This window comes from Absiella sp. AM09-50, from assembly GCF_003433845.1.
In the GTDB taxonomy this organism is placed as follows: domain Bacteria; phylum Bacillota_I; class Bacilli_A; order Erysipelotrichales; family Erysipelotrichaceae; genus Hoskinsella; species Hoskinsella hominis.
This window is the reverse complement of the sequence record NZ_QVFI01000001.1, coordinates 1-57,671: the sequence shown is the minus strand read 5'-3', so window position 1 is coordinate 57,671 and position 57,671 is coordinate 1. Positions and strand designations below refer to the sequence as shown.

At 34.0% G+C, this 57,671-nt stretch carries 61 protein-coding genes (1 of these 61 running past the window's edge); 37 read left to right on the top strand and 24 right to left on the bottom strand.

The annotated features are described in order from the left end of the window. Positions 1 to 663: the 3' portion of an alpha/beta hydrolase gene (locus DW114_RS00305; RefSeq protein WP_117451277.1), read on the top strand. Its footprint begins 429 nt before the window's first position; only the last 663 of its 1,092 coding nucleotides appear in the window; the start codon falls outside the window, past its left edge; its stop codon occupies positions 661 to 663. A 32-nt stretch (positions 664 to 695) separates the two neighbouring features. Here DW114_RS00305 and nadE read toward each other — a convergent pair whose 3' ends face one another. From nadE to DW114_RS00285, 4 genes are read right to left on the bottom strand one after another with little or no spacing between them, the layout of a single operon-like run. After that, positions 696 to 1,487: an NAD(+) synthase gene (nadE, locus tag DW114_RS00300; RefSeq protein ID WP_117451276.1), complete on the bottom strand. Its 792-nt coding sequence runs from the start codon at positions 1,485 to 1,487 to the stop codon at positions 696 to 698. After that, positions 1,487 to 2,947 (bottom strand): nicotinate phosphoribosyltransferase, encoded by a 1,461-nt coding sequence (locus DW114_RS00295; protein WP_117451275.1) that lies wholly within the window; start codon positions 2,945 to 2,947, stop codon positions 1,487 to 1,489. The genes nadE and DW114_RS00295 overlap by 1 nt, the downstream gene beginning before the upstream one ends. Before the next feature lie 33 nt (positions 2,948 to 2,980). Next, positions 2,981 to 3,553, bottom strand: coding sequence for an isochorismatase family cysteine hydrolase (locus tag DW114_RS00290; RefSeq protein ID WP_158552173.1), 573 nt, complete (start codon positions 3,551 to 3,553; stop codon positions 2,981 to 2,983). A 1-nt stretch (position 3,554) separates the two neighbouring features. After that, a complete protein-coding gene (locus tag DW114_RS00285) occupies positions 3,555 to 4,391 on the bottom strand; it encodes an NUDIX hydrolase (RefSeq protein ID WP_117451273.1) in 837 nt (278 codons plus the stop codon). Between the two features lie 163 nt (positions 4,392 to 4,554). Here DW114_RS00285 and DW114_RS00280 point away from each other — a divergent pair, with 163 nt between their 5' ends. The 4 genes from DW114_RS00280 to DW114_RS00265 all read left to right on the top strand — a co-directional run bounded on the left by DW114_RS00280 (position 4,555) and on the right by DW114_RS00265 (position 6,380). After that, positions 4,555 to 5,046: a GNAT family N-acetyltransferase gene (locus DW114_RS00280; protein ID WP_117451272.1), complete on the top strand. Its 492-nt coding sequence runs from the start codon at positions 4,555 to 4,557 to the stop codon at positions 5,044 to 5,046. Between the two features lie 291 nt (positions 5,047 to 5,337). Further along, on the top strand, positions 5,338 to 5,529 hold the full coding sequence (locus DW114_RS00275) for a spore coat associated protein CotJA (protein ID WP_233509511.1): 192 nt from the start codon (positions 5,338 to 5,340) through the stop codon (positions 5,527 to 5,529). 5 nt (positions 5,530 to 5,534) lie between these two features. Beyond that, positions 5,535 to 5,780, top strand: coding sequence for a spore coat protein CotJB (locus tag DW114_RS00270; RefSeq protein ID WP_207732806.1), 246 nt, complete (start codon positions 5,535 to 5,537; stop codon positions 5,778 to 5,780). Positions 5,781 to 5,783: 3 nt separating this feature from the next. Beyond that, positions 5,784 to 6,380, top strand: coding sequence for a manganese catalase family protein (locus DW114_RS00265; protein WP_117451269.1), 597 nt, complete (start codon positions 5,784 to 5,786; stop codon positions 6,378 to 6,380). Between the two features lie 150 nt (positions 6,381 to 6,530). Here the strand turns inward: DW114_RS00265 and DW114_RS00260 are convergent, their stop codons facing one another. Beyond that, on the bottom strand, positions 6,531 to 7,202 hold the full coding sequence (locus DW114_RS00260; RefSeq protein WP_117451268.1) for an ATP-binding protein: 672 nt from the start codon (positions 7,200 to 7,202) through the stop codon (positions 6,531 to 6,533). 106 nt (positions 7,203 to 7,308) lie between these two features. Here DW114_RS00260 and DW114_RS00255 point away from each other — a divergent pair, with 106 nt between their 5' ends. Beyond that, complete coding sequence (locus DW114_RS00255; protein ID WP_158552172.1) at positions 7,309 to 7,962, top strand: Crp/Fnr family transcriptional regulator; 654 nt, start codon at positions 7,309 to 7,311, stop codon at positions 7,960 to 7,962. Positions 7,963 to 8,268: 306 nt separating this feature from the next. On the opposite strand, the gene DW114_RS00250 is transcribed toward DW114_RS00255, so the two are convergent. From DW114_RS00250 to treR, 5 genes are all read right to left on the bottom strand, one after another. Beyond that, positions 8,269 to 9,351, bottom strand: a complete 1,083-nt coding sequence (locus tag DW114_RS00250; protein ID WP_117451265.1) for a PDDEXK nuclease domain-containing protein — start codon at positions 9,349 to 9,351, stop codon at positions 8,269 to 8,271. A gap of 388 nt (positions 9,352 to 9,739) precedes the next feature. Continuing rightward, complete coding sequence (locus DW114_RS00245; RefSeq protein WP_117451263.1) at positions 9,740 to 11,365, bottom strand: glycoside hydrolase family 13 protein; 1,626 nt, start codon at positions 11,363 to 11,365, stop codon at positions 9,740 to 9,742. Further along, positions 11,352 to 12,788, bottom strand: a complete 1,437-nt coding sequence (treB, locus tag DW114_RS00240) for a PTS trehalose transporter subunit IIBC (protein ID WP_117451261.1) — start codon at positions 12,786 to 12,788, stop codon at positions 11,352 to 11,354. Before treB ends, DW114_RS00245 begins: the two co-directional genes overlap by 14 nt. Before the next feature lie 199 nt (positions 12,789 to 12,987). Further along, on the bottom strand, positions 12,988 to 13,320 hold the full coding sequence (locus DW114_RS00235) for a hypothetical protein (protein WP_117451259.1): 333 nt from the start codon (positions 13,318 to 13,320) through the stop codon (positions 12,988 to 12,990). A 2-nt stretch (positions 13,321 to 13,322) separates the two neighbouring features. Beyond that, positions 13,323 to 14,021, bottom strand: coding sequence for a trehalose operon repressor (gene treR / locus DW114_RS00230; RefSeq protein WP_158552171.1), 699 nt, complete (start codon positions 14,019 to 14,021; stop codon positions 13,323 to 13,325). A 272-nt stretch (positions 14,022 to 14,293) separates the two neighbouring features. Here treR and DW114_RS00225 point away from each other — a divergent pair, with 272 nt between their 5' ends. The 8 genes from DW114_RS00225 (at position 14,294) to DW114_RS00190 (ending at position 21,378) form a co-directional block, all read left to right on the top strand. Continuing rightward, positions 14,294 to 15,844, top strand: a complete 1,551-nt coding sequence (locus tag DW114_RS00225) for an alpha-glucoside-specific PTS transporter subunit IIBC (RefSeq protein WP_117451255.1) — start codon at positions 14,294 to 14,296, stop codon at positions 15,842 to 15,844. A gap of 13 nt (positions 15,845 to 15,857) precedes the next feature. Continuing rightward, entirely contained in the window at positions 15,858 to 17,201 is a 1,344-nt protein-coding gene (locus DW114_RS00220; RefSeq protein ID WP_117451983.1) for a 6-phospho-alpha-glucosidase, read from the top strand. Between the two features lies 1 nt (position 17,202). After that, positions 17,203 to 17,661, top strand: a complete 459-nt coding sequence (locus DW114_RS00215; protein WP_117451253.1) for a PTS sugar transporter subunit IIA — start codon at positions 17,203 to 17,205, stop codon at positions 17,659 to 17,661. Positions 17,662 to 17,748: 87 nt separating this feature from the next. Then, positions 17,749 to 18,513 carry a MurR/RpiR family transcriptional regulator gene (locus tag DW114_RS00210; RefSeq protein WP_117451252.1) on the top strand — a complete coding sequence of 255 codons (765 nt, stop codon included), beginning with the start codon at positions 17,749 to 17,751 and terminating at the stop codon, positions 18,511 to 18,513. Between the two features lie 152 nt (positions 18,514 to 18,665). Continuing rightward, positions 18,666 to 19,601: an ABC transporter ATP-binding protein gene (locus DW114_RS00205; RefSeq protein WP_117451250.1), complete on the top strand. Its 936-nt coding sequence runs from the start codon at positions 18,666 to 18,668 to the stop codon at positions 19,599 to 19,601. Further along, complete coding sequence (locus tag DW114_RS00200; protein WP_117451248.1) at positions 19,588 to 20,490, top strand: ABC transporter permease; 903 nt, start codon at positions 19,588 to 19,590, stop codon at positions 20,488 to 20,490. The genes DW114_RS00205 and DW114_RS00200 overlap by 14 nt, the downstream gene beginning before the upstream one ends. A 9-nt stretch (positions 20,491 to 20,499) precedes the next feature. After that, positions 20,500 to 20,940 carry a LytTR family DNA-binding domain-containing protein gene (locus DW114_RS00195; protein ID WP_117451246.1) on the top strand — a complete coding sequence of 147 codons (441 nt, stop codon included), beginning with the start codon at positions 20,500 to 20,502 and terminating at the stop codon, positions 20,938 to 20,940. Positions 20,941 to 20,949: 9 nt separating this feature from the next. Beyond that, complete coding sequence (locus DW114_RS00190; RefSeq protein ID WP_117451244.1) at positions 20,950 to 21,378, top strand: DUF3021 family protein; 429 nt, start codon at positions 20,950 to 20,952, stop codon at positions 21,376 to 21,378. 29 nt (positions 21,379 to 21,407) lie between these two features. Here the strand turns inward: DW114_RS00190 and recQ are convergent, their stop codons facing one another. From recQ to DW114_RS00170, 4 genes are all read right to left on the bottom strand, one after another. Beyond that, on the bottom strand, positions 21,408 to 23,219 hold the full coding sequence (gene recQ / locus DW114_RS00185; protein WP_117451242.1) for a DNA helicase RecQ: 1,812 nt from the start codon (positions 23,217 to 23,219) through the stop codon (positions 21,408 to 21,410). Then, positions 23,216 to 24,019: an HAD-IIB family hydrolase gene (locus DW114_RS00180; protein ID WP_117451240.1), complete on the bottom strand. Its 804-nt coding sequence runs from the start codon at positions 24,017 to 24,019 to the stop codon at positions 23,216 to 23,218. Before DW114_RS00180 ends, recQ begins: the two co-directional genes overlap by 4 nt. 69 nt (positions 24,020 to 24,088) lie before the next feature. Next, complete coding sequence (locus tag DW114_RS00175) at positions 24,089 to 24,430, bottom strand: PTS lactose/cellobiose transporter subunit IIA (RefSeq protein ID WP_117451238.1); 342 nt, start codon at positions 24,428 to 24,430, stop codon at positions 24,089 to 24,091. Positions 24,431 to 24,700: 270 nt separating this feature from the next. Continuing rightward, positions 24,701 to 25,114 (bottom strand): helix-turn-helix domain-containing protein, encoded by a 414-nt coding sequence (locus DW114_RS00170; RefSeq protein ID WP_117451236.1) that lies wholly within the window; start codon positions 25,112 to 25,114, stop codon positions 24,701 to 24,703. 197 nt (positions 25,115 to 25,311) lie between these two features. Here DW114_RS00170 and DW114_RS00165 point away from each other — a divergent pair, with 197 nt between their 5' ends. Genes DW114_RS00165 through DW114_RS00155 form a run of 3 tightly spaced genes read left to right on the top strand, consistent with a single transcriptional unit; the run spans position 25,312 to position 26,882 of the window. Then, a complete protein-coding gene (locus tag DW114_RS00165; RefSeq protein WP_117451234.1) occupies positions 25,312 to 25,557 on the top strand; it encodes a helix-turn-helix transcriptional regulator in 246 nt (81 codons plus the stop codon). Continuing rightward, complete coding sequence (locus DW114_RS00160) at positions 25,554 to 25,967, top strand: hypothetical protein (protein ID WP_117451232.1); 414 nt, start codon at positions 25,554 to 25,556, stop codon at positions 25,965 to 25,967. Before DW114_RS00165 ends, DW114_RS00160 begins: the two co-directional genes overlap by 4 nt. A 45-nt stretch (positions 25,968 to 26,012) precedes the next feature. Next, positions 26,013 to 26,882: a S66 family peptidase gene (locus DW114_RS00155; RefSeq protein WP_117451230.1), complete on the top strand. Its 870-nt coding sequence runs from the start codon at positions 26,013 to 26,015 to the stop codon at positions 26,880 to 26,882. Between the two features lie 279 nt (positions 26,883 to 27,161). On the opposite strand, the gene DW114_RS00150 is transcribed toward DW114_RS00155, so the two are convergent. After that, on the bottom strand, positions 27,162 to 28,049 hold the full coding sequence (locus DW114_RS00150; RefSeq protein ID WP_117451228.1) for a hypothetical protein: 888 nt from the start codon (positions 28,047 to 28,049) through the stop codon (positions 27,162 to 27,164). Between the two features lie 152 nt (positions 28,050 to 28,201). On the opposite strand from DW114_RS00150, the gene DW114_RS00145 reads away from it, so the two are divergent. The 4 genes from DW114_RS00145 to DW114_RS00130 are packed head-to-tail and all read left to right on the top strand — an operon-like array spanning position 28,202 to position 31,593. Beyond that, positions 28,202 to 29,539 carry an FAD-dependent oxidoreductase gene (locus tag DW114_RS00145; protein WP_117451226.1) on the top strand — a complete coding sequence of 446 codons (1,338 nt, stop codon included), beginning with the start codon at positions 28,202 to 28,204 and terminating at the stop codon, positions 29,537 to 29,539. 18 nt (positions 29,540 to 29,557) lie between these two features. After that, positions 29,558 to 29,875 carry a thioredoxin gene (gene trxA, locus DW114_RS00140; protein ID WP_117451224.1) on the top strand — a complete coding sequence of 106 codons (318 nt, stop codon included), beginning with the start codon at positions 29,558 to 29,560 and terminating at the stop codon, positions 29,873 to 29,875. Further along, the gene (locus DW114_RS00135; protein WP_117451222.1) at positions 29,875 to 31,113 is read left to right on the top strand and encodes a cytochrome c biogenesis protein CcdA; all 1,239 of its coding nucleotides are present in this window, start codon (positions 29,875 to 29,877) and stop codon (positions 31,111 to 31,113) included. Before trxA ends, DW114_RS00135 begins: the two co-directional genes overlap by 1 nt. Before the next feature lie 57 nt (positions 31,114 to 31,170). Further along, a complete protein-coding gene (locus DW114_RS00130) occupies positions 31,171 to 31,593 on the top strand; it encodes a winged helix-turn-helix transcriptional regulator (protein ID WP_117451220.1) in 423 nt (140 codons plus the stop codon). Positions 31,594 to 31,606: 13 nt separating this feature from the next. Here DW114_RS00130 and DW114_RS00125 read toward each other — a convergent pair whose 3' ends face one another. The 5 genes from DW114_RS00125 to DW114_RS00105 all read right to left on the bottom strand — a co-directional run bounded on the left by DW114_RS00125 (position 31,607) and on the right by DW114_RS00105 (position 35,109). Then, positions 31,607 to 32,143 (bottom strand): flavodoxin domain-containing protein, encoded by a 537-nt coding sequence (locus tag DW114_RS00125; RefSeq protein WP_117451217.1) that lies wholly within the window; start codon positions 32,141 to 32,143, stop codon positions 31,607 to 31,609. A 1-nt stretch (position 32,144) separates the two neighbouring features. Continuing rightward, positions 32,145 to 32,528: an FMN-binding protein gene (locus tag DW114_RS00120; RefSeq protein WP_117451981.1), complete on the bottom strand. Its 384-nt coding sequence runs from the start codon at positions 32,526 to 32,528 to the stop codon at positions 32,145 to 32,147. Further along, the gene (locus DW114_RS00115; protein WP_117451215.1) at positions 32,518 to 33,009 is read right to left on the bottom strand and encodes a MarR family winged helix-turn-helix transcriptional regulator; all 492 of its coding nucleotides are present in this window, start codon (positions 33,007 to 33,009) and stop codon (positions 32,518 to 32,520) included. The genes DW114_RS00120 and DW114_RS00115 overlap by 11 nt, the downstream gene beginning before the upstream one ends. 237 nt (positions 33,010 to 33,246) lie before the next feature. Next, positions 33,247 to 33,828, bottom strand: a complete 582-nt coding sequence (locus tag DW114_RS00110; RefSeq protein WP_117451213.1) for a hypothetical protein — start codon at positions 33,826 to 33,828, stop codon at positions 33,247 to 33,249. Continuing rightward, positions 33,829 to 35,109 carry an AAA family ATPase gene (locus DW114_RS00105; RefSeq protein ID WP_207732804.1) on the bottom strand — a complete coding sequence of 427 codons (1,281 nt, stop codon included), beginning with the start codon at positions 35,107 to 35,109 and terminating at the stop codon, positions 33,829 to 33,831. 655 nt (positions 35,110 to 35,764) lie between these two features. On the opposite strand from DW114_RS00105, the gene DW114_RS00100 reads away from it, so the two are divergent. Continuing rightward, on the top strand, positions 35,765 to 36,460 hold the full coding sequence (locus DW114_RS00100; protein WP_117451211.1) for a hypothetical protein: 696 nt from the start codon (positions 35,765 to 35,767) through the stop codon (positions 36,458 to 36,460). A gap of 75 nt (positions 36,461 to 36,535) precedes the next feature. On the opposite strand, the gene DW114_RS00095 is transcribed toward DW114_RS00100, so the two are convergent. The 4 genes from DW114_RS00095 to DW114_RS00080 form a co-directional block, all read right to left on the bottom strand. Further along, positions 36,536 to 37,090, bottom strand: a complete 555-nt coding sequence (locus tag DW114_RS00095; RefSeq protein ID WP_117451209.1) for a GNAT family N-acetyltransferase — start codon at positions 37,088 to 37,090, stop codon at positions 36,536 to 36,538. Between the two features lie 158 nt (positions 37,091 to 37,248). Then, a complete protein-coding gene (locus DW114_RS00090) occupies positions 37,249 to 38,475 on the bottom strand; it encodes an HD domain-containing protein (RefSeq protein WP_117451207.1) in 1,227 nt (408 codons plus the stop codon). A 14-nt stretch (positions 38,476 to 38,489) separates the two neighbouring features. Continuing rightward, positions 38,490 to 39,677, bottom strand: coding sequence for a PstS family phosphate ABC transporter substrate-binding protein (locus DW114_RS00085; protein ID WP_178695029.1), 1,188 nt, complete (start codon positions 39,675 to 39,677; stop codon positions 38,490 to 38,492). Continuing rightward, positions 39,674 to 40,063 carry a (deoxy)nucleoside triphosphate pyrophosphohydrolase gene (locus DW114_RS00080; protein WP_117451205.1) on the bottom strand — a complete coding sequence of 130 codons (390 nt, stop codon included), beginning with the start codon at positions 40,061 to 40,063 and terminating at the stop codon, positions 39,674 to 39,676. The genes DW114_RS00085 and DW114_RS00080 overlap by 4 nt, the downstream gene beginning before the upstream one ends. A 200-nt stretch (positions 40,064 to 40,263) precedes the next feature. Between DW114_RS00080 and DW114_RS00075 the strand changes: the two genes are divergently transcribed. From DW114_RS00075 to DW114_RS00005, 15 genes are all read left to right on the top strand, one after another. Then, a complete protein-coding gene (locus tag DW114_RS00075) occupies positions 40,264 to 41,247 on the top strand; it encodes a Gfo/Idh/MocA family protein (protein ID WP_117451203.1) in 984 nt (327 codons plus the stop codon). Positions 41,248 to 41,627: 380 nt separating this feature from the next. Continuing rightward, complete coding sequence (locus DW114_RS00070; RefSeq protein ID WP_117451201.1) at positions 41,628 to 43,286, top strand: peptide ABC transporter substrate-binding protein; 1,659 nt, start codon at positions 41,628 to 41,630, stop codon at positions 43,284 to 43,286. Between the two features lie 90 nt (positions 43,287 to 43,376). Further along, complete coding sequence (locus DW114_RS00065) at positions 43,377 to 44,324, top strand: ABC transporter permease (RefSeq protein ID WP_117451199.1); 948 nt, start codon at positions 43,377 to 43,379, stop codon at positions 44,322 to 44,324. Positions 44,325 to 44,326: 2 nt separating this feature from the next. Then, positions 44,327 to 45,352, top strand: coding sequence for an ABC transporter permease (locus DW114_RS00060; protein WP_233511341.1), 1,026 nt, complete (start codon positions 44,327 to 44,329; stop codon positions 45,350 to 45,352). Between the two features lie 9 nt (positions 45,353 to 45,361). Beyond that, positions 45,362 to 46,453 carry an ABC transporter ATP-binding protein gene (locus DW114_RS00055; RefSeq protein WP_117451197.1) on the top strand — a complete coding sequence of 364 codons (1,092 nt, stop codon included), beginning with the start codon at positions 45,362 to 45,364 and terminating at the stop codon, positions 46,451 to 46,453. Beyond that, a complete protein-coding gene (locus DW114_RS00050; protein WP_117451195.1) occupies positions 46,443 to 47,384 on the top strand; it encodes an ABC transporter ATP-binding protein in 942 nt (313 codons plus the stop codon). Before DW114_RS00055 ends, DW114_RS00050 begins: the two co-directional genes overlap by 11 nt. 54 nt (positions 47,385 to 47,438) lie before the next feature. After that, positions 47,439 to 47,921 carry a GNAT family N-acetyltransferase gene (locus tag DW114_RS00045; protein WP_117451193.1) on the top strand — a complete coding sequence of 161 codons (483 nt, stop codon included), beginning with the start codon at positions 47,439 to 47,441 and terminating at the stop codon, positions 47,919 to 47,921. Between the two features lie 155 nt (positions 47,922 to 48,076). Then, complete coding sequence (locus DW114_RS00040; RefSeq protein ID WP_117451191.1) at positions 48,077 to 49,351, top strand: alkyl/aryl-sulfatase; 1,275 nt, start codon at positions 48,077 to 48,079, stop codon at positions 49,349 to 49,351. A gap of 47 nt (positions 49,352 to 49,398) precedes the next feature. Further along, positions 49,399 to 49,764 (top strand): arsenate reductase family protein, encoded by a 366-nt coding sequence (locus DW114_RS00035; RefSeq protein ID WP_394336411.1) that lies wholly within the window; start codon positions 49,399 to 49,401, stop codon positions 49,762 to 49,764. A 42-nt stretch (positions 49,765 to 49,806) separates the two neighbouring features. Then, complete coding sequence (locus DW114_RS00030; protein ID WP_117451187.1) at positions 49,807 to 50,166, top strand: metal-dependent transcriptional regulator; 360 nt, start codon at positions 49,807 to 49,809, stop codon at positions 50,164 to 50,166. Positions 50,167 to 50,243: 77 nt separating this feature from the next. Further along, positions 50,244 to 51,479 carry a WYL domain-containing protein gene (locus tag DW114_RS00025; protein WP_117451185.1) on the top strand — a complete coding sequence of 412 codons (1,236 nt, stop codon included), beginning with the start codon at positions 50,244 to 50,246 and terminating at the stop codon, positions 51,477 to 51,479. Then, on the top strand, positions 51,479 to 52,387 hold the full coding sequence (locus DW114_RS00020) for a WYL domain-containing protein (protein ID WP_117451183.1): 909 nt from the start codon (positions 51,479 to 51,481) through the stop codon (positions 52,385 to 52,387). The genes DW114_RS00025 and DW114_RS00020 overlap by 1 nt, the downstream gene beginning before the upstream one ends. 785 nt (positions 52,388 to 53,172) lie before the next feature. Next, on the top strand, positions 53,173 to 54,279 hold the full coding sequence (locus DW114_RS00015) for a slipin family protein (protein ID WP_117451181.1): 1,107 nt from the start codon (positions 53,173 to 53,175) through the stop codon (positions 54,277 to 54,279). Then, positions 54,276 to 55,499 (top strand): RtcB family protein, encoded by a 1,224-nt coding sequence (locus tag DW114_RS00010; RefSeq protein WP_117451179.1) that lies wholly within the window; start codon positions 54,276 to 54,278, stop codon positions 55,497 to 55,499. Before DW114_RS00015 ends, DW114_RS00010 begins: the two co-directional genes overlap by 4 nt. A gap of 171 nt (positions 55,500 to 55,670) precedes the next feature. Next, the gene (locus tag DW114_RS00005) at positions 55,671 to 57,590 is read left to right on the top strand and encodes an SPFH domain-containing protein (protein ID WP_117451177.1); all 1,920 of its coding nucleotides are present in this window, start codon (positions 55,671 to 55,673) and stop codon (positions 57,588 to 57,590) included. The last annotated feature ends 81 nt before the right edge of the window (positions 57,591 to 57,671 follow it).

The window sequence follows — 57,671 nt, the reverse complement described above, 5'->3', positions numbered from 1 at the left end:
TATGAACAGGTAACCATCTCTCAAAAATATAAAGGATGGTTAAAGGATAATAAAGATAGTGATACCATCATTGTATACTTTGGCGGTAATGCGCAGAATACTGCCAGTACATTCCTACAATTTGAATCTGTAGGTATCTTTGATGTAATGAAGAACTATTCGTTCTTCAGTATTGATTATCCATCCTATGGTGAAAGTGAAGGTTCTTTATCACAGAATTCTTTATTTCAGATGGCAGATAATGTTATGGATTATGTAGAGAATCATTTCCCTGATAAAAAAATTGATTTGATAGGATATAGTATTGGCACAGGCATTGCCAGTTATGTGTCAGCGCATCATGCTTTACATAAGTTTGTATTGGTTGCTCCATATAATAATGGTAAAGATTTATTTAATACGTATTTCTCTATCTTTTATGGCCCATTAACCAATCTGATTCAATACCCACTTGAAAGTGATCAATATGTAAAACAAGTCACTTGTGAATCTTTAGTTGTTATGTCAAAAGCTGATAGTATCGTGCCTATGAGATTATCAAAAAAACTAATCAAAGCATTTGAAAAAGAGCCAAGCACTGTGGTATATGAAAAGGATACACATGCGGATTTAATTACTGAAATAAAACCATGGCAGGATATCATCAACTTCCTGGATAAGTAAAATAGTGTAAGACAAGTAGTCCTACACTATTTTTAATTGTTTTCTTGAAACATTGGAATCGGTTTACGTTTATGTTCACTTACCATTATTTTATGTTCTATCTTATCTTTGATCGCATCTTCTACAACTCCTGTTAATAGATATCGATCAATTTCTTCAATCTTGATACCCATTTCTTCTTCATCACTTTGACCTTCCCATAAATCTGCGGAAGGGGCTTTTTCAATAATGCGTGCAGGAACACCAATATGTTTGGCGATGATGCGTACTTCAGATTTTGTAAGTTCTCCCAAAGGATTAAAATCACTTAATCCATCACCACGTTTTGTAAAATATCCCATCATTCTCTCAGTTAAATTTCCAGTGCCAATCATGACATAATTCATATATTGACCTAATGTTGATAAAATACTCATTCTGACAATAGGTCCTAAATTCGCATTTGCCATTGTGACATCGCCCTTACATTTGTTTTGCAGCTGGGTATTTTTGATTTGTGTACAAGTGGTTTCTAATACACCACAGCATTCTTGAACAGGTACTTCTATCATTTGGAGATCAAATGTTTCTGCCAATAGTTTTGCGTCATTCATTTGTCCATATTGCATACTGTTTCCTCTGGGCATCGTGACTAATTGTACAGGAATCCCTGAGCGTTTACATAAACCGGCTACAACACTACAATCTAATCCACCACTCATTCCAAGAATCACACCATCTGCGTGGGTCTTTTTGAATTCTACCTTCATCCAAGTGATGATTGTTTGAATATGTTCTTCCACATGATCTTCAAATGTTTTTAAATATGTTTCATATGCATCCATTAGTTTTCTCCCATATGTTCTGCTTTTGCTAATAAGTCCATTTTTAACTGATATTGTTTCTTAGATTGATTAACATAGTGTACATGAGGGTTTTCAAAGCGCAATTCTTCAACCCATAATTCATGCTCCAATTGTTGTTTTACATAAGCACGGATTTCTTCAATCGTTGGTAATTCATATACCAGTTTTCCATTTTCGATGATTGTTTTCTGTAATTCTACTGCAGTAAAATCAGTTGTCAGTTTTTCTGACCATGGTTTTAATGGATCCACAAACCAATATTCTTTTGCTTCATTGATCACTTCATCACGTGTTGTTAGTACATCACAAATGCTGTTTCCTGTTGATTTACTGTATAATCTCCACAGCTTTTTAAATCCTGGGTTTGTGATTTTTTCTATATTTTCACTCTTTTTGATTTTTGGTATCAACATTCCATCTTTTTCAATTGCTACTAACTTATAAACACCACCAAATACCGGTGTTGATTTTGATGTGATCAAACGTTCTCCTACACCAAAAGAATCAATAGGGGCACCCTGATCTAATAGTGATGTAATTAAATATTCATCCATACTATTAGAAATTACAATCTTACAATCACTCATAAATGCATCATCTAAAGCTTTTCTTACTTTTTTAGACAGATAAGCTAAATCACCTGAATCGATACGTACACTTTTTAGGCGGTGACCATTTGGTTCTAAAACTTCTTTTGCGACACGAATTGCATTTTTAATACCGCTTTCTAATACATCATAGGTATCAATTAATAAATGACAATTATCAGGATATACCTGTGCAAAAGCTTCAAATGCTTCATATTCATTATCGAAGGCCTGAATAAATGAATGTGCGATGGTTCCAGTGGCAGGCACCTTGTAATCCTGTTCTGCGGCAACAGTTGCAGTGGCATCTACACCACCGATATAAGCAGCTCTTGCGCCAATAATTGCAGCATCATAACTGTGTGCACGTCTTGCGCCAAATTCCATAATGGTTCTGCCCTTCGCCGCACGTACGATTCTTGAAGCTTTTGTGGCAATCAGTGTTTGGTGATTGACAGTCAGTAACAACATTGTTTCAATAAGCTGTGCTTCAATGATATTTGCTTTTACAGTAACGATGGGTGTATTAGGATATACAATGGTACCTTCTTTTACAGCATAGATGGTTCCACGAAATGCAAAGTCTTTTAGATAATCCAGAAAATCTTCATCAAAATGATATTTATTACGAAAGAATGTGATATCATCTTCTGAAAAGTGCATATTCAAGATATAATCAACCAACTGCTCCAGACCGGCTGCGATACAATATCCGCCTTTATCAGGATTCATGCGGTAGAAACAATCAAATACTGCTTCTTTATCTTTCATTCCTTTTTTAAAGTATGCATATGCCATGGTTAATTCATAAGAGTCCATCAGCATAGATAGATTTCTTTGATTATTGATCATAATTTTGTCCTCGTTTTCTTTTTTATATTTATATTAATTTAATTCATCTACTACGATAATTCCAGCTGCTTTCATTAAGTTATATGATACTTCATTCATTTGCTTGGCGTCATGACCTGGTGCATTATAGGTTTCTATGGCGTTTTTTGGTACAATTACTTTTTTATCTATATTCTGTGCGTTCAGATATGTTTTCAATGTTAATGCAAACTGGAGAACACAGATATCACTACAACATCCTGTGATAATATATGCATCAATTTCGCTATCTTTCAAAGCTGGATGATCTTTCATCGCATGAAAAGCATTGGTAGAATTTTTCTCAATGATAGGTGTTTGGATATATGGTTTTAATTCATCAATGACTTCACTTTCTACTTCGCCTTTTACACAGTGTTGAGGGAAAGCTGTGAATTCTATATCATTAACTCCATGTGTATCTGCGATAAAATAGCGGTTTTCAGGTTTTATTTTTTCACAAAGCTCCTGAATTGGTTTCACGATGTGCATGATGCTTTGATCAGCCATAGCTCCTTCTTTACAAAAACCATTGACCATATCCACAACGAATAATATTTGGTTCATGTTATTTAAATTTGTTTTCATCTTATTTTCCTTTCTTCTTGTTGTTCCAACAAGGATTAAATCGATATAATTGTGATTTCTTATAATCATCCGCATATTGATCAGTTTCTATTACTTTTTTCTTGATTTCACGTCTGAAATTCGCTTTATCAATTTGTTTACCCAGTAAGATTTCATACACGTTTCTAGCTTCTGTAATGGTAAACAACTCTGGCAATAATGAGAAAGCAACATCGGTGTAATCTACTTTATTTTTTAATCGGTCAAGTCCCATTAACAGGATATCCAAATGATCAAATGCAAGTGCACTGCCATCTTTTAAACTATCTTTTTTGGTTGTTTTATCGTAACAAATCACATCTTTACCATCTTCTGATACAAGTTTTAAGTATTGTTCCCCATTTTGTACGATAAACCACTTGGCTTCTTTTGCATCATCTCCAGCTACCGGTTCAATATCTTCTTGCGATGTTAAGGCAAGATATGCCGTTGAGATCACACGCATTCTTGGATCTCTTCCAACATTTCCAAACGTATATAGCTGTTCCAGATAGACATCTTCTACATTCGTTTCTTCTTTTAATTCACGATACGCGGCAGTTTCAAGATTTTCATCCATATTCACAAATCCACCCGGAATTGCCCAGCAATGCATGAAAGGATGATCTTTACGTTTAATCAATAATACACGAAGTTCTTTTTGCGATACTGTTCGTTTGGTTTCAGCCTTTTTATCAATTAATGAAAATATCAGAATATCGACAGTGACAGATGGGCGCTCATAATTGCCAGGTTTGTATGCTTCTAAAAACTCTTGTTCATTTTGACCTTTTGCGTTTCTTAATTCTTTATCTCTCATAGCTCTCCTCCAATCATGATGTCATTTTGACTTCATATTTATTTGTTGTCTATATTATAGTGTCATTTTAACCTTATGTCAACCTTTTATTTTATTTTTTTGTAGAATTTATAAAATGCCTATGCTATGATGTTAACGAAATTTTTATAGGAGGGATGATAGAATGAAATTAGATATTCGTAAGTTTCAAAAAGAAGATATAGAGGAAGCAATCGCTATATGGAATGATATTGTAATAGATGGCGTTGCTTTTCCTCAGATGGAGCCATTAGATATAAAGAGTGGTATTGACTTCTTTGCATCTCAATCATTTACTGGAATTGCATATGATGAAGATACAAAGCAAATCGTCGGTTTGTATATCCTGCATCCAAATAATGTTGGACGATGTGGTCATATTTGCAATGCAAGCTATGCGGTAAAAAAAGATGTTCGGGGATATCATATCGGTGAAGCATTGGTATTACATTGTATGAAAACCGCAAAAGATTTACAGTACCGTATTTTACAATTCAATGCTGTTGTGAAAACAAACACGCCTGCATTACAGCTATATCGTAAACTTGGATTTACACAATTAGGTGTTATTCCAGATGGTTTTTTAATGAAGGATGGCTCTTATGAAGACATTATTCCTCATTATATAACATTATAAAAATTATACTTCCTTTTATTCACATGTTACCTGCGCCACAAAAAAACAACGCTATGTAGATATTTCAGCGTTGTTTTTATATACAGAATGTTGCATAAAGTGGTACTGTCTTTCACAATAGTTTGTCATAAGATATGGGAAAAAATCGCTATAAGATAATAAACTACATAAATACTTTATCACACACTATTTTTCACCTTTTTTCACATCCTTTTCATATCGGCCTAAGCTCAGCACCCTCCCTTCTCATAAGATACCATGAGCATAAAGCTCAAAGAAAAGAGGGATATTGTGAATAATTATGATACGAATACATGTAGAAATGACAATCATACATGTAATCAAAATTCACCAAGATTCACAGTCGGTATGACCTATGTTCCTATGCAAGAGTGGACAAACCCTATGCGTATAGAGGATGGTTTTATGAAAGGTACAATTTTTTATGACCTAGATAAACCATTTTGTCCACAGGGAAGGTGATGTATATGAACAGAGTGGAACAGTTACGAAGATTACAAATGATTGATTTTGCGTTACAGGAGGCTGCTTTATTTTTAAATTCACATCCAGATGATGAGAATGCTTTACAGTATTACAAGAAATTCCAACAGTTTAGAAAACAGGCGGCATGTGATTATCAAGAGTGCTTTGGACCATTAACAAACAGGGATAATAACGCAAATACCTGGCAATATATTGATGGGCCATGGCCTTGGGAAAGTGAGGCTTAAGATATGTGGACGTATGAAAAGAAATTACAGTTTCCTGTGAATATTAAAAACCCAGATCCTAGTTTTGCGAAAATCGTAATATCACAGGTAGGTGGTCCTGATGGTGAATTAAGTGCATCTATGCGTTATTTAAATCAACGTTATGCCATGCCTTATGATCGTGTTCGTGCCATGTTGACGGATATTGGCACGGAAGAACTTGCACACCTTGAGATGGTTGCGGCTATCGTTTATCAATTAACAAGAAATCTATCCATGGAAGAAATCAAAGCCAGTGGCTTTGATGTTTACTACGTTGATCATACGACTGGTGTATGGCCACAAGCGGCAAGCGGTGCACCATTTACGTCATCTTATTTTCAATCAAAAGGCGATCCAATCGCAGATTTAGTAGAAGATATGGCTGCGGAACAGAAAGCCAGAGTCACGTATGATAATCTATTACGTGCAACAAATGATCCTGATATCATTCAGCCTTTAACCTTTCTAAGAGAACGAGAAATTGTCCATTTCCAGCGATTTGGAGAGGCTTTGGATTATGTTCAAAGTCAATTGGATAGTTGTAACTATTATCAATATAATCCTGCTTTTGATAAGTAGAAAAAATGACAGTAAGCATCTTTTGTTTACTGTCATTTTCTTTTTTGAACACTTAATGAAAGTATACTTATCAAAACTCGACTACTTTCTATAAGTATACTTATCATTTTTCCATAACATTTCCATAGTATACTTTATAAAAAGCATCTTTTACAAAATCCTGCCATCATTACTTATCACAACAACTTCCAACGGAATCTGTTTCCCACTGTTTTTGATTGCTGTTTCTACAGCATATTCCATACCTCCACAACATGGCACTTCCATACGTACAACTGTGATGCTGCGAATATCATTGTATGTAAAAATCTCTGTGAATTTATCCGCATATTGTACTTGATCCAATTTCGTACATCCAATCAACGTTACTTTATTTTTCATAAACTTTTGATGAAAATTTCCATAAGCATAAGCTGTACAATCTGCCGCAATTAAAATATCTGCTTGATGAAAGAAAGGTGCATTCACTGGTACCAGCTTAATTTGTACTGGCCATTGGCGCAGTTGTGATTCCACATTTGCCACAACACCAATACCCGGCTGCATGGTTTTCATCTGTGATCCAGGACAACCGCTTCCTGTTTTTGCTTTTTGTGCTGCCATAACTGCCGCATGATCATATGCTGGTGCTTCTCTTACCTCAAAAGATATCGCATTGACAGGACATGATGGTAAACAATCACCTAATCCATCACAATAATGTTCATGCATCAATGTTGCTTTTCCATTAACCAAAGCAATTGCACCTTCATGACATGCACCTACACATAAACCACAACCATTACATTTTTCCTGATCTATTTTAATAATTTTTCTTTCCATTGTATCGTCCTCCAATTTACATGATGATTATATGAAATTCTTTTGGGCATGTATGTTGTAAAAACAACGAATGAAGTCTAAACTAAAACTATATGGAGGAATGATGATGAATGATCAATTACGAAAAAGTTGTCGATTATTTCAAGGGATAGATACATCTATTTTTACACAGCTATTAAATGATGCACAGGCTTTTGAAAAAACGTACAAAGAAGGCAGTTATCTTTATACTTATGGGGATGAATTAAATCATATTGGTATCGTTCTTGATGGTGTTGTGCAAATTATCAAGCGTGATTACCTGGGAAATATCACAATATTGGGACATTTCTCTACATATGATTTATTTGGAGAATCCTTTGCTTTTAGTAGTCAAAAACTTCAAGTTGATATTTATGCAGAACAAGATTGTCATATCTTATGGCTGCCTATTAAACAGCTGTTGGCACTGCCTCAAAAATCTGATGAATATCAAATAATCTTAAAGAATCTCATGATGATTTTATCAAATAAAAACCTTTATCTAACGAGGCGAATTGATGTTATATCACAAAGAAGTACAAAAGAAAAATTATTAACTTATTTATACCAGCAGAAACAACTTCAACAGCAAAACATCATCACGATTCCACTAAATCGCCAACAACTTGCGGATTATTTATGTGTAGACCGCAGTGCATTATCTTATGTGCTCAGCCAAATGAAAAAAGAAGGAATATTAGATTACCAAAAGAATCAATTTCATCTTTTACAATACTAAGTTTCCTTCTCTTCTTATCAATTATCCTAACATATGAAAAATTGATGGAACCATTATACTGCGATAACACCAATGATAATGACACATAGCACTTTATTGAAATCTTTTCTTTGATTTTCGTTCATACAATTCTCCTTTCATGCATTCATCACATTATAACAATCATCATATATTCCTTTGGTAACTTTTACTTTTATCCTAAGGATCAGTCGAAACTAACTTTATTGATCATCATTTCGGCTTTTCGGCTTTTATTTCGGCTTTTTTACTTTATAATATCGCTTATCTTTCATAAAACATCCTTTACTATTCTTTATCTTCTTCATTTTGTTGAAGATAAAACATTGTTTTTTGTGTTTCAATTTCTGCTCTTAATTCCTCTTCTGTTGGTAGATATAATTTATATTTAGAAGCGAATAGTTGTTCATTGCCATTCATAATGGAGTACTTAGCGATATCTGCATCCGTATCAGAACATAGCACAATTCCAATGGTAGGATTATCTCCTTCATTACGCTTTAATTCATCATACATCCTGATATACATATCCATTTGTCCTACATCTTGATGTGTGATTTTACTAGTTTTTAAATCAATTAATACAAAACATTTTAAAATATAATTGTAAAAAACTAAATCAATAAAATAATCTTGTTTCTCCGTGTGAATATGTTGTTGTCGTGCTACGAATGCATATCCCTTACCAAGCTCCATTAGGAATTTTTGGATATTTGATAAAATACATTTCTCTAAATCTGTTTCAGTAAAAGCACTATCAGATGATAATCCTAAAAATTCTGTAATCATAGGATTTTTGATAAATTCTAATTTATTTGGCCTATATGATTTTGTTAGTTCCTTCATTTCATTTTCGACTAATTCTTTTTGTTGAGATTTTAAAATCCGATAATAATATTGTGATGAAATATTTCTTTGTAATGTCCTTACACTCCAAGTTTCTTTTAAAGCTTCATTTTCATACCAGTTTCTTGCATTTGAATCGATCACTTGTGTTAGAATCAAATAATGTGACCATGAAAGTAATCTATTATCGAATTTTCCAGACAGTGTCTGGAAAATGTTTTGATACGCTTTATAAAAATTATAAAAGCTATACAAATTTGATTTTGTAAAACCTTTTCCATATTCTTGTGTCAGTTTTTTTGATAAAGATTTTATAACCTTTGCACCATATTCTGCTCTATCTTCACCTAACAGAAATTCCTCAAAAATACGTTTCCCTAATAACCAATTACGCTTGATCAATGATACATTCACACTAGAATAAGCATAATTTCTTGCGGATTCAATGATTGATTTTGTATCAGAAAAAATATCTTCAGATTTGATATACTCAATTTCATCTATGGAACTTCGTAGGTTATCCATATTATCATCTCCTTATTTTTATATGTATAAAACATGAAACTCCCTTGTTTCATAATACATCTATATTCCCTTAATTATTTCACACTTCCATTGTTATAGTTTTACGATTAATGACTTTTTATAATACCTTCCCATTATATCACGATTTAGCCAATCATAACCGTCATACATTTAATTTTCATAAATATAAATTAATAATCTAAATGAAGATATTCAATAAGAGTTATCTTATTTTCATCACACAATAAAAAAATCCTTTCTTATATAATAGGCTTGCCGACCACATATAAAGAAAGGAGAGCTTTCGCTCAATATTATTTTACCATTTTTTCTATTTTGTACATCTAAAAACGGTATGATTCCATTTTCTAAATCATACCGTTTTATATTACCCTTTAAATAATATCATTGCTTCATAAGCCCTTAACTGCTTACCATCTATCGCCTCATAATTATGTAATAACACCTGCATTCCTTCTATATCGATATCTGGAAATGCACAAGGTTTCTCAAAGAAATTCGCAATCACCACGAGCTTTTGATTATTCCAGTTTCGCTCATATGCAAAGATTTGATCACTAGTATCCAATAAATGATAATCTCCCTGTGAAAATATTTCCATTTCTTTACGCATTTGTATTAATCTTTGATATGTATAAAATATAGAATGCTTATCCTTTAATGCCTGATCTACATTTATTTCATGGAAATTTGGATTCACACACAACCATGGTTCATGTTTAGAAAAACCAGCATATTCACAATCACTCCATTGCATTGGGGTTCTTGCATTATCTCTACCCATTAAATGAATAGAGTGCATGATTTCCTCTTGTGTATATCCTTCTTCTAAACGTTCTTTATACATATTCAATGTTTCAATATCACGATAATCCTTAATATTCGATAACGCAATATTGGTCATACCGATTTCTTCACCCTGATAAATATATGGGGTGCCTTTCATCCCATGCAATACCATTGCCAACATTTTAGCACTTTCTACACGATATTTTCCATCATTACCCCAGCGTGATACAATTCTTGGTAAATCATGATTATTCCAGAATAATGAATTCCATCCTGTTCCCTCTAGTCCATACTGCCACTTGCTAAGTACCTCTTTTAATTCTTGAAAACGTAAACCTGTTACATCCCATTTTGGTGTCTTTGGCTGCTTATCTAATTTCATATGTTCAAACTGAAATACCATACTCAATTCACTGCCATCAGGATTGCTATACTGTTGTGCTTTTTCAATATCTGCACGCCAAGCTTCTCCCACCGTTAACAGATTTGCTTTCCCAAAGGTTGCCGCATTCATTTCTTTGATATAAGTATGTAATTTAGGCCCGTTTTCACGAATCATCTGCATTGGCTCTTTTCCAATTAATTCAATCATATCCATACGGAAACCACTGATTCCTTTATCAATCCAGTAGTTCATCATCGCATAGATTTCCTTTCGCATCTTTGGATTTTCCCAGTTTAAATCCGGCTGTTTCTTACTAAAGAAATGTAGATAATATTGCCCACATGCTGGCACATATTCCCATGCGCTTCCTCCAAAATCACTCTTTAAATCATTAGGCAGTACGCCTTCCTCGCCATCTACCCAGATATAATAATCATGATAGGGATTATCTTTGGACTTCTTTGCTTCTTCGAACCATATATGTTCATCACTGGTATGATTTACGACCAGATCCATAATGATTTTGATATCCATTGCATTTGCCTTTTCTAATAATTCATCCATATCCTGCATGGTACCAAATTCTTTCATAATATCACAATAATCTGATATATCATATCCATTATCATCGTTAGGTGATGCATAGACTGGACACAGCCAGATGACATCAGTGCCTAACTTTTTAATATAAGGTAAGCGTGAAATAATTCCTTGAATATCCCCAATGCCATCATCATTACTATCTTGGAAACTGCGTGGATAGATCTGATAGACAACTGCTTTTTTCCACCAGTCTTTTTCTAATTTATTTGTTTTCATCTTCATACTTTCTGGCAAATGCTGTTTTTGATAATATACATGTTACGATAAACACAACAATCACATCTACAATCATCAGAATACCAAAATATAACATACTGGTTGGCTGCATAGAAAGGATTGCAGGCAAGCCACCAACTCCAACACCGTTTGCCAATACACCTAAACTCATGGCGATTAAACCAGTAATACCTGAACCAATAATGGCACCTACAAATGGATAGAAGTATTTTAAGTTAACCCCAAACATTGCTGGTTCTGTGACTCCCAGATAACCAGAAATATATGCAGGCACTGCGATTTCTTGTACGGCTTTGTTTTTCTTATGGATATATGCGAATGCAAATACGGCAGTTGCCTGCGCAATATTACATAAAGCAACGATTGGGAATGTGAATAATCCCTGACCACTTGCGGCAATCTGAATATCAATAGGAAGCATTGCGTGATGCATACCTGTAATAACTAATAATGGATACAACATTCCATAAATACCGCCAAATAACCATCCAAATGAACTATTGAAACCAGCCATAATGACATCACACATAAAGTTACCAATTGCCCAGCCAACTGGTCCTAATACCACATGCGCTAATAATACAGTTGGAACGACAGAACAGAAAGGTACGATAATCATAGAAATTGCATCTGGTGCATGTTTCTTAAAGAATCGATAGATATACACAAACGCAAATCCTATTAGAATTGCAGGGATAACTTGTGACTGGTATCCAACCATTCGTACAGTAGTAAATCCAAAGTCCCAATAAGGTACATCTTCTGCGGCAGTAGACATCAATGCCCCTGCGCTTAATAATTGTGGTGATACAATCGTGATACCAACAATGATTCCAAGCATTTGATCAACGTGCATTTTCTTACAGATAGACCATACGATACCAACTGGAAGGAAGTTGAAAATGGCATCCCCAATCAGCCATAAGAATGAATCCACACCATTCCAGAATTGTGATATTTCTACTAATGTTTTTGTGCCTTCTTCAAAGAGCTTAATAGAATCAATAATGTTACGGAAACCTAAAATCAAACCTCCACAAATAATGGCAGGAATGATTGGCGCAAAGATTTCCGCTAGGTTTGCTAATGCTCTTTGTAGAAGATTCATGTTATTTTTTGCCTGTGCTTTTACTTCTTCTTTTGTGGCTTCACTTAAATGTGTATAGGCAATGAACTCTTCATAGAAGATGGATACTTTGTTGCCGATAATAACCTGAAACTGTCCACCCTGTGTAAAGCTTCCTTTGACAGAAGCAAGTGCTTCAATCTTTTTGACATCGGCTTTTGACTGATCTTTTAACGCAAATCTCATACGAGTTGCACAATGTGTTACGGAAACAATATTTTCTTTTCCTCCGACGTATTCTGTTAAGGATGCGACATCCTTTGTAAATTCTGACATATCTTTTACCTCTCTCTTTTCTACTTGTACGTACATGTTCATCTTAAGCGATTACATTATATCTTGTACGTACATGTTTGTCAACACCAATTCTAATTTTTATTTTTTATGATTTTTCACATGATATTCGCAATGTTTTCATTTTACGTATGATAAAAGCACGCTGTTCTCTTGCGTGCTTCTTTATGATAAAACCAATCTATATTATGCTATTTAGCTTTTCCAGTATCTCTTTATAATGATCTACCCAATCCATTCGCCCATTACTTTCAAACACAGAAATAAAGTATTGTATCCGATTAATCAATTCATCTTTTGTGATGGACACACGATAATTATCATTTTCAAAGAAATCATTCTCCAACCAATTATAAAGTTTATATGGTACCTGATTTTTATCCAAGCCCCATTCATAAACCTCTAATGGGCCAAATGACTTCGCTGATATTAAAACTGTATCGCCATTTTTTGAAGGAATGAAATCTGCTTTTGTGATATTCCAGCGATCAATAAATATATAATCTTTGTTCATAACTAACGTCTTTTTGCGATATCCATATATTCAAATTCTTCTGGATGATGATGTGATTCATTGTATTGAAATAATCGCCCATCTTGTAGATATCCATAACTTGTTAGAACGATAACCGTATTATAATCATCTAAATCCAGCATTTCATAATCTCGTGCATCTGCCTTTGCAGCACTTAATTTACGGGATGCGAAACCAATGCTCAAATTTAGTTTTTGTTCAATATAATCATAGACGGAACGCTGTGCGTCTTCTTTTGTTAAATCAGGAATTAATGAAATAGGGAAATAATCTTCATCTAAAATCATACGTTTTCCATTGATACTACGCACTCTGATTAAATGATAGATTTCTTCATTCGGATGTATTTGTAGACATTCTGCGATATCATTCCCTGCTTGGATTTTCTCCAATAATTTGATATCCGTTTGACTATCTTTTTCATGTTGTTCTATAAAAGAATCTAGTGTCATCACTGGAAATTCAAAATCTTTATTGCGCAAAACAGTAGTAGCTTTTCCCTGTGCCCTAATGATGAAACCATCTTCACTTAAATGCTGCAGTGCTTTTCTAACCGTATCTCTTGAAACATCATAAATCGCCATTAGTTCTTTTTCAGAAGGCAGTTTATCATCAGGCCATGCTCGATCCTGAATCTTTTTTAATATTTTTTCATATAATATCTGATGCTTTGGCTTCATAATATCTCCTTCCATTTATATTTTTATAATACTTTCATTTATCTGCTTAGCCTTTTTATTATATCATAATTCTACAAAATGTTTTTTATTGATATATATTTTAAAGACTCCTCTGGTAAATTTCCCATGGTTTTGGGAAAAGTCACAACCAATTATATCCAGTACCGAAAACGCTATCAAATCATTGTGCAAATATACTTTTATGGTATATTTATAACCAGATGAAAACTTTCGCGAAGACTCATCTCATCAAAAAGTAGGAGGAAATTATTATGATGGAGAAATTGCAACGATTCGGTGGCGCAATGATGGCACCAGTAATGTTAATGCCTTTTGCCGGTATTATTATTGGTTTTGCTACAATCTTTATGAATGCTGATATCATGGGATCACTAGCTGCTGATACTACGATATGGTATAAATTCTGGTCAATGATGTATGATGGAGGATATGCTATTTTCAACCAGTTACCTTTATTATTTGTAATATCTTTACCACTTGGTCTTGCGAAGAAAGCAAGTGGCAGAGCCGCAATGGAATCATTCGTTATTTATATTATTTTCAATTATTTTATTCAATCTTTACTGACATTCTTTGGCGCATCATTATTCCAAGTCGATTTTGCACAAGAAGTCGGTGGTACAAGTGGACTTACCATGATTGCTGGTATCAAAACATTAGATATGAGTGTGATTGGTGCCATTATGATTGCAGCGATTGCTGTATGGATTCATAATCGCTGGTATGATAAAAAATTACCTGGTGTATTAAGTTCTTTCCAAGGTTCCGCATTAATTGTGATCATTGGATTTGTATTCATGATTCCAATGGCATTTATTGTCTGCTATGTATGGCCTATGGTACAACATGCGATATTAGGCCTGCAAGACTTCTTATCAAGATCTGGCAATCTAGGTGTATTCTTATTTACTTTCCTTGAAAGAATCACAATTCCAACTGGTCTTCACCATTTCTTATGGACACCATTTGATTTAGGACCTGCTGTTATCGCAGATGGAAACTGGACACACTGGATGGCACATGTTAATGAATTTGCGGCATCCACAGCGCCATTAAAAGAATTATTCCCTACAGGTGGGTTTGCTTTATATGGTAACTGTGCCGTTTGGGGAATGCCTGCAATTGCTTTCGCAATGTATAAAACCGCGCGCCCTGAAAACAAGAAAAAGGTAGCTGCTATGTTGATTTCTGCGACAATACCAGCTGTATTATGTGGAATCACAGAACCAATTGAATTTACATTCTTATTCATTTCTCCGGTATTATTTGCGGTAGGTGCTGTACTAGCTGCCTTATTGTCTATGGTTTTATATATGTTTGGAGTCGTTGGTTATCAAGGCGGTGGCTTGATAGACTATATCACATACAACTGGATGCCAATGCTACAAAATCATGCTGGTGAAGTGGTCACACATATTGTGATTGGATTGATTTTCTCTGTTATTTATTTCGTAATATTCTACTGGGCAATCAAACGTTTTAATATTATGACACCAGGTCGTGAAGTGGATATGGGAGATACCGTTGCTTTAGGAAAGCCTTATGCATCAGGTGCAAATAGTATATTCCATGATGAAGCTGTAGGCTTCCTTCAAGCATTAGGTGGAAAAGATAATATTGTCACAGTAACCAATTGTATGACCAGACTTCGTTTAAGTGTAAAAGATGAATCGATTATTGCTGATGATGCCGAATTTAAGAAATACAACGCAAAAGGTGTTGTTAGAAAAGGCAAAGCCATTCAGGTAATCATTGGATTTGATGTTGAAAATGTAAAGAATGAATTTGAAAAATTATTATAGTGAGGTAAATAAAATGAATACTTTAGAAAAAAGCTCTGTTGTTATTGCCGGAGGAGGCAGTACTTATACACCTGGCATCATTTTGATGCTATTAGATCACTTAGATCGTTTCCCTTTAAGAAAAATCAAGTTTTATGACAATGATGAAGAACGTCAAAAAGTCATTGCTGATGCTTGTGAATTGATTATCCATAAAAACCATCCAGAAATCGAATTTCTCGCAACTTGTAATCCAGAAGAAGCATTCACAGATGTTGATTTTGTAATGGCACACATTCGTGTTGGTAAATATAAAATGCGTGAATTAGATGAAAAAATCCCTATGAAATATGGTGTAGTTGGTCAGGAAACTTGTGGTCCTGGAGGTATTGCATATGGTATGCGAAGTATTCAGGGTGTATTAGACTTAGTTGATTACATGGAAAAATACTCTCCTAATGCATGGCTGTTAAATTACTCTAATCCTGCTGCTATTGTTGCGGAAGCGATGAGAAGACTTCGTCCACATTCTAAGATTTTAAATATTTGTGATATGCCAATCAGTATTGAAAATAATATGCTGGAAATCCTTGGTTTTGAAAAACGAAGTGATATTGTCACAAAATATTATGGTTTAAACCATTTTGGCTGGTGGTATGATGTAAGAGATAAAGAAGGCAATGATTTAATGCCTAAGTTAAAAGAATATGTAAAAGAAAACGGTTATTTGGTACAGTCTGACATCGATTCCGCAAAACAACATGGGGATAACAGCTGGAATGAAACATATAAAATGGCAAAAGATATTTATGCTATTGATCCTGATACGCTGCCAAATACATATTTAAAATACTATTTATTACCAGATACAGTCGTAGAACATACAGACCCAAATTATACACGTGCAAATCAGGTAATGGATACACGTGAAAAAGAAGTATTTACTGCTTGTCGCCAGATTGTGGAAAAGAATGAATTCCGTGGTGATGAATTATCATTAGATGAACATGCATCTTATATTGTTGATTTAGCGACTGCTTTAAAATTTAATACCTATGCAAGAATGTTATTGATTGTAGAAAACAATGGTATTATTGAAAACTTTGATAAAACCGCTATGGTAGAGGTTCCTTGTTTAGTAAGTTCTGCTGGTCCTGAACCATTATTTGTAGGCACAATACCAACATTCCAAAAAGGTATGATGGAAGAACAAGTCGCAGTAGAAAAGCTAGTTGTTGATGCTTGGATGGAAGGTTCTTATCAAAAACTATGGCAGGCAATCGCCTTATCTAAAACCGTTCCAAGTGTTACGGTGGCAAAACAGATATTAGATGATTTATATGAAGTAAATAAAGCATACTGGCCGGAGTTAAAATAATATGTTTTTTAAGAAGAAGAAAAATACATTTATGATACCCGTAAGTGGTGAAATGATTCCGTTATCTATGGTCAATGATGAAACATTTCGCAGTGGAATGATGGGATGTGGCTTTGCGATTAAACCATCTTCACAAAACATTGTATCTCCTGTAGATGGCACGATTAAAATGATATTCCCTACTGGGCATGCGATGGGAATCAGTTTTCAAGATGGAAAAGAAATGTTAATTCATGTAGGTATTGATACTGTAGAATTACAGGGGCAAGGCTTTCAGGTAATGGTGAAACAAGATCAAAAGATATCTGCTGGTGATTCACTCTTACAAATAGATCTTCCTTTTATAGAAGAAAAAGGCTATGATTCCGTTATCATCATCGTTTTCCCTAATGAAAGTGAATTACATCTACCACAATTACCTAAACAGGTCACATGTAAAGAAACAATCACAATATTTTAAATGACAGATATTCTCTGTCATTTTCTTATTTTCATGCGGTAATTTCTTAAACAGTATGGTAAGATTATGTAAAAGCGAGGTGGCTTTATGCTGATAGAAGCAATCAATAAAAATTATGATAAATTAAATGCATCCGATATGCAAAGTCTTACCATCATAATGGATGATCTTTATGCCATAAAAGATATGAATATCGAAGAATTAGCAAAAAAATGTAATACTTCCAAAAGTACAATTTTGCGATTGACACAAAAGCTTGGATTTAGTGGTTTCAGTGAGTTTAAAAGCTGTATCAAATGGGATAATGCTGATAAATTTAAGAAAAAAGATACCAGTGATATACAAAATATCAAATTAGATTTTTTAAGTACCTGCCAGCAGATGGAAACCTCCACTGATTTAAAAGATATCGTAAAACTAATTCATTTATCTAAAAATGTTGTTGTCTATGGAACCGGACAAGCACAGCGTTATTGTGCTATGGAAATGCAGCGTATGTTTATGGAAGTAAATAAATACATCTATTATATTGGCGCCAGTGATGAGTTTCGTATGTTGTCAAAAAATCTGAATCCTGATGATTTTGTGATTATCTTATCATTATCAGGCAATATGGAAAAAATCAAAGATACCATGCAGCTTCTTCACCTAAAAGGCGTAAAGACCGCATCTATCACAAACTTTCATAACAATCCGCTTGCTTCTCTTTGTGATTATCGTCTATACGCTGTATCTAGTGCTGTCCCACTTGCTGGAAATGTTGACCATAATTCTTTTGTAAATTTTTTAACAGTATTGGAATATATATTTTTATCCTATTTGCGTGAAGTTGATAAACAAAAAACAATTTAGATAATATATGAAATAATATATCAAAACTCATAAATGCAACTTACCCCCTGTTTTATACCACTTGCATATCGCACAACCCCACTTAGCAGCTGCCATCTTGTAGCTGCTTTTTTCATGTTGTAAAGTAAGGTCACATAAAGGAGGAAGAAATAATGAACGTTATGGAAGTGAATCATCTAAAGAAAGATTATGGGAAAATACATGCAGTACAGGATATAAGTTTTCATGTGGAAGAGGGTGAATTATTTGGTTTTTTAGGTGTCAACGGAGCTGGTAAATCAACCACGATCCAGATGTTATGTACTCTGTTTACACCAAGTGGTGGAAGTGCGAATATCTGTGGATATTCTCTAGGAAAACATAATCAGGAAATCAGAAAAAGGATTGGCATAGTATCACAACAGAATTGTCTGGATGATGCTTTAACAATCAAGGAAAACCTGATGATTCGTGGATCTCTTTATGAACAAGATCCTAATAAACTAAAGGTACGCCTCCAGGAAGTAAGTAATCTTTTGAAGCTCGATGAAATTCTTACTCGCCCTTTTCAAAAGTTGTCAGGTGGACAGAAAAGAAGATGTGAAATCGCAAGAGCACTCATGCATTCCCCAAAGATTTTATTTTTGGATGAACCAACCACTGGTCTTGATCCTGCGACCAGACAATCCGTTTGGTACTGTATTGATACCTTGCGCAAACATACCAACATGACTGTTTTTCTTACCACACATTATATGGAAGAAGCCGCACAGGCAGATCATATCGCCTTGATTGATCATGGCTTGTTGATGGAGTATGGCACTCCTTATGAGTTGAAGGAAGCCTATGCAAAAGACAGACTTGTTTTGCATTCACATCAAATCAAACAACTGGAAACCATCCTTTCCACACTACCATATCCAAGTCAAAAAGATATCCAGCATATCACGATCTCACTTACTCATACAAAGGATGCCATAGAAATTCTGGATAAAGTAAAACCATATATCAACGGCTTTGAGGTACTACAAGGAACCATGGATGATGTGTTTCTGCATGTTACAGGGAAAACATTAAAGGAAGAAGGTGAAACAAATGTTTGCATTTAGACAATTAATAAAACGTAATTTATACTTATATTTTCGTGATCGTTCTGCCGTACTTTTCTCTTTGTTATCCGTCTTTATCGTAATTCTTTTAATGCTTGTATTTTTAGGTGACATGAACAAGAACGAACTGGTACAATTGATCAATCATCTACATGGTACCATAAGTGATGCTGATGCTAATCATATCATCGTGATGTGGACAATCGCAGGTATCCTAAGTGTGAATGCTTTTACCATACCTGTCACTATGATCGGTATGTATGTGAAAGATAAAGAAGATCATAAACTGGAAAGCCTGTATACAGCACCAATATCCCGAAGTATGATTACCAGCTCTTACCTTGTATCTTCCATTATATGTAGTATGTTAATGAGCCTGTTAATCCTGCTGTTATCTAACCTTTATGTATCCTTCAGTGGTTACTACTTTCTTACCATATCTTCTTTGTTCACTGTATTATTCTATTTAATAATTGATATCATGGTATCAAGTGCATTGGTATTGTTGATTGCCCAATGGGTAAAAAGTGATCGTGCCTGGGGAGCTTTCTCAACTCTTGCAGGTACTTTGATTGGCTTTGTGGGTGGGATATATCTGCCAATGGGCTTACTTCCACAATTTGTACAAAATATTTTAAAAGCGATGCCATTTATTCATGAATCTGCGCTATTGCGAGATGTCTTTACCACTTCTTCGCTTCAACAAGCCTTCCATGGTTTACCAGATGCAGCACTTCAAGGCTATCAAGAGGCCATGGGTATCATCATTTACATACAGCACCATCAAGTTTCCCATACCTTAACAATCTTTGGCTTATGCCTTTGTGGTATAATAGCATTAATCATATCCACATATTTACTACAGAAACGTAGTCGCTTTGATTGTTAGGAGGAGCATATGAAAATCATCATTGAGGAGAAAACATCAAAAGATGAAGAAGATACAATTATTATTCGCTGCGATACATTAGATGATTCGATTATGAAGCTGATCCATCAACTAAAATCAAAAGACGAATTATTAATTGGCACAGCAAATGAAAAGATTGCCCGCATACGACCACAGGATGTTTATTATTTTGAATCCGTGGATCATAAAGTATTTCTATATACAGAAAAAGATGTATATGAAATTAAACAAAAACTGTATGAAATAGAAGATACTTATCAGGGAATGGATTACTTTCGTGTATCAAAGTCTGTAATATTGAATCTTAGTAAAATCCAGCATTTATCCCCTGTTTTAGGAAGCCGGCTGGAGGCAACCTTATTAAATGGGGAAAGAATTATGATATCCAGACAATATGTTGCGGCATTAAAAGTGCTGTTGGGAATATAGGAGGTCATCATGGAAAAAATCAAAGAGATATTATTTACCTTTGCCTGTGTCACAACCATGGTTTTAATTGGTTCTGCGACATATATTACAATATTTTGGAAGGATGCCGTTCTTGATTATAATATCTTATGGCAGTTAATCTTTACTGATATTTTATGCAGTGTTGGCAATGTACTTTATCCTAAAGAATGCAAGAGTAAAAAACAATTGTATATATTAATAGGCATTCATTATCTTTATATCAATGTGATTGTATTAGGTGCTGGTTTCTTTTTTGAATGGTTCTCACCGGACAATCTTTATATGATATGCAGCTTGGTATTTATGATTGCGGTAATCTTTCTTACCGTTAGCCTTTTATTGCAGTATTATTATAAGAAAAAAGCAGAGGTCATGAATGAGCGGCTTCAGGAATATATAAAAAAGAAAAACAAATGAAAAAGCAGGTGCCTTTTGAGGTTTTCATATCAAGGTACCTGCTTGGTTTTATATTGTTGAATAACTCCTAAAAAAGCCTTTCCATATCGTTGATATTTCACTTCCCCAACGCCGCTGATCATCAACATTTCTTCCTTGTTTACGGGCTGTTTCACACTCATATCATGAAGTGTTTTATCAGAGAAAATGATATATGGTGGCACATGTGCTTTCTTTGCTAATTCCATTCGACATTCCCGCAAGCTTTCAAATAAAGTCTGATCCACAATTGTTTCTTGTTTCTTAGGAATGCTGTGTTTTTGTTCCTTCATAATTTTCATCAAATATGGTCTATCTTGATGTAGTATAGAATCATCCCCCACACTTATGATTGCATATCCATCCTGGCTTTGTTTCAGAACCCCCTGATATAATAAATCATCCATCATTTGATAAATATAAGCTTTTGAATGCTTTTTCAATAATCCATAGCTTTCATTATGATCCAGATGATAGCTTTTTATTTTCGCATTTGCACTGCCTCTTAATATATCAGTAATCATAGTTCTCCCAAAACGTTCTCCACTGCTTTTGATACACGCCACAACCTGTAGTGCATCCTGTTTGATATCCTGTTCCTCATACTGACTCAAACAATTGGAACAATTCCCACAATAACCTTCGCTTTGTTCACCAAAATACTTCAACATATAGTGGCGTAAACATCCAGAAATCGTACAATAAAACGTCATAGATTTTAATCGTTCTTTTTCCTTTGCCTGAAGTTTCGCACGCATATCTTCATCCATATCTTCTTGCATATGACTTTGTTCAATTAAAAACAAATTGGTATGCACATCCTTTGCGCCATAAAGTAAGATACAATCTGCACGTTCCCCATCACGCCCTGCACGACCTGCCTCCTGATAATAGCTTTCCATGTTTTTCGGCATATGGTAATGCATAACGTAACGAACATTTGATTTATCGATACCCATACCAAAAGCATTGGTCGCCACCATTATGGTTTTACGATCATATTGAAAATCATCCTGATTCTTGGAACGTTCTGATTCACTTAATCCCGCATGATATCGTGTTGCCTGAAAGCCATCCTTGTTTAAACGTTCGCAAACTTCTTCTACACTTTTTCTTGTTAGACAATAAACAATTCCACTTTGATTTTTATTTTCCTTTACATATGACAACAATGCCTGATACTTATCTTTTGGCTTTTCTACCGCAAAGTAAAGATTTTTTCTATCAAATCCTGTTGTAATTTCAAATGGCTGTTTCATATCCAATAACCGAATGATGTCTGCTTTTACCTCTGATGTTGCTGTGGCAGTAAAAGCGGATACAATTGGGCGTTTTGGCAGTTGTTTTAAAAAGCTTTGTATCTGAAGATAATGTGGGCGGAAATCCTGTCCCCACTGACTGACACAATGTGCTTCATCTACACATACCATGGCGATATTCATCTGTTTTGCGAATGCTAAAAATTCATCATTTAGTAATCGCTCTGGTGCCACATAAATGATTTTATAGGTATATTGCTTTGCCAGTTGTAACGCTTTCTGATATTGAGCAAATGTTAACGAGCTATTGAAAAAAGCTGCACGTATGCCGTTTTCATTTAATGTCCCAACCTGATCTTTCATTAAGGAGATCAATGGTGATATAACCAAAGTAATACCTTCCATCATTGCCGCAGGTACCTGATAACAGATAGATTTGCCAGCACCTGTTGGCATAATTCCCAATACATCTTTTCCCTGCAGAATGTTTGTGATCAACTCTTTTTGTCCTTCTCGAAAGGCGTCATATCCAAAATATTTCTTTAACGTTTCTATTTCATTCATTTGACACATTCCTGTTTGATGAACCCTAACGCAATCAGTGCTTTTTCCACACCATCTTCTAATGCCTCACAGCTGGTGTACATCACATGTTTTGATAACTCTGGATTCTCTCCACCAATCAACACACTGTTAGAAATATATTCAAACATTGGCATATCATTATTACTATCACCAAATACGAAACAATCTTCTTTATCTACACCAAGCTTTTCACAAACGAATTGAATACCTGTCGCTTTGGAATAACCTTTTGGCACAAACTCACAGCGATCAATTCCTCGATTGATATATGTAAAATAAGCACCCATTTCATCTACAAATGCCTCTTTTCGAGATATATCTGGCATACAAACGAATAATTTACTAAACGATTTATGCTCTGTAGTATCCGGTAATATAGTTATCCCGTTTTCTTTATATCTTTTTATCATGTTTATTAAATCTTTATGTTGAATATGATCACTTATGTATAGGCAGTCTTTACCTTCATAAAATGCTTCACTATGATATTTGTTCATAATATTTTGTATTGTTTCATGGTCTTTCTCATCCACAGCTTCATCTAACCAGATTTCATCATGATAGGTAATATAGGTTCCACAACCTAAAATCATGCCATCAAAAGGCCAGTCATAGATTTCTGGATCCACAATACCTTTTGTACGTCCGGTATTCACAAATAATATATGTCCTTGTTTTTTTAATTCCTGTAATGCACGCATGGCACTTTCAGGAATTTGTTTTGTTGTATTATGTACCAATGTCCCATCATAATCAAAAAAGAAAATTTTTTTCTGCATATCCTTTTCCTCCCGTTTTCCGCTTTATTATATCTGATATTGAAGCCAAAAGAAAGGACTAAGAAAAACTTAGCCCTGTAGCATATCCAAACGATTATTTACTTCATCGAATTTACGATAAACATCCACAAATTCATCACAAAGTATTTTAAATGCCTCTGCACTCATCAACTGGTCTTGTGCATGTGTAAGTAAAAGGTTTAACTCTACACGTTCTCCACCTGCTTCTGTTTGTACCATTAACTGGTGAATACGATGCCCCTTCGCATACATTTCATTTCCTTTTTTTAACAGCTCGTTGCAGGCTTCATAATTCCCGCTTTTTGCTTCCTGAATTGCTTCAATATAATAATTTCTTGCCTGCCCAACACTTGAAATGATTTCCAAAATATCCAGCTCTGATTGACTCATACAAATGCATCTCCTTCACATGAAATAATTGTAACATATATGAAGCATTAAGGCACCCAGGATTTCAAAAACTTTTTTACTTTTTGTTTTTACTTATAAAATTCAACACTTCATATGTACTATTATTTTCTTGATAGAAGATAATGCATTTTATATTATATGATTGCGTTTTATAATCATGTTTATAATGAAGATTCTGAAAATGTTATCAAATTATAGAAAAAAAGCTAAAATTATCCTAAATCTTAGCTTTTTTTATGATACTATTCATTATTCCTTTATCTCTTGTACCTCTGCATGTGTATTGGAATTATACGAATTAAATGATATCATACCAACCACCATCAAAATTAAATTTACTACAAGAAATCCAATCAATATTCCAATAATGATTTTCAATATCAATTTAGACCTTCTATTTTTTATCGCAAATTGTTCATTGATACGAATTAACTGCTCTGTTATTTCATTTTTATCTTTTTCATCATACATCCTTTGCCCTAATAATTCACCAATGGATACTTCCAAAACTTCTGCTATTTTTACTAGCATATCTGAGTCAGGCACGGATAAACCTTTCTCCCATTTTGACACTGTTTGTCTTACAACATGTAATCGTATTGCTAATTCTTCTTGTGAAAGACCTCTTTGTTTTCTTATTGCTTTTATATTTTCATTTAACATCATTATTATCTCCTCTTTCTCGAATTTATTATATATATCTTTCTTAAATGTCACAAGCAACAAAAATTAACATATGTGAAACAATCCTCGCAACATGAAGTATACTTCATATTTTTGTTGACAAAAATGATTTTCAGAAGTAATATAGAAATAGCTTAACATGAAGCTAGCTTCACATCAAAAGAAAGGGGATAGATATGAAAACAAAAATCAAAGAAATGCGAATCAACGCTAAAATGACACAAAAACAATTAGCCGATCTCGTTAATGTTTCATCTAGAACAATCATTTCTATTGAAAAAGAGCAATACAGCCCTTCACTTATGCTTGCTTATCGATTAGCACAAGTTTTCAATACAAGTGTTGAGGAATTATGTTGTTTAGAAGAAAATAAAAGAATAGAAGATCGAGAGATTATGAATAATCAGGAGGATATCATATGAAAATTAGAAATCAAAAATATTTTGTAACTGCTATTATTATGGAAATAATTGCGATAGTTTGTCTTATCACTTTTTTATGCAACCAAGAAACTCGTTATATCTTAGCATTTCTATTAACTTTTATATATGGAATAATTAGCTTTTACAATTCATCAAATAGAAAAGGAAGCATAGAAGTGGCTTCAAGAAACATGGATGAGCGAGATATTTTACTTGTGATGAAAACTGATAAAACCACTTTGCGAATTTTAAATTATATACTACTTGCCGGAAGCTTAATATCCATTGTACTTTATAGTTTATATCATTCAATTATTTATATTACTTTGATTATTACTTTTACTGCCATTATGTTTATACAGTTAGCAATTTTATTTTTTGTAAATATCTATTATGAGAAACACGCATAACAGTTTTGATTTTCAATTAATATAAAAGATAAAGAGGTGATATCCATGTTAAAAGAAAATGATAAAATTGGTATCGTCGCATGCTCTAATGCATTACCAATACAAGCAAAAAGCAGCATTCATGAATTAGAAAAAATACTGAAACGCCATCAGCTAGAACCAGTATTTTCTCAATATATTTACCAAACAAAAGATTTATACAGTGGCACTGGTCAACAAAAGGCGATGGCACTTATGGACTTCTATATGGATCAGGATATAAAAGCAATTTTCGATATATCAGGCGGGGATATGGCAAATGAAGTATTAAGCTACCTTGATTTTGATATAATCAAAGAAAATCCTAAACCTTTTTTTGGATACAGCGATTTGACTACGATAATCAATGCTATATATACAAAGACGAATCAGTCTGCTTATTTGTATCAATTAAAAAATTTGATAAAAGAAAACAAGGTTAATCAACAGAAAGATTTCTTTTCTTCTATGCTAGAAGGAACTAACAATCTAATGGATATCCCTTGGACATTCACATTCCATCAAGGAAGTGAAATTAATGGTATTGTTGTAGGTGGCAATATACGATGCTTCTTAAAACTTGCCGGTACGCCATATTTTCCTAATCTGCAAGACAAGGTTTTGTTTCTAGAAAGCTTTGGTGGTGAAGCACCTCAGATGATTACTTATTTCCATCAGCTGAAACAGATGGGAGCATTTGATAAAATATCTGGTCTACTACTTGGTACTTTCACAAAGTTTGAGGAAAATAATCATTCTGATATCGTAAAACTGATTCAACCGATTATTCATAATCCCAACTTACCGATTGCGAAAACAAATCTTGTAGGGCATCATAGTGACTCTAAATGTTTGATAATAGGTGAAAATATTCAAATTAAATGTAAAATCAGTTAAAAGATTATAAAAAAGAGTATGTTTTTTACAGTTTACATAAATCGAATAAAAAATAATATGAAAATAAGGTATATAAAATATGCTACACCAGATTTCATAATGTTGGAAGAAAAAGCAAAAGCATGGGAAAAAGAATTAAAGTTGTTGATGGTTTAACAATTCTTTCTTGCTTTAGAGTGGATGAAAAAAAGATTTCTAATTGACTGATAATTATAGTTATTTTGAAATATTTTTTAGTATCCTAGTAAAGGCCAGTTTAGCACTATTGGATATACTTTTTTACATTTTTCTTATTTTAATATCAAATGATGTTATTAACTCCATATCATAAATATCTTTTCCCAAAACATAAACAGGCAGATATACATAATTTAAACGCATGGGATATGATAAATCATTTCCTGCAATAGAGCCATAACAAATCCCTTTGATATCCGTATTCATATTATAAAGTGTCGCAGTGATTAGTTGTGGAATGATGTAATTTGTTTTAAACTTAGCCCCATCATTATCCAATGCCTTGATAGAACAAGCATATTTTAAAGGCATCGTATATAAAAAATCAATGACTTCCTTTCTGGTACGTTTATGATGCAAGATATATTCATAATCAATGGACATATCAAATAATGGAAAATCTTTCTTACATTTGCATTCACATAAACAAACGTTCTTTTTTTGTCCAAGCTCTGCATAAACACAATCCATACTAGAAGCAAGATATAAACAAGGGATACCTGACAAGCTATAACGCTGATTACCGATCAAATAGCGTTGGTTAAACGGGATATGGTAAAAAGATTTCACATCTGTGAGTGGTTTTTCACTGATTCTTCCTCGATATAATATAGCTGGCTGAGATCCAGGATTTTGAAAATAATCCATATAAATATCATCATGGATACGGTATTGTAGAAGATTTTGCATTTGCGATGATGCCGTATTCACCCTTCCATATAAATAATTGATCCATATGTCATTGATCTTATTACGAATACGTTTTAAGGTGTTCATTTCAGATTCTTTTAGCACACCGCTTTCTTCTATAATATGTAAGAAGGTACGTGTTTTTTTCATATAGGCTTTTCTGGTATCCACATCATGTTCCTCACTGCTGCACATGGGCACCTGTGTCTGGAGTTCTTTTAAAAGCTCTGTAAGTTTCATGAAATCCCCTCCTCTTTTTCTTTAAGTTTATCATAAACATATGCTTCAATAAACAAAAGAATAAAAAAAGTAACTTTATTTTTTCAAGATACTTTACAAATTATATTTACAGTGTTATAGTATGGGTGTCATAAGCAAGGAGGCTTAACAATATGAAAAAATATGATGCAATCATGATTGGTTTTGGAAAAGGTAGTAAAACGCTGGCCGCTGAAATGGCAAAGCGTGGAAAACATGTGGCAATGATAGAAAAAAGCAACCAGATGTATGGTGGTACTTGCATCAATGAGGGTTGTATCCCTTCCAAATCATTGATTATACAGGCAGATAAAAACGGATATACGAAAGCAGTAGAAAATAAAGAAATACTGGTCACAAAACTGAGAAAGAAAAACTTCGATAAATTAGACCAGCTGGAAAATGTTGATGTTTATACAGCTACAGCACAATTTGTAAGTGATCATGAAGTACATATTAAAAATGAAGAACTGGATGAAGTTCTATATGGTGATATGCTATTTATCAACACAGGATCAGAACCAAATATTCCTAATATTAAAGGTATTCATGATACAAAACACGTATATACAAGCGCAGAATTGATGAAGCTGACAGAGCTGCCAAAACGCCTTGCGATCATCGGCGGTGGATATATTGGTTTAGAATTCTCCAGTATGTACGCAAGATATGGCAGTAAAGTTACTGTGTTTGAACATGGGGAACGTTTGGTAAAACGTGAGGATAAAGATATCGCTGATGAGATTCAAAAAGTTTTAGAATCTCAGGGTGTTGCTTTTGAATTCTTAAGCAGTGTAGAAGCATTTGAAAATGATGGCGAACAGGTTGTTGTTTCCTATAAAGATGCATCAGGAAATAATCATCGCTTAACTGTAGATGGTGTCTTACTAGCTGCTGGTAGACATGCAAATACAAAAGCTTTGGCTTTAGATCAGGCTGGTGTTAAAGTAGATGCACGTGGCAATGTAATCGTGAATGAACATCTACAGACAAATGTTCCTCATATTTATGCGATGGGCGATGTCAAAGGTGGTCTACAGTTTACCTATATCTCATTAGATGATTATCGTATTGTGAAAGATCATTTATTTGGTGAAGGAAAACGTACAACAGAAAATCGTGGAAACATTGCTTATTCTGTATTTATTTCCCCAACATTCTCCCGTGTAGGATTAAGTGAACAGGAAGCATTAAAGGCTGCTCATAACATCAAAATCGCAAAGATGCCTGCTGCCGCAATTCCTCGTGCCAATGTCATCTCACAACCAAACGGTTTATTAAAAGCTGTAATTGACGCAGATACTGAACAAGTGTTAGGATGTGTATTGTTCTGTGCGGAATCAGAAGAAATGATCAACTTTGTGGCTCTTGCCATGGATCAAAAACTTCCATATCAGGCAATACGTGATCACATCTTCACACATCCAACCATGAGTGAAGCATTAAACGATTTATTTTCAAATGTACAATAAGTAAAGGAGGCATATATTATGTCAAATGTATTACATCCAAATGAAGTTGAATTTAATGAAATTATAAAAAAAAATGAAGTCGTATTTATCGATTTCTATGCATCATGGTGCGGCCCTTGTAAGATGCTGGCACCTGAAATTGAAAAGCTGGCAGAAGCATATGCTGGAAAAGTGGCAGTTTTGAAAGTTGATGTAGATAAAGAACCAAACCTTGCTGCACGTTTTGGGGTACAATCCATCCCAAATCTGTTTCTTATCAAAAAAGGAATTCTTGTAAATTCAGTTTTAGGATACCAGCCATATCCTAAATTAGTGAACTTTATAGAAGGTAAGTAATGGTTAATCCTAATGACATACTAAGCAATATTAGCTTACTTCTTATATTTACAGAAGGATTATTATCCTTCTTTTCGCCTTGTGTACTACCACTGTTACCTGTGTATATGGGTTATCTGGCTGGACATAGCAGTGGAAGTGAACCACATCCCCAAAGAAAAGTATTACTGTTTACCATCTGTTTTATATTCGGTATCTTCATAGCTATTTTCTTGATGAATATTGGAATCAGTGTCTTTAGCAGTTTCTTTTCTTCACATATGCTATTATTCGCAAGAATTGGTGGTATCTTAATTATTCTTTTAGGTATCCATCAATTAGGCATCATTAAATTTAAGACGCTAGAAAAAACGTTTAAAATAGGTATGAAGCCAAAGAAAACGATGAATATCTTTGTGGCATTTGCCATGGGATTTACGTTTAGTTTCGCATGGACACCTTGTATTGGTCCTGCCTTATCCAGCATTTTAATTCTGGCAGGTAGTTCTCAAAACTTCCTGATCAGTAATGGCTTAATGTTGATTTATGCTTTAGGTTTAACAATTCCATTTCTGATTCTTGGTATTTTTACCAATAAGGCATTATCATGGCTTTCCTCTCATAAAAAGATTATGAACTATACAGTAAAAATTGGCGCAGTCATTTTGATATTGATGGGAATCATGATGTTTACAGGTAAAATGAATACCATCACCAGCTATCTATCTCCATCCACAACACAAAAAGAAACTGTGAAAACGGATAAACAGACAGATACAGAAGAGAAAAAAGAACCAGAGAAAAAAGATGAAGAACCTGGTAATACAGAAGTACCACCTCTTGATTATGTATTAAAGGATCAAAATGGCAACCAGATATCATTCAAGGATTATCGTGGCAAAGTGATTTTCCTGAATTTCTGGGCAACCTGGTGTCCACCATGTCAGGCAGAAATGCCACACATTCAGGCTTTATATGAAAAGTATAAAGATAGTAAAGATGTTGTAGTATTGACCATTGTTTATCCACCTGGTGAGAAAAATGGTGAACAAAGTGTATATGATTTCTTAAAAGAAAATGATTATACAATGCCTGTATTATTTGACTCTGATGGTGCTATAAGCAGTGCATTTGGCATTAGTTCCTATCCTACTACCATCATGGTGAAAAGAGATGGTATCCCATATGGTATCGCAAAAGGGCAATTAACAAGTGATATTATGCAACAGATTATAGATAAAACCTTGGCAATTAAATAAATATATGTTTAAATAAAACAAAACATTAGGGAATAATGAACGAAAAGGGATGATAACATGAAAAAACAGTATGATTTACCTTGTAATATTGCGCAGAGTTTAAATCTGATTGGTGATAAGTGGACACTATTAATTTTACATTCCGTGAAATGTGGCCACCACACATATAAAGAACTGCAGGATGCTTTAGAAGGTATCCCCACAAATCTATTAAGTAAACGATTAAAAGATCTATGTGAAGATGATTTATTGAAATGTTCTTTATATTCACAACACCCCCCACGCTATCAGTATGATTTAACTGAAAAAAGTGAAGATTTAGATGATGTATTTAATGCCATCTTGATATGGGGTGACAAGCATTTAGATAAAAGTTATAAATGCTTAAAGTATAAAGAAGCAAATGTAAAAATCGCCTATGTAAATGAAGCTACTGGTGAATTGATTGATCCGAAAGATTTATGTGTAGAAGAAAAGTGAGGATGTTGTGTCCTCACTTTTTGTTTGTTTGAATATAAGCGATTAATGGTTTTAAATAGCACTCATCTGTCCAGTCATGTTGTTTTCCAAATGCAGAGATCAGTGCTTCTTCCCAAGGTTCATAAGCAGCAGGATCCTTTTTCGCTACTACCTTTTTTAACATTTTACACAAGGTACGATCTTTAAAGCTCATCTTATCCTCATCCCATGCACCTCTGCCATAAAATAATGGAAGATCGCTGTATTCCCCTTTTAAATTATGATTCTTTATTTGTAGGATTGCTTTTTCATCATATGGAGAAGCCCCTACACAAAAGATTGCCACAATTTTATCTTTCATATCAGAATAATTTTTCTGAAGCACTTTTAATCCAGATATTCCACTCGCATAGACTGCGCCTGCTAATACAATTACATCATAATGCTGTATCATTGATGTACGAAAATCACTCACTTTCACCATATCAAAATCATATAATTCTGCCAGCATTTTGGCATATTTTTCAGTTGCCCCATACTTTGATTTGTATATTACTAATTGATTGCTCATATTATTCTCCTTTAACAAGCGCCTGTTCGATCGCTTTCATGATACATTTACTACTCACTGTTGCCCCAGATATGGTATCTACATCAAGAGATTGCGTTTTTATAATATCCTTTACAACTTTTTCTGCCTTGCCTCCAAGACCATTTTCATGTTTTACAATCGCAATATCTACCATCTTATGATTTTGAACAGATACCTGAACCACCACTGAAACTGGCACAATACCATATTTCCCTTCATAAATTCCATCATCAATCTTTTCTAAATCAGGTGTTTTCATGCTAAGCCTGTCCGCCTGATCTACAATATGGTTCATGGCAAATACACCACCCATAATCAGCAATAAACAAATACATCCAACTATAATAATTCCTTTATGCTTCATCTTTACTAACTGCACTTTCCAAATGTTCAATACCATCATACAGCTTCATCATCAAATGAAATAACATCTCCATTTCCTCATCTGTGTAGACTTCAAACAGAAACTTTAATTCCTTTTGATATTGATGGAAAGTATTTTCAAAAAAGTCCTGTACCTTAGCAGTAGGACAAATACATTGTGCCCTTGAATCTTCTGAACTTGTTTGAATGTTTACATAACCTTTTTTCTCTAACACACTGGCGATTTTTTTTATATTTTGTCTTGAGCATCCCAATAGCTCCCCCAATTGTGTAAATGTCATTTGTTTATCCGCATGACGTATTGTGGATAACAACATAAATTGTTTTAAAGATATATCTGGTATATGCTGATCAAATATCGTTTGAAGCTTATTCCCAGCGATAAAAATGGTGTTGAATACTGCCTTTTGCTGGTTTTCTTTTGTGTCAGAAAACTTCTCAATCAAATCTTTTAATTCCATATAGGCCTCCTTTAGGTAACTTGTTGCCTAAATTATAGCAACAAGTTGCCTATTTGTCAAATTTAAAATTTTGAATAAAAAAAGTACCTAAGCTTCTTGTAGAACTTAAATACTTATTTACCATCATTCATGCAGCATTGCCACTTCATGTACTGCATTTACTATTTTTTCAACACCAACAATAAAGTCATTTACCTGTTCTTTGGTAATAGGATAATATGCAGCATCTTCATGTCCTCAATTTGACTGATGGGCAATGATATTTCTTCTCTTATATAACGCATTTACAATGTTTTTCATTTTAGTTATTGTTGGCTTAGAAGAACCTTGTTCATAAAAAGCCTTATCTGCAATATCTTGTATTCTTATACCTAATAAGTTCATTTGATCTTTTATCGATTCAAAAGAAACCATCGTTTCTTTTGAATAATATTGATTTATAAACTCAAAAAACCAATTTTCGCTAACTTCATTGTTTAAGATTTTTTCAACCATTTCTAATTTTATGACTATGTTTTTATATTTCTCTGTTGACACCCATGATCCCTCAAAGATTTTATTTACACCAAATTTTGTTATTTCATGTAAGTAAAAATCAAAAGCACTTTCCAACAAAACAACTTGCGATCTCAAGATTAACTTTGCACAAACATCATTTTTCTCATTTTGCTTAAATACTGTAAACAAACTTGATATTGCAGATAAGTCCTCATCAAAATGTGCTTTTATTTCATTTAATTCAAATTTCAAAATTTGGGGAATTTGCCTATCACGAGTATCCTCCAACCTCGGTAGTAAATCTAATGACCTTTCTTCCATCTAAACACCTTCTTTTTTATCGTCGTTAAATAAAGAATAAATATTCTGACTCATGATTGGCATTGCTCTATATTTGCCTAACATATATCCATTTCTAAGGTTTTCTGTCTTTCTTACATTCTTGATTTCTGCTAACGAATATAAATCAGTTGATCTACTATCATCTAATTCAGTAAACCAAATCTGATCTCTTCTAAATAGCTTTGAGTCTAATAAACTAGTATCATGAGTAGTAAAAAGTAATTGAGCAAATTTATTTGTTTGTGCTTTTTTAAACAATGACACTATTTCCCAAACGATGGATTCATGTAGACTGGTTTCAATCTCATCACATATAAGAATTTTACCATTCTTTAATATATCTATGATAGGACAAATTACTTCAAATAATTTCTTAACACCTCTTGATTCTTCACTCACTAAATCTGTTTCAAAATGATCATAAATTAACTTTACACTTAATTGATTTGTTTCACCAAATAGCAAAGATTTTAAAGTATCTGGCATTTCCTTAGATAAATCTGTAACTCTAATATTTCTTTTTTCAAATTTTGTATCGATGTCCCTGATTCCTGTACCAAGAGAATTTAAAATATTAATAAAAATCTCCTTAATTTTTTCATTTTTTTGTATTAGCTTCATGGAGTATTCTGTCCAGTTATTTACTTCTGGATTATAGACCACAATATCTTCCTTAAAGAACAAAAAGGCTTGTTCAATCTCTTTTATTTTTGAAAAATTAGCTGCACATGATAAAAACAATCTATTTTCTTTTAAAACTTCATAACTTAGTTCAAATGCGGATTTGTATTTATCGCCAGGTTTAATGCTAATTCCTTTTCTTTCAAAAATTTTAACTTGTCTATTCTTAGGGAAATAATATAGATATTCTTCGTCAACTGACCTATTTCGTAATGAGAATCCATAGGCATATCGGATATCATTTTTTATAAACTGCATTGAAAAAATAGAAGGTGTTTCATCTCCACTTAATTTATGTGCGTATTGCGAGATATCATCTCCGGGTTGATAATTTATACTATTTAGAATTAGCCCTTGCATAAATTCAATCGCGTTCAAAAAGTTACTTTTCCCAGATCCATTTGGTCCATAAATCACAGCAGATCTTAATACCTTAAAATTAGAAAATGATTTCAGTTCATCTTCATACGTGTCGTCTTTACTTGCTAAAAATGAAAATGTAACTTTATTCATAATTGATTTATAATTTGAACAAGAAAACTCTAACAACATGATATCCATCTCCTTTTTCATTTTCATAATACCTCCATATAACTGTTTTGTCAAAGAATTTTGCATATTTTATGCAAATATTCATTTTTATTATATGATTTTTAACGTTTTTTATTCATTTATTGAAAAATACTGATTAAAATATTACTAATGAATATAAGTCTGCAAACATCAATAATAACAATATGTAGCATAAATTTATAATATTGATAATATCAGTATTTCACTAGAATCACTATTATTGATTGTGAAAAGTTCTAATATTAAGATTATAGGCGCTAAAATAGGGAAACTAAAATTATTATTTTTAAATATTTGATATATAATTATTCAATAAATAAAAGTTAACGTTTTTTTGTGTTCATGAATATTCTCTTTTCCTATATAAAAAATGTTTTTAGATTATTGTATTCCTTTTATTCCTTGTCAAACTTATTATAAATATTTTACGATATATACATCATTGACAAACAACCTTTATATGGTATTATTATATTAGAAAACGTTTACAAAAAATAGTTTAAAATGACTTATAAAAAAGCTATCATTCACTAGCTTCTTCATCAAAAACACAAATTATCATCTTACGACTAATCAATTAAAGACTTACACGATGGGCATAAAGTTCATTAAGTCTATATATGGAGGCTCTATGATAAAACAAAAAAGGAGGGTTTTTATTATGAAGAAACTAAAAAAGACAACTATTTTTGTACTAATTCCTTGTTTTATGGCATTGTTAAGTGGATGTCAGAATGCCAAAACAGAGGAAACACAACCCCCTGTTACATTCCTTGAACTAAACGGTGGAATTGATGGACATGGAGCAATCGTTCTTGAATGGGGTGAAGCTATTCCAGATACCGAAATGTATCATACTTTCAGAAGTGATGTAAAAAAAGAAGATTGCAAGATTAACTACACCTATGATGAAAATAACGTTGGAAGAATTATTGATTTAAATGTTTCTGTTGAGTATAAAGATAAAAAGTATGAACACAAGTATACTCTATTGATCGATGATACAAAAGCTCCTATTATCAATTATAAAGGTGAAGATAAAATCAAAGTGGAAGCTGGTAAGACTTATGATATCACAAAAGATCTTGATATTTATGATATGAAAAGTAAAGAAAAAATTCCACTTGTTCAAAATAAAGAGTTCAATCGTTTTTATCCTGGATATATTGTGACCTTCTCAAATACCGATTTAGAACGTGATTACAAAAAGGCTTATGAAAGAACTGATAATCAAGAAATTAACACAAAGAATCTTGGTAATCATAAAATCATCATTAAAGCCAGTGATGGCCATGGAAATGTAACATACAAAGAAATTGATATGGAAGTTGTAAAAGGACCTATTCTAAACGATTAAATATTGATAAACATAATGAATTCAAAGATTAAGTACAACAAAAATTACTACCCCACGGGTTTGCCATGGGGTAGTTTATTTTCTTACATCACTTGCGAGTATCGCATACATACATGCATCCACGATACCTTGATTGCTGATATCCGCTTGACGATGGATTCCTTCTTTTTTCATTCCACAATGTGCCATGACTCGACCAGAATTCGGGTTATTAGGATCATGTTGTGATTCAATACGATTGACTTGCACATCCTCAAAAAAGAATGTAATCAACCGTTCTAACGCTTCACTTGTATACCCCTGATGCCACCATGTTCTGCCAATACAATAGCCAATATGTACCATACCAACTTCTTCATTTTTACTTACAACACTTATGCTTCCAATGATTTGATGACTTTCTCTTAATTCAATCGCCCATTGATAATAATCAGGTTCATGATAATGAGAAGTCCATTGTGATAATACCTTTTGAGATATTGTCACATCTTGATGTGCAGGCCAGCGAAGATATTTTACAACTTCCTCATCACTTGCCCAATTTTCATACATAGCATATGCATCTTCCATTCGGAAAGGGCGCAACAACAATCGTTTTGTTAATAGTTCCACACTGCCTTTATGATTCATAACATTACAACTCCTTTATCATTTTTAAAAGTTCATCCATTTTCACAACTTTCGCTAAAGCGATCCTTCCAGATATCATTTCTCATAAAATACTGTAATCTGGCAGCTGTTAAATCTTTCTGATCAAAAGTGGATGTGCAATCTTTTCCAACTTGCCTTTATAGAACCAGATGTTCTACTGGATAATAAACCTTTTTTTCTTCTTTTAAATCAGCATTCGTTAATGCTTTAACAATATCACTGGCCTTTGATAATTCCACAACAGAACCATCTTTTTCTAATACCCAGATGTTATGTCCATTTTCATTTCTGGCATATGGTGAGTAAGGTGTTTGTGATACTGCATCATGAAATACATAATATTCAGGATTATATCCCAGTTTTTCTACTTCTGAAATGATATCCTTATCATCTTCTGAGTTTCTTATCGTTTTGTATTCAAACAGTTTTCGATTTAAAATACGATATGATAAATCTTTAGCAATATCATCTTTCCATTTGATCAAGCAGGATAAGCCATACAAAGCAGCTGCTTCATCCAGTTCATATAACGCTTCAATACTGGCAGCTTCTCCTGATAAAAACGGTGCAAACATAGGGACTGCTTCACAAATAGATGTATCTATTCGATACAAATCCTTTAAACGTTTAAACAATACGGTTAATAATGCCTCATAGCTTCTTGCGACAGGATGTAGATACACCTGCCAGTACATATGATAACGAGCCATGATATAATCTTCCACACTATGAATACCACTTTCTTTTACGACGATTCTTCCATCTACCATACGAATGGTACGAAGAATTCTCTCCAGATCAAAATTTCCATAACTGGTACCTGTAAAATAAGCATCACGCAACAAATAATCCATACGATCGGCATCCAACTGTCCACTCACTAACTGATTCATGCATTCTTTAGGGTGCTGATAGGTAATGATACTGGCAACATCCTTCGGCAAATTAGGATCAACTGCTTCAAGTATATGATGAATTTCACTATTTTCCAAAATGATTTTAACTGTATATTCTTCATGTTTCAGTGCAGAGATACCTTCAAAAGCATGAGAGAAAGGCCCATGTCCTATATCATGTAGCAAGCCCGCCAGCATTGCGGTTACTTTTTCATATTCATTCAGACTTTCCTTTAAATGTGGAATTTCACCAACCATTCGTCTAACGATTTCATACACCCCAAGTGAGTGAGAAAACCGGGTATGCTCTGCGGTATGATATACCTGAAAATCTCCGCCTAATTGATGAATTCTTCGTAATCTTTGAAACTCTTTTGCATTGATACAATCCCAAATCACCTGTTCATCTACATGAATATATCCATGAATGGGATCACGCATAACCTTTACTTCATCTGTTTTCTGCATATGCTTCACCTGCCTTATTTATTACTGAATGATTCACTTACATAGCCCGTTTTTTCTACTAATTCTTGTCCCTGATTCGAAACGATCCATTCTAATATTTGTTTTACTTTTTCATTTGTATTGCTTTTTAATGTTATCGCATAAAAACTACTGGATGGATAAGTGCCATTTTGGATATTCTCCTTTGTTGGTGCGACTCCATCAATTTCTAATAACCTTATTTTATCATTTGAAGCCATCTCACTGGCATAAAAACGAAAAGAATATCCTATCGCATTTTCACGGTTTTGATAATCTGCGGTTTGTGATATGATACCACCCATTCCTTCTGGCACATCTTCTGTAATAGGTTCTTTTAATGGCGTATTTCCCATAAAGCGAAGCATGGCACTTTGTGAGCCACTGCCTTCAGGTCGCTGGAATGCCCGTATTTCAGAATCCTTTCCACCAACTTCTTTCCAATTCGTGATTTTCCCACTATAGATATCTTTTATCTGCTGGGATGTTAATGAAGTTACAGGATTATCCTTATTCACAAAGAATACAAAGCCTTCTTTTCCAATTGGTGTATAAACCAATTCTTCCCCCGCATCAGAAAACATCTTTTTCTGTTTCTCACTAGGACCACCAACAAAAATGATATCAGAAGTTTTATTCAATAGATTTTCATAAGCATAAGGGGTAGTTGCGCAAATGACTTTTGAATCATATGGTGAATAAGTATCTTGCGGATATATCGCCTGAGCAAAAGCTGAATAAATCGGATATAAAGCAGTTGCGCCATCTAATACCGGAAGCGGTGCTTTGATTTGTAAAGATGAAGCTTCATCTAGTTTTGCGATTCGATCAGATGCAAATGGTTTATATTCTTCTAAATCTACTTCTGTGGATATTGTTTCAAAGCGATGTTCCCATGCATGATATAACTGAAAAGATACCACAGTCCCACCACATAGTAGAATACATACTATATAGATCAGCTGCTTTTTCCATACAAGCAGCTTTTGAAAATGAATAAAATGTATGATATTACGCCATACCCAGACATAACATATCATGACAGTAGCAAACAACACCCAAGATAGCCATTGTTGTGTAGTAGACCATGTAAACATCAAAAGCTTTATGAACATATATGGGATTGAGATTAATGTTAATACGACCCCGATGATAAAGATAAGAATTGCTTTTTTATTTTTCATGTGATTTCCCTTTTTACGCATTGTAGAATTGCTTCATCTGCGGCCTCAAATGTGTAAGAATCTAACTCATTAGCACTGACCCAGGCCATTTCATGATGTACATGCAAAACAGGCGTTCCTTTCCTTATATTACATAAATATGCACTGACATGAATACAGATATCTTCTCGTTTATCCAATACATCCACAAGAAATCTTTCTACCTCCACATCAATATCCAGTTCTTCCTTTAATTCTCTGATGATTGCCTCTTCTTTTGTTTCTTCAGGCTCTACCTTGCCACCTGGAAACTCCCACATGTTTTCATGTACACCACTGCCTCTTTTGGCAATGAAAACTTGATGATCTTTTTTCATTACCCCACAAACAACTTCCATTATTTTCATATGCGTAACCTCTCTTACCTACATTATACAAAACAAGTGAAGAAACACAATCAAAATTTACCATAAGCAGGAAAATATTAAGATATGTTAGAAAAAGTTAAGAATCAAACAATCGTGAAATGTTTCTCGAAAATCCTTTTTGAGGGAGGATTTCTATGATATATTAAAGGAAAGAAACCTGAAAGAAGGAGGATCATCAAATGAAAGTTGGAACAATTGGTACTGGATTTATTGTGGATTGGTTTTTAAATGCAGTAAAACAAAATGAAGGAGTAGAAGCAGTTGGCATGTATTCCAGAAAAGAAGAGAGTGCACGCCCATTAAGTGAGAAATACGGTATAAAAAATATTTATACAGATTATAAGGAAATGCTTGCGAATAACGATATTGATACAGTGTATATCGCATCCCCTAACAGTTTGCATTATAGCTATGCGAAAGAAGCTTTATTGGCAGGAAAACATGTCATCTGTGAAAAGCCGTTTACATCTACAGTAAAAGAATTTATGGAATTAAAACAGCTGGCTAAGGAAAAACAGTTATTTCTGTTTGAAGCGATCGTAACAATTCATATGCCAAATTATCTGGCAGTGAAAGAAAATTTATCACGCCTTGGGAAAATCCGCATGGTACAGTGCAACTTCTCCCAATACTCTTCCCGTTATGATAAATTCTTAGCTGGAGAAACGCCAAATGTATTTAATCCAGCATTTAGTGGAGGTGCGTTATCCGATATCAATATTTATAATCTGCACTTTGTGATGGGATTATTTGGCAGACCTGCACAGATTCATTATTATCCTAATTTACATGAAAATGGTATTGATACCAGTGGTGTTGCGATTTTAGAATATGATGGCTTTAAAGCTGTGTGTGTTGGCTGTAAAGATACAAAGAGTCATTGTATTGCGCAAATTCAAGGTGAAAAAGGATATATCACGGTTGATTCAGAAACAAGCCGCTGTGCAAATGCAATGTTGAATGTAGGAAATGAAAATCAATCTCTTGCGATTAGTCAGAATGAAGATGCGTTATATTATGAATTGAAAGATTTTGTGAAAATCGTTCATGAAAAAGACTATGATACATGTTGGAAATTGTTAGATTATTCTCAAATGGTCATGGAAGTTTATGAAACAGCAAGAAAAGATGGCGGTATTGTATTTGACGCAGACCGTAACTAGGCAGTAACGTAGATGTTACTGCTTTTTTATATATTCTTGTCATAATGTAAGAATTTTTCATTTTGACAGGAAAAGAATATGATGTGAATCACATAAATATATCACGATTGAAAAACAAATGATTTTGATTGTTGAACAAATTTAGCACTTTTATTATTAGAAAATACATTTTGTTATATTTATGTTAAAATGTAACACATTTCATAAAATTATCACAAATTATTTACATTTTGTCTGTAAAATTGTGAAAAAAGTATTGCAAATTTGTGAAAAGCACTTATAATGATAAATATGAAAATGTTCAATGGAGAACAGCTAACAATTATATACTGTAGACCCTTGAACATTTTTATTATCAATCAAAAAGAGGAGGAATTGGTATGAAAAAATTAGTGTCAGTCTTAGCATGTGCGCTAATGGTTTTCTCACTTGCAGGTTGTGGTTCATCAAAAGATTCAACCTCAGGTAAAACCGTAACGATTGCAAAAGAGAATGACCTTATTTCAATGGATTCTACTTATGCTACAGATGGTATGTCCCTTGAAATGATCGCAGCAACCGTTGAAGGTCTTGAAACAGTAGACAAAGATGGAAATGTCATTCCCGCACTAGCAGAATCTTATGAAATGAGTAAAGATGGTTTAACTTATACTTTCAAATTAAGAGATGCAAAATGGGATAACGATAAGCCAGTCACAGCTGCAGATTTCGTTTATGCGTGGAAACGTGCAGTTAGTAGTTCAGATGCAGAATATGCATATTTATTTACAGAGGATGGAGCTTGTATCAAAGGGGCAGCTGATATCGTAGCAGCTGGAACTGATGAAGAAAAAGCAAAATTAAAAGATCAATTAGGCGTTAAAGCTGTTGATGATAAAACATTAGAAGTAACACTTTCAAAGAAATGTGAATATTTCTTAAGCTTGATGGCATTCCCTGTATTCTTCCCAGTAAATGAAGAATTCGCAGAAGCTCAAGGTGATCAATATGCAATTACACCTGATAACATGCTTGCAAATGGTCCATTCAAAATGACAAAGCATGATTTAAAGAGTAAAGTTGAATTTAAGAAAAATGAAAAATATTGGGATGCTGCAAATGTTAAAGTAGATAACTTTGTTGTTAACATCGTACCACAGGTTTCTACAAGTGCTGCAGACTTCGAAAGTGGCAACTGTGATTATACAAAATTGAATTCAGCTTTAGTTGACAAATATAAAAATGATAAAGACAAATATAAGAACATTCTGGAAGGCTACTTATGGTACTTACAGTATAACATTGGTGATGGAGTAGATACTGGAAATAAATATCTTGCAAACAAAAACATCCGTTTAGCTCTGTCTTATGCATTTGACCGTCAGGAATTAGCAAATACTGTATTAAAAGATGGCTCTATCGCAGCTGAAGGTTTCATTCCAAAAGAATTGTCTACAGGTCCTGATGGAAAAGATTATCGTGAAACAGCACCTGCTTATTACACAGAAAACGCTGCTGATTCAGTAAAGAAAGCTCAAGAATATTGGGAAAAAGGTCTTCAGGAATTAGGTGTTAAAGAAATCACTTTAAAATTATTATTTGAACCAAGTGATCCAGCTAAACCAGCTGCTGAATACTTACAATCTCAGTTACAGAAAAATCTTCCTGGTTTAACAATTGAAATGGTTCAACAGGAAAAGAACAATCGTATTGAAATGCAGAAAAAACGTGAAACAGATATTACATTAACACGTTGGGGACCTGACTATGCAGATCCAACTACTTACTTGAACTTAATGTTAAAAGGCAACTCTTATAACTATGGTGACTATGTAAGTGAAGCTTATAACGCTAAAATGCAGGATGCTGCTAATGCAGCTGATGCAAAAGCTCGTTGGACAGCATTACAGGAAGCAGAAAAAATCCTTCTGGACGATGCAGCAGTATCACCTGTATTCCAGACAGGTGGCGCATCATTGATCAATCCAAAAGTAACTGGTATTGAAAATCACACAGTTGGTGTACCATTTATCTATAAAAACTTAGATAAAGCAGAATAGGTTAAGAATATACATGAGGGGCTGTACTAGAATGACTAACCTTAGACATTCTCTATAACAGCCTCTTTCATTTTCATAAGGAGGAAAAATATGGATAAGTCAACATTGAAGTATATCGGCAAGCGACTACTGATTTCAATCGTGACCTTATTCATCATCGTATTGGTACTGTTTTTAATGATTCGTTTCATGCCTGGTACTCCATTCAATGATGAAAAGCTAACAGAAACGCAAAAAGCCATGATTTATCATAAGTACGGGTTTGATAAGCCGATGTGGCAACAATTCTTTATATATTTACAAAACATGGTAAAAGGTGACTTCGGAGTTTCCTTTGGTATCGCAAGAAACATGAACGTTGTAGACCTTGTAAAACCTGCAATTCCAATTTCCTTTGGGCTAGGTATTGGCGCCGTAATCATTGGTGCTGTAGTTGGTATTGCTTTAGGTATATTGGCAGCTCTAAAGAGAAACACTTTCTGGGACAGTTTTGCGACAGTGCTCTCTGTTATAGGTGTCAGTATTCCATCATTCGTTTTCTTATTTTTCTTATTAATTATATTCGGTGTGGAAATTCCTATTTTCCCTATCGTCTTTAATTCCAGTGATCCTATCAAAACCGGATTCTTGCCGATGGTTGCCCTATCTATGGGCGTTATCGCAAACGTGGCACGTTTTACACGTACGGAAATGATTGAAGTACTGGGTAGTGATTATATGTTGCTTGCACAAGCAAAAGGCTTGGATAAAAGAACGCTTATTTTCAGACATGCACTACGTAACTCATTGATACCTGTGATTACAGTTCTTGGACCATTAATTGTCGGTTTAATGACTGGTAGTATGGTTGTAGAAAGTGTTTGTGCTGTGCCTGGTCTTGGTTCTTTACTTGTTAAAGCAATAGAAGTACGTGATTATAATGTTATCATGGCAGTATCTTTCTTATATAGTGTTATGTATATCGTAATCATGCTTGTGATTGATGTTCTATATGGTATTATCGATCCTCGTATTCGTTTAGGAAAGGGGGATAATTAATCATGGCAATCATGGAAAATAAAGAATTAGAAAATATCGTTTTTGAGCCAAATGATTTTGAATTTATTGGTGATATTGAAAAAATCAGTAGTGAAGCCGTAACACCCGCAACATCTTTTCTAAGAGATGTATGGACACGCTTTAAAGCGAATAAAGGCTCCATTATTGGTGGTATTATCGTTTTGATTATCATTATCTGTGCAATTATTTTCCCAATGTTATCCCAATATACGTATGATGGTGTAGATGCCCCACGTCAGTTCTTAGGGCCTTGTATCCCATTTATCGAAAATATTGGTATCTTCAATGGAAAATCTGGTGTTAACACCTATGAAGGTATTTATGCCAATGCCTACCACTTTTTCGGTACTGATCACTTAGGACGTGATTTATGGGTACGTGTATGGAGTGGCTGTCGTATTTCATTGTTCGTTGCTGCTGCCGCAGTATTAATCAATGTATTCATTGGTATGATTTATGGTATGGTATCCGGCTATTTTGGTGGAAAAGTTGATAATCTGATGCAGCGTTTCCAAGAAATCGTAAACTCTATTCCTACACTTGTTATTTTGACATTATTATTGTTATTGATGAAGCCCAGCCTTTATACAATTATTATCGCCCTTGCATTAACTGAATGGGTTGGTATGGCACGTATTACACGTGCACAAGTTCTGAAAATAAAGGAACAAGAATTTATTCTTGCTTCAAAAACACTGGGTGCCAGCAGCTTTTTCATTATATTCAAAGAAGTACTGCCAAATATCTTCGGACAAATTATTATTATGGCAATGATGTCTATTCCAAATGCAATCTTCTATGAAGCAACACTGGCAATGATTGGTTTAGGTATTCCAGGTCCTCAGGCTTCTTTGGGTACATTAATTAATGATGGATTCAAATCATTCCTTGTTACACCATTCCTATTGGTTATTCCTGTTGTCGTACTGGCAATCTTAATGTTGTCTTTCAACCTGATGGCCGATGGACTTCGTGATGCATTTGATCCAAAGATGAAAGAAATGTAGGTGAATCATATGAATGAAAAAAGAGAAAGAATATTAAGAATCCGTGATTTATCTATATCATTTAAAACCGAAAGTGGCCATGTAAACGCAATTCGTGGTGTAAACATGGACTTATATAAAGGTGAAACACTTGCTATTGTTGGTGAAAGTGGTTCAGGTAAATCTGTCACAACAAAAGCGATTATGGGTATCCTTGCGAATAATGGTACCATCGAAAGTGGTTCTATTGAATATACATGGTATGATGAATTCACAGGTGAAAAACATACAGAGGATATTGTAAAAATGTCCGAAAAAATGAAACAAAAAGAGATTCGTGGACGTAAAATCGCAATGGTATTCCAGGATCCAATGACTTCTTTAAACCCAACCATGACCATTGGTAAACAAATTATGGAGCCAATGATTTATCATTATCACAAATCTAAAGAAGAAGCTTATAAAGAAGCTGTTGAATTATTGAATCTGGTAGGAATTACCGATGCAGAAAAACGTATGAAAAACTATCCACACCAATTATCTGGTGGTATGCGTCAACGTGTTGTTATCGCAATTGCACTATCTTGTGATCCTTATATTTTAATTTGTGATGAACCAACAACGGCATTGGATGTTACCATTCAGGCAAAGATTCTAGAGCTTATACAGGATATTCAGAAAAAGAAAAACCTGTCTGTAATCTATATTACACATGATTTAGGGGTTGTAGCGAAAGTTGCGGACTTTGTGAATGTCATGTATGCTGGAAAAATTGTAGAAGTCGGCAGTGTGAATGAAATATTCTATGATCCTCGTCATCCTTATACATGGGGATTATTAAGCGCTATGCCTGATTTGGATACTGATGATACTGAATTGTATACTATCCCTGGTACGCCGCCTAACCTGACAGTGGAGGTCAAAGGAGATGCCTTTGCGCCACGTAATCAATATGCATTGAATATTGATTTACGCTTAGATCCGCCAATGTTTTATTTAGGAGGTACACATCGATGTGCCAGCTGGCTGTGTCATGAAAAAGCACCAAAAGTGGAAATGCCAGAACAATTGAAAAAACGTATTTTGAAAATGAAAAAGGAGGCTGAAGAAAGTGGAAACTAATGCAGAACCAATCCTGGTTGTTGATAATCTGAAACAACACTTTAAAGTCAGCCGTAAATATACTGTTAAAGCAGTAGATGGCATTTCTTTTAAAATTTATCCTGGGGAAACATATGGTCTTGTAGGTGAATCTGGTAGTGGTAAATCCACCACGGGTAGAAGTATTATACGATTATATACACCTACAGATGGAAAAGTAATTTTTCAGGGAAAAGATATTTCTGGGAAAATGAGCAATGCTGATTTAAAATTACTACGTACAAAAATGCAGATGATTTTCCAGGATCCTATGGCTTGTTTAAATCCTAGAGAAAAAGTTTTAGATATCATTGCACAAGGGCTTGATATTCATCATGAATATAAGACTAAAGAAGAACGTAACCAGAAAGTTTATGATATGTTAGAGCTTGTAGGCCTTTCTAAGGAGCATGCCAACCGTTATCCACATCAATTCTCTGGTGGACAGCGTCAACGTATCGGCATTGCCCGTGCATTGATTATGAATCCTGATTTAATCATCGCAGATGAAGCAATCTCTGCTTTGGATGTTTCTATTCAGGCACAGGTTGTCAATTTAATGAAAAAAATCCAGCAAAAAACTGGTACAAGTATCTTATTTATAGCCCATGACTTAAGTATGGTCAAATATATTTCTGATCGTATCGGTGTTTTACATCTAGGTCATCTTGTGGAAACAGGTACTACAGAAGAAATCTTTACAAATCCTATTCATCCGTATACAAAAAGCTTATTAAGTGCTATTCCATCCCCAAATCCAGTTTTGGAAAAGAAACGTAAATCCTTTACTTACGATTATAAAGAAGCAGGCGTGGATTACCATGCCGGCAGTGAACATCTGGTGGATGGTACACACTATGTTCTAGCAACAGATAAAGAATTTGATGAATGGATGAAATCTACTAAAAATTAATGAATTGCCAGGGCTGACAATGCCCTGGTTTTCTCATTGAAAGGAGCGTGCATTATGACAGAAATCCAATTAGCATATCAGGATGATGGTATCTTAGAACTATTAGAAGATTATACCAATATGCTGATTCAGCAAGACGAAACAGCAGCACAATACCTGCTTCAACAAAATTATGATTATGAACGTGAGCATTTAGAAGAAATATATGGCTTGCCACTTGGTCGCTTCCTTGTGGTCAAAGTGGATAATGAAATCGTTGGCTGTGTTGGCTTAAAACATATGGAAGGTGGCCACTGTGAATTAAAACGTTTATATGTAAAAGAAGCTTATCGTGGACAGCATCTCTCTGATCGCTTAATGGAAGCCATTCTGAAGGAAGCAAAGTCCATCGGCTATCATACAATGTATTTGGATACACTTCCTTACCTGAAAGAAGCAATTCATTTATATCGTAAATATGGTTTCTTTGAATGTGAACCTTATAATGACAGCCCAATGGCCTCTTCGATCTATATGCGCTTAGATTTAATAGATTAACAACAAGAGATTTCAAAATGATGAATACACCGTCATTTATGAAATCTCTTATTTTTCGTTATGCATTGCCTTCATATTTCCATAGTTACCAAAAGGTGCCTTATACTCTTTTTACCATATTCGTATTATAATAGATAAGAAAGAAGGTCGAATATATGTTAAAAAATGATGGAGAAAAACAACTTAAACAATTTCATGATGAAATGTTTCAGAAAGAAACTTATAAAATCAATGATCGTATCACTTATTATTGTGGCTATGGACACAGTAACTGCGTTGTCATCGAAGGGGATAAGTCTACGGTACTGATTGATGCATTAGATAGTAATGCCCGTGGAGAACGCTTAAAAAGCGTTTTATCAGAAAACACAGATAAACCGATAAAAACAATCATATTCACACACAGTCATCCAGATCATCGTGGAGGAAGTGGTGCATTTAAAGACAGTGTAGAAGAAACAATCATGTTTGCTTCCGCAACGCCTGCTTTACAGGGATATAATGAAATAAACGATGTTTTAATGAAACGTACTGCCAGACAATTCGGGCGTGGATTAACCAATGATGAGTGTATCTGTCAGGGTCTTGGTATGCGCGAAGGTGTATATGTAAATGATGGCAGCTATGATTTTATGCCAATCACTACCTTATATACAGAAGATACCACACGCACAATCGATGGTATAAAAATGGAGCTTGTCCGTGTACCTGGTGAAACCGATGATCAAATGCTCATCTGGCTGCCAGATGATGGTGTATTATGTTGTGGAGATAACTTTTATGCCTGCTTCCCTAATCTTTATGCATTAAGAGGAAGCCAGTATCGTGATATTGCGCAATGGATACATTCTTTAGAAGTTCTGATGTCTTATCCTGCAGAAGTCCTGTTGCCTGGACATATGAAACCAATCTTTACACATAAAAACATACAGGAAACACTTTCCCAATATAAAGAAGCACTCTCTTATATCCTGCATGAAACCCTGCATTGTATGAATTTGGGTATGTCTGTTTCTGAAACAGTATCACATGTTACATTACCTGAACATTTATCTTCACTGCCTTATCTTCAAGAATTTTATGGCAGTCTGGAATGGGCTGTAAAAGGTATTTATAGTGGATACGTTGGATGGTTTGATGGAAATCCTGTCAACCTGCACCCATTAAGTGATCAAGAATGGGCTTCTAAATTAATGAATCTGATATCTGAGGATACATTAAGAAATGAAATACCACGTGCTATTTCCCAACAAGAATACCAATATGCGCTACAGTTATGTGCATTATTTGATAATACCAAGACAATAGATGATACCATCATTTCCTGGGAAATCGACTGTCTGTTGGCCTTATCTAAACAAGAAACCAGTGCTTGTGGCAGAAATTATTATATCGCCTGCGCAAATGATTTAAAGAATCAGTCAAAATAATTGCAATTTAACACAAAAAACCATATCATGATACACAGGTGATGAAAATGAAAAAGGTAGAAATCATAGGATATCCAAAATGCAGTACTTGTCGCAATGCGGTAAAATACGTTAAAAATCATGGTATAGAAGTAACTTTTCGTGATATTGTCACAGAAACACCAAGTGTGGAAGAATTAACAATGTTATGGAAAAAAAGTGGACTGCCCTTAAAGAAATTTTTTAACACAAGTGGTAATCTATATAAAGAAATGCAGCTAAAAGATAAACTATCATCAATGAGTGAAGAGGAACAACTTGTTCTCTTAAGTCATCATGGTATGTTAATCAAACGCCCCATTTTAATTGATGGTGATATCGTTCTAGTAGGTTTTCAGGAAAAGAATTATGATAACTTATGGGCAGAAGCCTAAATTTATGCTATAGTAAACGTATACAAATTTGAGGTGATCAATGTGTTATTAGGTGAATCTTTAGAAGATTATTTAGAAACATTGCTGATTTTAGAAGGTACCGGTAAAATTCGATGTGTGGATGTCGCTAATCGTATGAGTGTCAGTAAACCCTCTGTAAATAAAGCAATGAATGTATTAAAAGAAAAAGGGTATGTCTTACAGGAAAGTTATGGGGATATCCATTTGACAGACGCTGGTAGAGAACTCGCTAAAAGTGTTTATCATCGTCATCAGACAATTTCCAATTTCTTACAGGATGTGCTAGGTGTCAGCGCAGAAAATGCAGATGAGGATGCTTGTCATATCGAACATGTCATCAGTGATGAAACTTTTGAGAAAATGGAAAATTATCGTAGATAATCATAAAGGAAAGCATAAGAGTGCTTTCTTTTCTTTTGGTTATTTGCTATGATTAGAAAAGATTGCGAGGGATAGATATGGCATATCAAGAACTAATAAAAAACTTTGAGAAAATCAGAACATATATGATTGATTTTTATGTATATGGTTTTAAAAGTAGACAGGATTTTGATCAGAAAAGTTTGCGCTCTTATGATAACGAACGAAGAAGAATTGAAAGTTATCTAAAAGATTATATGCGATTTACTCAGAGTGAAGAAGGAAAAAATGTATTCTTATCCATAGACAGCCGTCATACTACACAAAATCCTTCGTATCAGGCATTTCTTGCCAAATCATTTACAGATATTGATATCACACTGCATTTTTATTTATTAGATATCCTTTATGATCCAGAGCAATGCTATACATTAAATGAAATCATAGATCAAATCGATCAGGACCACCTCTCCTGCTTTGTGGATCCTTTGATGATTGATAAAGCTACAGTACGAAAAAAGTTAAAGGAGTATACACAGCTTGGATTGATTGTCAGTGAAAAAACAGGTAAACAATTATCCTACCACAGAGCCGATACGCTAGATCTTTCTTCCTGTCATGATGCTATTTGCTTCTTTGCACAGATGGGAATGGTGGGTGTTATTGGTAATTATCTGATGCATCAATTATCTGTTCAAGATTCCATTTTTACTTTTAAACATTACTATATCGCACACGCATTAGACAGTGAAATTTTATATCAACTCTTGTGCGCAATCCAGGAGAAACGTGAAGTGCGTATTCATCATAAGCAGCATCAAAAAAATATCTTGTGGGATTTGATTCCCTTAAAAATCTTTGTGAGTACACAAAATGGTCGACAATACTTATTCGCATATCATAAACATTATCATCGTATTTCTTCTTATCGTATGGATTATATGGATCATGTGACCTTATTAGAACCTTCCTCACAATTTGATAAAAAACGTGAACTTTTATCTTCTCTACAGAAACATATGTGGGGTGTTCGCTGCAGCAGTCATAATATTCATCTCGAGCATGTAGAATTTCAGATTTACTTTTCTGATTATGAAGAATTTATCTATCAGCGCTTAGTTCGTGAAAAGCGGATTGGTGAAGTGGAACGATTAGATAAAAATACCGCAGTTTTCCGTGCTGATGTTTTTGATACAAACGAAATGATTCCCTGGATTCGTACCTTTATCTGTCGTATAAAACAATTGGATTTTTCAAACCGTACTGTTGAAAATCAGTTTCGCGCTGACTTAAAAGCAATGTATGAATTATATGATATTGGAGGTGATGCATAATGTTATTTCATGAGATATATGGATGCTACTATGAAAGTGTTGCTCGCATCATTGATCAAGCCATAAAAGGAACCCTGAATGAGAAAATCATGCATTCCATCATTCAGGAAACAGCCTTCTCTGAAAGCTTTTTAACGATAGAGCCTGCGCTAAAGAATCATCAATGGCCGCTTTTATGTGATGATATGCATACACCTGTAAAACACCCTTCTACTATGCCGCTTACACTCATAGAAAAACGCTGGTTAAAAGCTATTTTGCTTGATCCTCGTATTCAATTATTTGATGTGTCTATTAAAGGCTTGGATGATATTATGCCACTTTATCAAATGGATGACATTGTCTATTTTGATCAGTACCATGATCATGATGATTACTTTGATCCCGCTTATATTAAAAACTTTAAGACAATTCGCAAAGCCTTGCATGATCAATCCTCTGTATCCGTCTATTTTGTGACAGGAAAAGGCAAACGTGCTAACATTCATGGCATGCCACTTCAATTAGAATATTCACAAAAAGATGATAAGTTCCGTTTGATTATCGCATATCATCATAAAAAATATACAATTAATATTTCTCGTATATTAGAGGTAGAAATCAAAGAAGCATTCCATTATCCAAAAGATGTGCGTACAGAAGAAAAGAAATACTTTGTGATGGAATTAGTAGATGAGCGTAATGCGTTAGAGCGTGTGATGTTACACTTTGCGCATTTTGAAAAAGAAGCGAAACGGTTAGATGAAAACCATTATCAAGTCAAAGTGTTTTATGATGGAGAAGATGAATCTGAACTATTGATTCGCGTTTTATCTTTTGGTCCATTTGTGAAAGTCATAGAACCAAATCATTTTATTAATCAGATTAAAAGGCGTTTATTGTCACAAAAAGCATTATCTATAAAATAATGAATCACTATGTATAAGCCTTGGTTAGTTCCAAGGTTTTTTATGTGTAAATAATGTTTTAAAGTATCTGTATATAGAAATCATGTGTGACCCTTTTTGTCAATAGCTTGAGTCTAATCTGTAATTTTCGAGGATAATCTGTATTCTGTTTATATATATTTCAATCAAGTATTTCCTTCTATGTCAATAGAAAAGGGATAACTGGTTAGCTTTTGAGGTTAATTGGTAAACAGGAATATGAATTTATTCATTCACTATTTTATATCTTTGTCAATAGGCTGGTTCTAAACGGGCTTTCTATGGTTGTCAACGGTATTTTTTCATTTGAGTTTTTCATAATCAAAGCTATTTGTCAATGCCTTGAGTCTAATCTGTCGTTTTCGAGTATAATCGGTAAAAAATTTCATATATTTATCGTTCGCAACTTTTTTTTCACGATTTATTTCCTGATATTTCCTATAATAACCTTGCGGTCAAGGAAGTGGTTCTCATCCCACAACGATGCACTAGTAACTTTACTTGTGTGTATTTCGGAAACTATCCGCTTATTAAAAAAATGGTTTAACATGGCGTTACGCAGGTTCGACTCCTGCAATTAGTTTGGGACTAATTATTAAGTAAAAGATGATTGGATGCTTTCACAGATCTCATTTGTTTCAGCCTTGCCAAAGTTAGGATATCGATTATGCATCTATTCTGCCAGTTTTTACTCGCAGGATACATTCATAATCTTAATGATTTTGCCGCTGAAACGAATGCATATCATCAAATAAAAGGAGAAAAATATGAAAATTAAAATTAATGAAAATCAAATAGGTTTATTATATCGGAAAAGTAAATTTGTTAAGTTATTATATGCAGGAACATATCACTGTTTCGCAAATGATAAAGTAGAATTATTATCTATCAACCAGCCAATTTCATCCATGTATTGTTCCTTGGAGAAACTTATTCAGTTTCCTGAAATCAAGAAGAACGCTACCATTATAGATGTTGGTGATGAACAATATGCATTACACTATATCGATGGTAAATTTTCACAATGTCTGCCTACTGGTTTGTATGCTTACTGGAACATAGAAAACAATCATAAAGTACAATATATAGATGTAAAAGAACCAATGGTAGAGGATGATATTCCACGCTATATCTTTGCGAACATTCCACGTTCTTATTATCAACAAGTAAACATTGCGCAATATGAAAAAGGTCGCTTGTTTTATGATCAGAAGTTCATAACTGTTTTAGATGCTGGTATTTATTATTTCTGGAATACAAAAACAATGGTTGATGTGGATATTGTAGATATGCGATTGAAACAGTTAGATGTCATAGGACAGGAAGTATTGACAAAAGATAAAGTCACATTACGTATCAATATGGTTGCTCATTATCGTGTTACTGATTGTGTCGCAATTCTTACTGAAATTGATGATTATTTAACACAATTATATGTCATGGCACAGTTGGTATTACGTGAATATATTGGCAACTATAAGATGGAGGAACTGTTAGAAAACAAGGAAGAAATCGGTACGTATGTTTTTGAACAATTAAAACAGCGGGCTGCTTCTCTTTACATTGATATCACAGATGCTGGTATCAAAGATATCATTTTACCAGGTGATATGCGTGAGATTATGAATACGGTTTTAATCGCAGAAAAACGCGCACAGGCCAATGTCATTACACGAAGGGAAGAAGTTGCGTCAACACGTTCTTTATTGAATACCGCTAAATTATTAGATGAGAACAAAACTTTATATCGCTTAAAAGAATTAGAATATTTAGAAAGAATCTGCGAAAATGTAGGAAATATCACCTTAAATGGGAATAGTGATATCCTTACACAATTAGCAGCATTTATACAGAAACAGGAGGTATTATCATGATAGAAATTAAAGGAACATATACCAATGCCATTGTATACACAGATGTTGTGGAAGATACTGCGTTGGAGCAAATAAAAACCCTTTGTGATCAAAGCTTTGTGGAAGATTGTAAAATCAGAATCATGCCAGATGTACATGCAGGTGCTGGCTGTGTCATTGGTTTTACTGCCGATTTAAATCAACGTGTTATCCCTAATATTGTTGGTGTGGATATTGGTTGTGGTATGTTATGTGTCAATCTGGGAAAATCCCCTATTGACTTTGTGAAGCTGGATGAAGTTATTCGTAAATATGTCCCTAATGGCTTTGATGTACATCCAGGAAGAATTACACGTTTCCCAGCAATTCAAGAACTTCGCTGTTATCGTTCATTAAAAGATACACGACGTTTTGAACGTAGTATTGGGACACTTGGTGGTGGAAATCACTTTATCGAAATTGATATAGATGATGATGAAAATCACTATCTTGTGATTCATACAGGAAGCCGTAATTTAGGTAAACAAATCGCAGATTACTACCAGAATCTTGCTTATGATCTTATGCGTGGGAAAGATAAATTATTTGAACAGCGTGAACAGATTATCAAAGAATATAAAGAAGCTGGTCGTAAATCAGAAATACAAGCTGCCCTTGTTGCACTGGCAAACAGCTTTGAAGCAAAGGAAATCAAAACACCAAAAGAGCTTTGTTACTTGGAAGGAAGTTATCGTGATGATTACTTACATGATATGAATATTGCCCAGGAATTTGCGAAATTAAATCGTCGAATGATTGCGGAAACCATAATCCAGCATATGTTTGATATGAAACTGGATGATTTTGATCACTTTGAAACAATACACAATTATATTGATCATGAAAATAATATGATACGAAAAGGTGCAGTTTCCGCAAAAGAAGGTGAAATCTTATTGATTCCTATCAATATGCGTGATGGCTCTTTGATATGTGTTGGTAAAGGCAATGATGAATGGAATTGTTCTGCGCCTCATGGTGCCGGACGTTTATATAGCCGTGGTAAAGCAAAAGAATTGTTTACGGTAGATGAATTTGCGAATACAATGGATGGAATATTCTCTACATCTATTAATTCTGATACGCTGGATGAATGCCCTATGGCTTATAAATCCATGGAAGATATCACAAAAAATATCGCAGATACCGTAGATATTATAAAAACGATCCATCCTTTGTATAATTTCAAAGCATCATCTTAACAGGTGTATTCCACCTGTTTTTTCTTCCATAAATCACTAGTCAAATCTGTACAATTCGCCTTGTTTTTACAACCCATTTCCATATTTCACAGGAACTTTTAAAATATACGTGTTTTCATTTCTAATTTCTAGTATAATCCTACATATAGAAATCATGATGGGAGGAATTTTATGAAAGTCATCATTAATGAAAATCAGAAAGGTTTTTTATTCAAAAACAATAAATTTACAAGACTGCTGGAAAGTGGCAATCATCATATCTTTGGCAATAACGATATTGAAGTCGTATCTTTAGACCAGCCAATTCACTCAGAAAACTGTTCTTTGGATATCTTATTGAAGGATCCAGAACTGCAAGCACAGGCATCCGTTGTGGAAGTAAAGGATGAACAGTTGGCACTACATTTTATCAATGGTGCATTTAAAGAATGTTTAACAACTGGAAAATACGCATATTGGAACTGCATTGATTTCCATGAATTTACGATTGTGGATACCTCAACACCAATGGTCGCAAATGATATCCCACGCTATATCTTTGATCAAATGGATCAAAAGTTTTTTCACAAAGGTGACATCCACCAGGATGAAAAAGGGTTGTTGTTTTATGACCATGTCTTAACGGATATTTTAGATGCCGGCACCTATTATTTCTGGAAATCGAAAGTCAATATTGATTTAGAAATTCTATCCATGAAACTACCAGTTGAATCCATCAACTGTCCATTAGAACTGCTTGTGAAAAATGAGAAACTTGCGCCTTATATATCAATGGTGGAAGTCAAGGATGAACAACTTGCATTACATTTTGTGGATGGTGTTTTTAGAGAATGTCTGACGACAGGGAAATATGCATTCTGGAATACGCTTGATCATCATGAATTTACACTGGTGGATACCTCAAATCCTATGGCAACAAATGATATTCCACGCTATATCTTTGATTTGCTAGATCCATCACTTTATCAAAAAGAAGAAATATCACAGGATGAAAAAGCCTTCTTATTTTACGATAACGTATTTGAGGCATTATTGGACACAGGTACTTATTATTTCTGGAAATCAAAGACACGTGTAGATTTAGAGGTACAATGGATGAAACGTCCAGTGTTTTCTGCCCATTGCCCAATGGAATTATTGATAAAAAACGAAAAAGTGATGCCATTTATCACAATTGTGGAAGTGAAAGATGAAGAATTGGCCTTGCATTACATTGATGGAATTTTCAAAGACTGTCTGTCTACAGGAAAACATGCATTTTGGAATGTCTTGGAAAAACATACCTTTACCATTATTGATATATCACATCCACTTGTAAGTGATGATGTACCACGCTATATCTTCCATACAATTCCAGATACGCTGTATCAGAAAATAGAAGTATCTCAATTTGAAAAAGCACGCTTATTCTATGATAATAAACTTATCTGTATTTTGGATGCAGGTACCTATTATTTTTGGAATACTAAGACAAAAGTACATGTCGATATTTTTGATATACGTTTAAAACAGCTGCGTATCAATGATGAAGAAGTTTTGACCAAAGACAAAGTTACCATTTCTTTGGATATTGTATGTCGTTATCGTCTAATTGACTATATTCAAGTTTATACAGAAATTGACAATTATGTGCATCAGTTATACTCATTGATTCAATTAAATCTGCGTGAACTCATTGGGAACTATCGTATTGAAGAATTCATAGATGAGAAAGAAAATATTAACCATTTATTTGCGAAACGTTTAAAAGAAAAAGGAGCTTCTTTATTTATTGAGATCAGTGATGCTGGAATCACAAATATTACGTTGCCAAATGAAATACGTGATATCATGAATACTGTTTTGATAGCGGAGAAAAAAGCAGAAGCATCTATCATTTCCCAGAAAGCAGATGTTGCGTCCACAAAAACATTGATGGATACTGCCAAAATGATGGAAGATAGTAAAGCACTATCTCATTTAAAAGAATTAGAGTATTTAGAAAAGATTTCAGAAAATGTCGAAAGTATTACGTTGAATGGAAATGAAGATATCTTAACTCAGTTATCCAAAATCGTAACAAAAGAGCTTCCTGATAAAGACAAAGAATAAGCTTTATCATATCTAAAAAAGTTACAAATATGATACGATTCTCAAAAGTAGACAGTACAAATAATTAAAACGTACTGAATA

Coding starts and splice junctions, on each gene's coding strand:
- treR (WP_158552171.1), bottom strand. CDS start 14,021: ATGAAGCCAAAGCATCAGATATTATATGAAAAAATATTAAAAAAGATT.
- DW114_RS00110 (WP_117451213.1), bottom strand. CDS start 33,828: ATGGAAGAAAGGTCATTAGATTTACTACCGAGGTTGGAGGATACTCGT.
- DW114_RS00015 (WP_117451181.1), top strand. CDS start 53,173: ATGAAAATTAAAATTAATGAAAATCAAATAGGTTTATTATATCGGAAA.
- DW114_RS00080 (WP_117451205.1), bottom strand. CDS start 40,063: ATGAAAATAATGGAAGTTGTTTGTGGGGTAATGAAAAAAGATCATCAA.
- DW114_RS00165 (WP_117451234.1), top strand. CDS start 25,312: ATGAAAACAAAAATCAAAGAAATGCGAATCAACGCTAAAATGACACAA.
- DW114_RS00205 (WP_117451250.1), top strand. CDS start 18,666: ATGAACGTTATGGAAGTGAATCATCTAAAGAAAGATTATGGGAAAATA.
- DW114_RS00155 (WP_117451230.1), top strand. CDS start 26,013: ATGTTAAAAGAAAATGATAAAATTGGTATCGTCGCATGCTCTAATGCA.
- DW114_RS00075 (WP_117451203.1), top strand. CDS start 40,264: ATGAAAGTTGGAACAATTGGTACTGGATTTATTGTGGATTGGTTTTTA.
- DW114_RS00220 (WP_117451983.1), top strand. CDS start 15,858: ATGAATACTTTAGAAAAAAGCTCTGTTGTTATTGCCGGAGGAGGCAGT.
- DW114_RS00115 (WP_117451215.1), bottom strand. CDS start 33,009: ATGGAATTAAAAGATTTGATTGAGAAGTTTTCTGACACAAAAGAAAAC.
- trxA (WP_117451224.1), top strand. CDS start 29,558: ATGTCAAATGTATTACATCCAAATGAAGTTGAATTTAATGAAATTATA.
- treB (WP_117451261.1), bottom strand. CDS start 12,788: ATGTCAGAATTTACAAAGGATGTCGCATCCTTAACAGAATACGTCGGA.
- recQ (WP_117451242.1), bottom strand. CDS start 23,219: ATGAATGAAATAGAAACGTTAAAGAAATATTTTGGATATGACGCCTTT.
- DW114_RS00070 (WP_117451201.1), top strand. CDS start 41,628: ATGAAAAAATTAGTGTCAGTCTTAGCATGTGCGCTAATGGTTTTCTCA.
- DW114_RS00045 (WP_117451193.1), top strand. CDS start 47,439: ATGACAGAAATCCAATTAGCATATCAGGATGATGGTATCTTAGAACTA.
- DW114_RS00190 (WP_117451244.1), top strand. CDS start 20,950: ATGGAAAAAATCAAAGAGATATTATTTACCTTTGCCTGTGTCACAACC.
- DW114_RS00105 (WP_207732804.1), bottom strand. CDS start 35,109: ATGAAAATGAAAAAGGAGATGGATATCATGTTGTTAGAGTTTTCTTGT.
- DW114_RS00060 (WP_233511341.1), top strand. CDS start 44,327: ATGGCAATCATGGAAAATAAAGAATTAGAAAATATCGTTTTTGAGCCA.
- DW114_RS00090 (WP_117451207.1), bottom strand. CDS start 38,475: ATGCAGAAAACAGATGAAGTAAAGGTTATGCGTGATCCCATTCATGGA.
- DW114_RS00290 (WP_158552173.1), bottom strand. CDS start 3,553: ATGAAAACAAATTTAAATAACATGAACCAAATATTATTCGTTGTGGAT.
- DW114_RS00160 (WP_117451232.1), top strand. CDS start 25,554: ATGAAAATTAGAAATCAAAAATATTTTGTAACTGCTATTATTATGGAA.
- DW114_RS00180 (WP_117451240.1), bottom strand. CDS start 24,019: ATGCAGAAAAAAATTTTCTTTTTTGATTATGATGGGACATTGGTACAT.
- DW114_RS00055 (WP_117451197.1), top strand. CDS start 45,362: ATGAATGAAAAAAGAGAAAGAATATTAAGAATCCGTGATTTATCTATA.
- DW114_RS00210 (WP_117451252.1), top strand. CDS start 17,749: ATGCTGATAGAAGCAATCAATAAAAATTATGATAAATTAAATGCATCC.
- DW114_RS00135 (WP_117451222.1), top strand. CDS start 29,875: ATGGTTAATCCTAATGACATACTAAGCAATATTAGCTTACTTCTTATA.
- DW114_RS00040 (WP_117451191.1), top strand. CDS start 48,077: ATGTTAAAAAATGATGGAGAAAAACAACTTAAACAATTTCATGATGAA.
- DW114_RS00265 (WP_117451269.1), top strand. CDS start 5,784: ATGTGGACGTATGAAAAGAAATTACAGTTTCCTGTGAATATTAAAAAC.
- DW114_RS00125 (WP_117451217.1), bottom strand. CDS start 32,143: ATGAGCAATCAATTAGTAATATACAAATCAAAGTATGGGGCAACTGAA.
- DW114_RS00025 (WP_117451185.1), top strand. CDS start 50,244: ATGGCATATCAAGAACTAATAAAAAACTTTGAGAAAATCAGAACATAT.
- DW114_RS00200 (WP_117451248.1), top strand. CDS start 19,588: ATGTTTGCATTTAGACAATTAATAAAACGTAATTTATACTTATATTTT.
- DW114_RS00260 (WP_117451268.1), bottom strand. CDS start 7,202: ATGGAAAGAAAAATTATTAAAATAGATCAGGAAAAATGTAATGGTTGT.
- DW114_RS00235 (WP_117451259.1), bottom strand. CDS start 13,320: ATGAACAAAGATTATATATTTATTGATCGCTGGAATATCACAAAAGCA.
- DW114_RS00145 (WP_117451226.1), top strand. CDS start 28,202: ATGAAAAAATATGATGCAATCATGATTGGTTTTGGAAAAGGTAGTAAA.
- DW114_RS00295 (WP_117451275.1), bottom strand. CDS start 2,947: ATGATCAATAATCAAAGAAATCTATCTATGCTGATGGACTCTTATGAA.
- DW114_RS00065 (WP_117451199.1), top strand. CDS start 43,377: ATGGATAAGTCAACATTGAAGTATATCGGCAAGCGACTACTGATTTCA.
- DW114_RS00085 (WP_178695029.1), bottom strand. CDS start 39,677: ATGAAAAATAAAAAAGCAATTCTTATCTTTATCATCGGGGTCGTATTA.
- DW114_RS00255 (WP_158552172.1), top strand. CDS start 7,309: ATGAATGATCAATTACGAAAAAGTTGTCGATTATTTCAAGGGATAGAT.
- DW114_RS00215 (WP_117451253.1), top strand. CDS start 17,203: ATGTTTTTTAAGAAGAAGAAAAATACATTTATGATACCCGTAAGTGGT.
- DW114_RS00130 (WP_117451220.1), top strand. CDS start 31,171: ATGAAAAAACAGTATGATTTACCTTGTAATATTGCGCAGAGTTTAAAT.
- DW114_RS00245 (WP_117451263.1), bottom strand. CDS start 11,365: ATGAAAACAAATAAATTAGAAAAAGACTGGTGGAAAAAAGCAGTTGTC.
- DW114_RS00095 (WP_117451209.1), bottom strand. CDS start 37,090: ATGAATCATAAAGGCAGTGTGGAACTATTAACAAAACGATTGTTGTTG.
- DW114_RS00120 (WP_117451981.1), bottom strand. CDS start 32,528: ATGAAGCATAAAGGAATTATTATAGTTGGATGTATTTGTTTATTGCTG.
- DW114_RS00175 (WP_117451238.1), bottom strand. CDS start 24,430: ATGAGTCAATCAGAGCTGGATATTTTGGAAATCATTTCAAGTGTTGGG.
- DW114_RS00020 (WP_117451183.1), top strand. CDS start 51,479: ATGTTATTTCATGAGATATATGGATGCTACTATGAAAGTGTTGCTCGC.
- DW114_RS00270 (WP_207732806.1), top strand. CDS start 5,535: ATGAACAGAGTGGAACAGTTACGAAGATTACAAATGATTGATTTTGCG.
- DW114_RS00010 (WP_117451179.1), top strand. CDS start 54,276: ATGATAGAAATTAAAGGAACATATACCAATGCCATTGTATACACAGAT.
- DW114_RS00150 (WP_117451228.1), bottom strand. CDS start 28,049: ATGAAACTTACAGAGCTTTTAAAAGAACTCCAGACACAGGTGCCCATG.
- DW114_RS00250 (WP_117451265.1), bottom strand. CDS start 9,351: ATGGATAACCTACGAAGTTCCATAGATGAAATTGAGTATATCAAATCT.
- nadE (WP_117451276.1), bottom strand. CDS start 1,487: ATGGATGCATATGAAACATATTTAAAAACATTTGAAGATCATGTGGAA.
- DW114_RS00225 (WP_117451255.1), top strand. CDS start 14,294: ATGATGGAGAAATTGCAACGATTCGGTGGCGCAATGATGGCACCAGTA.
- DW114_RS00035 (WP_394336411.1), top strand. CDS start 49,399: ATGAAAAAGGTAGAAATCATAGGATATCCAAAATGCAGTACTTGTCGC.
- DW114_RS00285 (WP_117451273.1), bottom strand. CDS start 4,391: ATGAGAGATAAAGAATTAAGAAACGCAAAAGGTCAAAATGAACAAGAG.
- DW114_RS00195 (WP_117451246.1), top strand. CDS start 20,500: ATGAAAATCATCATTGAGGAGAAAACATCAAAAGATGAAGAAGATACA.
- DW114_RS00170 (WP_117451236.1), bottom strand. CDS start 25,114: ATGTTAAATGAAAATATAAAAGCAATAAGAAAACAAAGAGGTCTTTCA.
- DW114_RS00100 (WP_117451211.1), top strand. CDS start 35,765: ATGAAGAAACTAAAAAAGACAACTATTTTTGTACTAATTCCTTGTTTT.
- DW114_RS00005 (WP_117451177.1), top strand. CDS start 55,671: ATGAAAGTCATCATTAATGAAAATCAGAAAGGTTTTTTATTCAAAAAC.
- DW114_RS00280 (WP_117451272.1), top strand. CDS start 4,555: ATGAAATTAGATATTCGTAAGTTTCAAAAAGAAGATATAGAGGAAGCA.